Origin of the sequence: Arthrobacter sp. Br18, assembly GCF_000520555.1 — a bacterium.
Classification (GTDB): Bacteria; Actinomycetota; Actinomycetes; order Actinomycetales; family Micrococcaceae; genus Arthrobacter_D.
In genome coordinates this window covers 14,268-69,957 of the sequence record NZ_KI914846.1, presented here as the reverse complement: position 1 = coordinate 69,957, position 55,690 = coordinate 14,268, and the positions used below count along the sequence as shown (strand labels likewise).

Genomic DNA, 55,690 nt, shown 5'->3' with positions numbered 1-55,690 from the left:
AAGGCCGCGGCTGGGGTGGGTTCGTCACCCGGAAACCGGTCCTCACGCTGATCGCCGGCGTCGTCCTCCTCGGTGTTCTCGCGATCCCGGCAGCACAGCTCCGGGTCGGCCTGCCCGACGGCGGCACCGAGCCCGCCGATTCCACTGCCTTCCAGGCCTACAGCACCGTAGGGGAGAAGTTCGGGGAGGGAACCAACGGGCCGCTGATCGTCGTCGGATCCCTGCCTGAAACAGCCGACGAGGCCGAACTGACCGAACTGCAGCTGGAGGTCAACGACCGCCTGGCGGCCATTCCCGACGTCGCCGCCTCGATCCCGGCGACGGTCAGCGACAACGGGCGGACCGCGATCTTCCAGGTCCTGCCCGAGGAGGGTCCGGCCAGTGAAACCACCGAGAACCTCGTGCGGGACCTGAGGAACTCCTCGGCGGACGTCGAAGCCGACACCGGGGTGGCAATCTCGGTGACCGGGCAGACCGCCGCGAACATCGACGTCTCGGCGAAGCTCATGGAGGCCATGCCGCTGTACCTGGGCATCGTCGTCGGCCTGTCACTGATCCTGCTGCTGCTGGTCTTCCGTTCGGTCCTGGTGCCGCTGATCGCCACCGCAGGCTTCCTGCTCTCGCTGCTGGCAAGCTTCGGCGCGACGGTGGCCATCTACCAGTGGGGCTGGTTGGGGGACTTCTTCGGGGTGACGAACCCGGGTCCCATCCTCAGCTTCCTGCCCATCATCCTGATCGGCGTCCTGTTCGGGCTGGCGATGGACTACCAGATGTTCCTGGTGTCCGGAATGCGGGAAGCCTTCGTGCACGGGGACGATCCGCGGGCAGCGGTGCGTATCGGTTTCAGCCACGGCGCCCGGGTGGTCACCGCAGCGGCGATCATCATGGTCGCCGTCTTCACCGGCTTCGTGTTCTCCCACCTGGCGATGGTCCGCCCGATCGGCTTCGGACTGGCGTTCGGAGTGCTGGTGGATGCCTTCGTGGTGCGGATGACCCTCGTCCCGGCGGCGATGTACCTGCTCGGCAGGAAGGCATGGTGGCTGCCGGCATGGCTCGGCCGGATCCTGCCCGACGTCGACGTCGAGGGTGCCAGACTCACCCGGACCGAAAGGGAACCGGAACCGGCGCTCGTGAGGACCTGACCCGGGTGGGCGGGAGGATATCGATGACGGTCACGCCCGCGGGGTTGCGCCCCGAGGCCATCGCCACGAGTGCCTCGGGTGCCTCGTCCAGGGTGATTCTGCGCTCGATCAGCGTTTCGGGGCGCAGCGCTCCCGAAGCGACCAGGGCAAGCAGGGCAGGATAGTCCCCGGCGGGCATCCCATGGCTCCCCAGCACCGTCAGCTCCCTGGCGATCACAGCTGACATCGGCAGCACCGGGTCGGACGAGAACAGTCCGATCTGGACATGGCGTCCCCGGGGAAGAAGGGACAGGATGCCGGCAGCTGCAGTCTCCGCGAGCCCCAGGGCGTCGACCGAGACCTGCACGCCCTGCGGAACCAGGGCCTCGATCGAGCCGAGCAGCTCCGTCTGGCCCAGCCCGGAGGAGTTGATCACGCGCGAGGCTCCCAGCCGGCGCGCACGGTCCAGGGTGAAGTCGTCGATGTCGACGGCGGTGACGGTTGCTCCCAGCGCGACGCCGATCATCACCGCACTCAGCCCGACGCCTCCGCAGCCGATCACCAGGAGTGACTCGCCTCGCTGGAGCTGCGCCTGGTGGGCGAGGCCCCGGTAGGCAGTGGCGAAACGACACCCGAGGAGCGCCGCGGCTCCGCTGTCGAGGTCGTCGGGGACGGCAATGAGATTGGTGTCCGCGTCGTGGAGGGCTACCAGCTCGGCGTAGGAGCCCCAGTGGGTGAAGCCGGGCTGGGTCTGGTTCCGGCAGACCTGTCCGTTGCCCGAGCGGCACTCAGGACATTGTCCGCATGCGCAGACGAACGGCACGGTGACGCGCTGCCCCTCGGCGAAACGCTGTACGCGGGGACCGAGGGCGGCGATGGTTCCCACCAGCTCATGTCCGGGAACGTGGGGGAGCGCAATTCCCGAGTCGTGCCCCAGCCAGCCGTGGACATCGCTCCGGCACAGTCCTGTGGTCTCAACGCGCACGACGACACCGTCCGGACCGGGCACCGGGTCCGCCACGGTCCGGATCGCCGGGCGCTGGGAGTACCTGTCGAAATAGACTGCGCGCACGTGGTCCTCCGGGTGCTTGTGGTCGGCATTCGCGCCGGGCGGCGTTCAGCTTCCAGGAACGGTATCAGGGTGTCAGGAGGGCACTATCAGCACCGGGAGCTTAGCAAGGACCGGCGCAGACGGCACGCCATTTTGTGTCCGTCCGGAGAGCGCCGGAAAATGTACCGTAGAGGTGTCGGGTGTGGTGCGCGGAGTGGAGGCCTGAGGAATGACAGGGATGGACGGATACCTGCAGCAATGGCTCACGCTCGGGACCGTCGCAGACGCCGGGCTTCGAGTCGGTGATCTATGGATGGCGTATCTCGACACCGGCGGTACCTGCGACATCGCCGACGTCGAGGCGTATCTCCACGGCCTGCTGCTCCTGCCCCGGGTCGAGCGGGACATTGTCGCCCACACCGTCAATGAACTGCTCGACGGGCGGAGCGAGCCCTTCCGTCCCGCGCCCTACAGCAACGGGGACGTGTCCACTGCGGCGGGCTACTCAGGAAGCCGGTTCGACAGGCTGTCCGATCGGGACCTGGAGAGGCTGGTCGCCGCGGACCCGGTCACGGGTCCCGGATCCCGCCCCGGCCGTCAGAGGGCAGAAGCCCGCCGGCTCGAATCGCTGCACAGCACCGGGCTGCTCGGCACCCTCCGCGAGGAACGGTTCGACAGGATCACCCGGCGCGCCCGGCAGGAGTTCGCCGTGAGCTCGGCGTCGATCGCGCTCATCGGACAGGACCGGCAGATCATCAAGTCGGTCAACGGCCCGATCGGGCAGGACCTGCCGCGGGACGTCTCCTTCTGCAATCAGACCATCCGCTCGGCCGATGCCCTGGTGGTCACCGACGCCCTCCACGACGAACGATTCCGGAACAATCCGCTGGTGCAGGACCTCCCGCGGATACGCTTCTACGCCGGGTGCCCGCTGACCGGGCCGGGTGGCTGGCGGATCGGCACGCTCTGCGTCATCGACGACAAACCCCGCGGTTTTTCCGAGCAGGACGAACAACGCTTGCGGTCCCTTGCGGGCCTCGTTCAGCAGGAAATCTCCGGCTGAAAATCCGCGGGCCCTCGGGCTCCACGGGCCATCGAAAATTAGTCAGCCTGCTGGGTTTCTCTTTCAACCGGGGTGAACTATGCTTTCGGAACCGGCCTAGCAGAGGGCCATGGGAACCACCATTAGCAGAGGGCCATGGGAACCACCATCGTGGAGTCAGCCATGGAAAATGATCCCCTAGTACTTGACCGGCTACATTCGCCCGTTGTGCAGGAGAGTCCGCCGCCGTTCGTCGGGCCGTCGGGCCACCCCTCCAGCATCGATCCGCACCTCGATGAGACGGGATTTCCGGTGGATCTCTCGGTGATCACCACCCGCGAGCTGCGCGTGCTCTGCAATCAGGTCTATCGACTTCTGGACCGCAACTACCCGCCGATGGAGTCCAGGGAGCAGTACGAAGCCCTCGTCGAGGAGCTCGAACGCCGGGAAACCATCGCCGAGACACGCGTTCCACAGTCGCAACTGCGAGGGACCTTCCGCGACAACCCGCTGTTCTCCCGATTCGAACTCTTCTCCGACGGGAGGATGGCTGGATACGTCAAGTACGAGATGCATGGCGGGAACGTCCTGCTCCTGCAGGCCGTCGTGGACCCGCGCTTCCGGCGGATGGAGGTGGAACCGCTGTTGATCCAGCATGTCCTCCTCAACGCGCACCGGCGCCGTCTTGCCGTCGCGCCGTACTGTCCGCAGGTCCGTGAATTCCTGGCCGAGAACCCGCAGTACCTCGCACTCCTGCCCACACGGCAGCGACACCGCGTGGAACACCTCATCGCGGACGCCGAGCTCCAGCAGGTGTGATCCCGCCAGCGCCGCGCTCCTTGCAGAAGAGGCAGGGCGGACCAGGTCCGTCCTGCCTCTCCGTAAGCGCTCGCCCGGCGGGGCTATGCGGGGTAGGGCCTAATACAGTGCCGCTTCGGATGCGGATGCGGATGCCGTGCCGAGATTCGCGCGGAGCTTGGCACCCAGGGTCTCATCGACGCTGGTCCAGTACGCGATGGCGCGCTCACGGATATCGCCGCTGACGACGCCGCCCACCGCTCCGGTGATCGTCTCGAGGAAACGCGCGCGCTCGGCGTCGTCGAAGACCTCGCGGTACAGCGTGCCGGCCTGGCCGAAGTCGTCGTCCTCCGCGTGCAGCGAGTGCGCGGCGTAGACGAGGTCGCCGTCGTTCTCCCAGCCGCCGTGCGCACCGTACTGTGCGGGATCAGCGGCGGGACCGCCGACGGAGTTCGGGGCGTAGACAGGGGTGGCCGCGGAGTTGAAGTGGTACCTGCCGGAGCCGTCCTTCGAGTAGTTGCGGACCTCGTTCTTCGGCATGTTCACCGGGAGCTGCGCATGGTTGGTTCCCACCCGGTAGCGGTGCGCGTCGGCGTAGGAGAAGATCCGGGCCTGCAGCATGCGGTCGGGGCTCGCCGCGATGCCGGGAACAAAGTTCGACGGCGCGAACGTCGCCTGCTCGATCTGCGAGAAGTAGTTCTCTGGATTGCGGTCTCGATCTGCGAGAAGTAGTTCTCTGGATTGCGGTTCAGTGTGAGCTTGCCGACCGGGATCAGCGGGTAGTCGGCCTGCGGCCAGACCTTGGTGAGGTCGAAGGGATTGAAGCGGTAGTCCTTGGCGTCGTGGTAGGGCATGATCTGGACCTTCAGGTCCCAGCTCGGGTGGTTACCTTTGGCGATGTTCTCGGAAAGGTCCCGCAGGTGGTGGTCGGCGTCAGAGCCGGCCAGGGCCTCGGCCTCGTCGACGGACAGCACTTCGTGGCCTTGGTTGGACTTGAAATGGTATTTGACCCAGAACTTCTCACCGGCCTCGTTGATCCACATGTAGGTATGGGATCCATAGCCGTTCATGGTGCGCCAGGAGTTGGGGAGGCCGCGGTCGCCCATGAGCCAGGTGACCTGGTGGGCGGACTCCGGGCTGAGCGTCCAGAAATCCCACTGCATGTCGGCGTCGCGCAGGTTGGTGCCGGGAAGGCGCTTCTGCGAGTGGATGAAGTCGGGAAACTTGATGCCGTCGCGGATGAAGAAGACGGGCGTGTTGTTTCCCACGAGGTCGTAGTTGCCCTCGGGGGTGTAGAACTTCAGCGCAAAGCCGCGGGGGTCGCGCCACGTGTCGGGGGAGCCCTGCTCGCCGGCCACAGAGGAGAACCGCAGCAGCGTCTCGGTGGTGGCGCCCTGCTGGAAGAGGGCCGCCTTGGTGAACATACTGACGTCCTCGGTGGTCTCGAAGACACCGAAGGCACCGCCGCCCTTGGCGTGGACCACACGCTCGGGGACGCGCTCGCGGTTGAACTGGGCCAGCTTCTCGATGAGGTAGTGGTCGGTCAGCGGAATGGCTCCGTCGCGGCCCATAACCGAGGAATGGCCGTCATCGATGACCGGCGCCCCGGACTGCGTCGTGCTGAAATTAGCGTTCATGGTGCTCCTTCTGTGGTGAATCTGTTGAGTGGTCGGTGGATTGTGCGGGGATGTCGCGGCAGTCGTCGCACAGGCCCTGGTACATCACTTCCGCGATCTGGATGGTCATGCGCCCTGACCCCGGGGCCCAGGAGGGGGTGAGGCACGGGGCGTGGCCCACGGCGCAGTCGACGTCCTCGATGCGCCCGCACCCTGTGCACACCGCGTGGTGGTGGTTGTCCCCGACCCGCGTCTCATAGCGCGCGGGGGAGTGCGGCGTCTCGATGCGGCGCAGCAGTCCCGCGTCGGTCAGGTCCGCGAGGACCACATAGACGGACTGCACGGTGATGTGCGGCAGCTCAGCGCGCACCGCGGCTGCAGCATCGTCGGCGGTGGAATGCGGGGAATGCTCGACGGCGGCGAGGACTGCCAGCCTCTGCCGGGTGACGCGCCGCCCCAGGGAGTGCAGCGCGCGTGACCACTGAGCCTCGAGGGCATCGGAGCGGTGCGTTCCCGTGGTCATGGCCCGAGTCAACCACTTATTTTGAATAAATCATAATAAGGCTCCGCGCCGTCCCCGGTATTGCTGCCCCCTCGGCCTCAGCAGACCCTGGTTCCCCGGCTGAAGACTGCCGCGATGTCATGGATGCTTGCCGGGTCCTCGAGCGGGTTTCCCCGAACCGCCAACAGGTCCGCGTCGTAACCGGCTTCGATCCGCCCCTTGGACGTCGAGAGCCCGCAGGTTGCTGCCGCCGCGGAGGTGATCATTTGAAGGGCTTCGGCGGCACCCATGCCCGCATCCATGAGCTGGGGCAGCGCGTACCGGACGACATCGTGGGGTTTCGTCGGGGCGATCCCGCCATCGGTTCCAGCGGCCAGAACGGCACCGGCTTCGTACATCCGCCGCAGGTTGGCCTCGATGAACGGCAGCCGTCGCAGGACAGCGTCCGGCGGACGGAGCCCTTCCACGGGGCGTATCCCCACCGTTGCTCCAACGACGATCCGTTGGCTGATTATTCTGTGGATGAAGTCCCCGGGCTCGTCGACGCCCGTTGCTGACCAGAAACTGACGTGTTCCATTCCGTCAACGCCGGCAGTAATGGCATTCGCTATGCCGGGCGTGCCGTGGGCATGCGCCGTGACAGGTAGTCCGGCCCGGTGGGCCTCGTCAACGGCGGCACGTATCTCTGCGGCGCTGAACTGCGCTGACTCCTGCCTGCTTCCCGGCGTCAGATTTCCTCCGGTGGCCATGATCTTGATGACGTCCACGCCATGGTCGGCGTGCTCACGGACGGCTGCCCGCAGGCTCTGTTCTCCCGGGGACGCGGTGCCGCCCAGGAAGTGGCAGTGCCCGGCGACGGAGGTGATGGGAGGTCCGGCCGCCACCAGTGTCGGAAAGCCGCGGGAACCGCGCAGCTGCAGGGACAGATAGTCGAGGTCGCCCAGATCCCGCAGGGTGGTGACGCCGCCCGCCAACGCGGCGTGCCCGGCACGGCGCATTGCGACGACGACCTCGGCATCCGTCCGGGCAGCCAGTGTGCCCACCGGGTCGGCGCCGGCATCAAAGGCCAGATGGGTATGGGTGTCGATGAGGCCGGGGAGCAGGGTCACCGGCCCCAGATCGAGCGGGTCTGCATACTCCGGAATGTATTCTCCGGTCCCCACCGACGCGATGAGTGGTCCGTCGAGGATTACCACGGAGGCTTGCCGGAACGACTGCCCGTCGAAAAGTCCGGCCGCCCGGATCGCCGTCGGCCGCGGCCTTTGGATCACCCGAATGTCTGACACGAAGCCCCCTGTGAGGAAGGAGTCACTTCAGCCTAACCGCAGGCCACGACACCCGCGAGTGTCTCGCGCGTGAAACCGGGAGTGAGTGCGGCGCGTGCGGCTCGGGGCAACGTTCGTGTCCATGGGCCGTCGTGCTCGAAGTCGCCGCCCCGGCTGTGAAGAATATCGGTACGGTGAAAGGGTGAATCTCGTGAAGCGCGGCTGGGCCTGGGCACTCGACTACGCCTACGTGGGCTTCTGGCAGGTGCATGGCTTTCTCTTTCGGGCCGATCCCGCACGCTACCTGACCACCGACCCGGAGAAGGCTCACGTGCACCGGCTGCCCGTCCTGCTGATCCCGGGAATCTACGAGACCTGGCAGTTCATGCGTCCCGTTGCGGACCATCTGCATGCTGCAGGCCACCCCATCCACGTGGTGCGGCAGCTCGGCTACAACCTGGGAACGGTCGAGGATATGGCAGTCCTCGTGGGTCGATATCTCGAACAGCAGGGCCTTGAGAACGTGGTGGTCGTCGCCCACAGCAAAGGCGGGCTGATCGGGAAGTTTTTGCTGACCATGCCTCACCAGGCAGGACGCGTGAACCGGCTGGTCACCGTGAACACTCCGTTCTCCGGCTCGATCTACGCGAATTTCTTCGTGCTTCCGAGCATCCGGGCCTTTGCGCCGGGCAACCGTACGCTTCAGCTGCTGCGCGCGAATATCGAGAACAACGCCCGCATCACGTCGATCTACGGCAGGTTCGACCCGCACATTCCGGGCGGCAGCTACCTGGAGGGAGCCCGCAACGTGCAACTCGACACGATGGGCCACTTCCGGCCCATCGGCGACAAGCGGGTCCTGGAGGAAATCCACAAGGCCATTGCGGCGGGCGAGCTGGAAGCCTGAGGAGCACTTCCCCCGGGTGAGTTCGTTGCCGCCGTGAACCAAACTCCGGATACACTTTCCCGGTGCCCCGACTCCTTGCTGACATCACGCCGCTGCGGGAGAGCCCCGCATTCCGCCGGCTCTACATCGGCACGGCGCTCTCGGCCATCGGAACCCAGCTCACCCTGATCGCCGTCAGTCTCCAGGTCTATTCCTTGACGGAATCGACGTTGAGCGTCGGCCTCCTCAGCCTGTTCGCCCTCGTGCCGCTCGTGATCGCCGGTCTGTACGGCGGAGCAATCGCCGATGCGCAGGATCGCCGCAAAGTGGCTCTGGCATCGGGAATCGCCCTCTGGATAACGTCCATGGCCATCGCTGCGCAGGCGTGGCTGGGCCTCGACAACGTCTGGCTGCTCTACTGCCTCATTGCCGTCCATTCGGGTGCCGCAGGCATCAACCAGCCCACCCGCAGCTCGATCATCCCGCGGCTGGTCCGGCCGGAACTCCTTCCGGCGGCCAACGCCCTCAGCATGATCACCTTCGGCCTGGCCTTCACCATCGGCCCGCTGCTCGCGGGCGTGCTGGTGGCGCAGGTGGGCTATGCCTGGACCTACACCATCGACGTCGTGACCTTCACCTTCGCGCTGTGGGCGGTCTACCGGCTGCCGCCCCTTCCGCCGGAAGGGCCCACCCGTCGCGCAGGGCTCGCGACGGTCCTCGAGGGCTTCCGCTTCCTCGGAACCCGGCCGAATATCCGCATGACGTTCATCGTGGATCTGGCCGCCATGATCCTGGCCCAGCCGCGCGTCCTGTTGCCTGCGGTGGGGGCCGTACTGATCGGCGGCGGTGAGCTGACGGTCGGTATCCTGTTCGCCTCGGCCGCTTTCGGGGCGGTGCTGGCGGGCCTGTTCTCCGGTCCGCTCGGGCGCATCCATCAGCAGGGGCAGGCGGTGATCTGGTCGATCGTCGGGTGGGGCGCCTCGGTCAGCGGCTTCGGCCTGGTGGTGGTCATGGCGAGCTCGTCCGGCGGGACCGCGGCGGGGGAGGGGGAGCTGTCCGCCTGGGTTCTCCCCGCAGCCCTGTGCCTCGTCCTCGCCGGAATCGCCGACTCGATCAGCAGTGTCTTCCGCAACACCATCCTGCAGTCCGCAACTCCCGACGCGATGCGCGGCAGGCTGCAGGGGGTCTTCATCGTCGTCGTCGCGGGGGGCCCGCGGGTGGGTGACGTGGTGGCCGGCGGGAACGCGGCCTGGCTGGGGGAGGGGTGGACCGCCGTCGTCGGCGGGCTCGCCTGCATCGTGCTGGTGCTGGCCCTCTCACGCTGGCAGCCACGCTTTGCCCGGTACGACTCGCGGCACCCGGAAGCTTGAGGCTGCCGGCCCGCGCCGAGCCCCGGCCCGTAGAATCTGTGGAACAGCGCGCCCCGCGGCGGCGTTGAACCAGTACGGCCCTGCTGGGTTCGGGAGCCGACTTTCAAAGGAGTTGCTGCAGTGCACAATCACCTCAACGGTGCCAAGACGGCGTTGTTGTTCGGCGTCCTCATGGGGATTTTCCTCCTGTTCGGCGCTGTCATCGCCGGTGCCACGGGCAGTTCCGCCTTCCTCTGGATCTTCGCGCTGATCGGCGTGGGATCCGTGGCCTACAGCTACTGGAACAGCGACAAGATCGCCATCCGCAGCATGAAGGCCGTCGAGGTGACCGAGCAGCAGGCACCGGCCATGTACCGGATTGTGCGGGAGCTCAGCGCGCGGGCCAACAAACCGATGCCGCGCCTGTACGTCTCACCCACGATGGCGCCCAACGCGTTCGCGACGGGCCGCAACCCCGAGCACGCGGCGGTCTGCTGCACACAGGGGATCCTCCAACTGCTCGACGAACGCGAACTCCGCGGCGTCCTGGGACATGAACTCATGCACGTGTACAACCGGGACATCCTCACGGGCTCCATTGCGGCCGCCGTTGCCGGCGTCATCACGTCGGTGGCGCAGATGTTCGCGTTCGCGGGCCTGTTCGGCGGGAACCGGAACCAGGGCGGCAATCCCATCGCCGCCCTGGTGCTGGCGTTCCTGGCCCCGGTCGCCGCGGGCCTCATCCAGATGGCGATCGGCCGCACGCGCGAGTACGATGCCGACGAGGACGGTGCCAAACTCACCAACGATCCATTGGCCCTTGCCTCGGCGCTGCGCAAACTCGCCTCCGGCACCCAGCGGGCGCCGCTTCCGCAGGAGCAGCGACTCGTCAACACCTCGCACCTGATGATCGCCAACCCCTTCGAGGGCGGCGGTGTGGGCAAGCTGTTCGCAAGCCACCCTCCCATGGACCAGCGCATCGCGCGCCTCGAGGGGATGGCCGGTCGGCCGTTGGGCTGAGTTTCGCGCCGACGACGGCGGGCCCTCTCGTCGCCCGATCGAAGCGGGAGTGCGGGTCAGCGCATGTTGACGAACTGGAGGTCTGCCTCGTCGAAGTTCTTCAACAGGGCCATGGTGGCCTGGAGGTCATCACGTGATTTGGAGCTGACGCGCAGTTCATCGCCCTGGATCTGGGACTTCACGCCCTTGGGTCCCTCGTCCCGGATGAGCTTGTTGATCTTCTTGGCGATGTCCTGCTCGATGCCCTCCTTGATCGCGGTCTCCAGGCGGAATTCCTTACCTGAGGCGTAGGGCTCTCCCGTGTCGAGGGACTTCAGGGAGATGCCGCGCTTGATCATCTTGGACTGCAGCACGTCGAGCACGGCGAGGACACGCTCCTCCGAGTTGGCCTTCATGAGGATTTTCTCGCCGCTGAAGTCGACCTCCGCGCCGACACCCTTGAAGTCGTAGCGCTGCACTATTTCCTTCTGCGCCTGATTCAGCGCGTTGGCCACCTCCTGCTTGTCCACTTTGCTCACGACGTCGAACGTGGATTCGCTTGCCACGGTGCCTCCTTGAAGTTGGTTCAATTCCTCGCTCCAGCCTACTGGGTTGCACCTGCGCGTGCCGTCCTGGCATCGAGTGCGCAGCACCGACGTGCCGTCCTGGCATCGAGTGCGCAGCACCGACGTGCCGTCCTGGCATCGAGTGCGCAGCACTTACCGCCAAAAGCCGTGTCGGCGGTATCTACTGCGCAGTCGATGACGATTCGTGTCTGGGACGAATCTTTTGTAAAGTGATCTTGCCCGTCCTTGCGGCGGGTGGTCTTCACTTGAAGACGTTCGGCAGATTACCCGAGCGGCCAAAGGGGGCTGACTGTAAATCAGCTGGCAACGCCTACGGGGGTTCGAATCCCTCATCTGCCACAGGCAACTAAGGCCCTTACTTCCCGCAAACACTGGGAAGTAGGGGCCTCTAGTTTTGCTCGGATAAGCTCCGTGCCCACAATTTGCCCACACTTGCCGCTGAAACAGCGTGATCTAGCGCATCTGCAACGGCGTTCAAGTCCTCATCGAACAGGTCCGCATAGATGTCCAGAGTCATTGCCGCTGAGCTGTGACCGAGCATCCGTTGGACCGCTTTGACGTTGGCGCCGGCGGAAACTGCGAAGCTCGCCGCGGTATGCCGTAGATCATGAGGAGTGATCCTGGGAACCCCGGAACGCTTTACCGCACCCGTAAACCAACCACCCCGGTTCTCTTGCACCCGCGTGGAACGCATATAGCCGCCGTCCTCACCGGGAAACACCAGATCCTCCCGCCCTTTGCCCTCGCATTGGACGGCAAGCGGTTCTGTAAGGAACCTAGGGAACGGCACGGAGCGCTTCTTATGATTTTTGGGTGTGCCTACTTCGATCTTGCCGCCAACCTCGACCGCGTTTTCTTCTACCCGAAAGCGCCGTTTCAACATGTCGAGATGCTTCACTCTGAGGCCTACAGCTTCACCCCAGCGCAGACCGCAATAGGCCAGCACTAAGACCAACGTTCCATGCTTCGCTTCTGCCGCCAGATCATGCACTTGGTCATGGGAAAGGTAGATGTGTGCTTTCCGGCCCTTCCTGGGCAGGTCCACACCCCGCGCCGGATTGGACAGAATGCGCCGGTCATCAACGGCACCATCCAGGATGGACGCCAGCACGCCATACGCCCGGATAACCACCGTTGCGGACTTCGCTTTCACTGTTGCGCCGTCACCCGTAGTCATGTGGGAAAGCCACTGCTGCACGGCGGTCTTCCGTATGTCGGACACAGCTTTAGCACTCCAGACAGGTTCAACATGATTCCGCCACGCGGCCTCTACTGGGCGGTATGACGAGGGTTTCAGGTGCGTTTGCCGTGCCAGCCATTCCGGCCCAAGTTGACCGATGGTTGCCCGTGCTGCGGATACGTCGATGTACTCGCCTTTGAGTTTGGACACTTCCACGGTTGCGGCGAAGTTCTCGGCGTCCCGTTTGGTTCTGAAACCGCGTTTGTCCGTTTGTTTCCGCTCAGGCGTCCGATATCGGACCCGGTAACGCTTTCCTGCGCTGGTCTCGTAAGACTCAATCGTCGCCATCGTCGTATACCAGACCTTGCTTATCGTCAACGTCACCGAAGCCGAAAGCGCGTAGTAGCCCGCGTCCGTTGGTGTCTAATTGCCTGTCTCCAAGGTCGCCTTGCTCGCGGGGTTCAATCAGAGGCCTTGAGCGATTCTGAAATAGGGCAACCTCGCCTTGCAGCTTTTCCGGCTGTGTTATGTGGACGACCAGCGGTTCTTGGCCTGTTCCCCATAGCCATTGCGCATTGTGTGCTATTTCCCTGTCAGGGACACCTGTTACAAATGAGCTGGTAAATCGGCTCCCGTCTTCCGGCATGAGAAGCGTTAGCGGAGACACACCAAACACGATGGATAGCGCTGCGAGATCGTCAACGTCTACTCGCCGTTCTCCCGCCTCAATACGGCGCAGCCCGAGCGTCGGAATGGGACGCCCTAGGTAAGCCAGCCGCTCTGCCAGCTCTTTGTACTGCATTCCGCCTCGAAGGCGCTTCACGTTTCGGCGTACTGTCTCGCCAGTGCCGCTCAGTGCGATCTTTTTTTCAGCCATGCTAAGTACTCTACAGCTCAAAATGATCGTCGATAAGTCAAACTTGACACCGTGACGGCTCGTCATTTACTGTGATTCATGGGAGATCAAAAAGATCTTCCAGCGATCGAGGAGGGTGACATGGAAGATTTACTGCACCGGCCGGAACAAGTAGCCGAGTACCTCGGAACTACGACCGGCTCACTTGCGCAAATGCGTTACCGAGGCATTGGCCCGAAGTTCATCAAGTGCGGCAAGGCCGTTCGTTACCGCCAGTCCGCCATTGACGAGTGGTTGAATGCGCAGACTCGCCAGCAGACCGGCGACCGGCAGGTGAGCGCGTGATTACCCAGGCTGATATTGCCGCCGCGTGGGAGTCCGGGTATTGGCACGGCACCAGTCACGCCGGCCTGCTGAACGACGCCGCAGTGAGTGCGAAGAACCCGCATCTGAAAGGCGCTGAAGATGAGTAGGCCAGCAGCCGCGGTTATCGCGGAACTTCAGGTCTACGCCGCTTCGGTGGGCCTCGCGCTCACAAGCAGGTGCAACAGGTGCCAAGCGCCGTTGTGGAATCCCGTCAGCCTGCACTACCACCTCGGCCCAGTGTGTAGGGCCAGAACAAAAAAGAGCGACGGCACCGGATCTCTCGCCAAAGAACATTCCGGAACCGCCGCCACCAGCACCCAACCCAACGAATAGGAAGAAGTACCAGCCATGAAGACTACCCCCAGTATCGCAGAAACCACTCCCGCTGTGCCAGCAGCGCAGGCCACCAGCCAGCGGAGTATCTGGAAGGAAGACCCGAACTACCGACACGTCGGGCTCCACGACGGCCCCAGCTCCCGCCTCAACGACATCGGCTTCCACATCGACGCCCGCTATAAGGACGAGGAAGGCGTTACTTTCTTCGCGAACCTTGAGCGCAATTCAGAGGCATACACCCTCGCCGAGATGAAGAAGATCCACCGACACCTCGGCCACGTCCTGGACAAGATCGCAGCAGACCCGAAGCCCCACCCAGCTATGGACACCCTCGGAATGCGGGGCGGTGACCGAGTTTGATGGCCCCGAGCCGGGAACCGTTCGGTGACTGTCTCTTCGACGGCATCCCGGACCTGGACCAGCACATACGCAACACGATCCGTGCCGCGATCGGTGGCATCGACGTACGCAGACACCGGGCCGCAGCAGCGGCCACACGAATTACCGACTACAGAGGCGGCCCGATCGCTTGGGCACCAGGACATATGGCGGAGGCAGCCTAAATGACAGACACCACGCCCGGATGGGCGCGACCCCTCAACGCAGGGGACTGGGAGCCACCCGGCTACCAGCACGGGGCCACCGTGACGGCCCTTGAACCGCGCAAGAAAGGCCTCGCCCTGCGAAGGACCACCGAGCTACGGTTACCGCCGCCAACGCAATGGCTCGGCAAGGGATGGCTTCCCCGTCGGGAAATCACAGTCCTGGTCGGTGCCGAAGGTATCGGCAAGAGCCTGCTATGGGTGCTCATGGCAACGCTTGTCACCACAGGGCGGGCCTATCCGATGTTCAACTGGGCGAAACGGAAGCCTGCCGACGTCGTTGTCATCGTCACCGAAGATTCAGCCGCCGAAGTGGAGGCGAGATTGAAGACAGCCGGCGCGGATGTTTCCAGAGTGCATTTCTTCTGCGCCGAAGACGACGGCTCAGGGACACCGATCTTCACCGGAGGCGACGGCGGGGACATGCTCCTACTTCACGGGCTCCTGGATCAACTGACGGATAAGCCGGCGCTTCTCGTGGTGGATGCGTGGCTGGACACCGTTGCCGGAAATTTGAACATCAGAGACACCCAACAGGCTAGGGCGGCACTCCACCCCTGGAAGACCCTGGCCACCCGGCACAACCTCTCGGTGCTCCTGGTAACGCACACCAACCGGGCAGACACCACCAACACTCGGGACCTCATGGGCGGCACCGCAGCATTACGGCAAAAGGCCCGCATGGTCCTATTTGCTGCCCGTCCGCAACTCACGGACACCGGAGCCCAGCACCTATGGGTTGGACCAGACAAGGCCAACACGACGGGGATCGTGGACGCCGTGAAGTTCAACGTCACCGTGGAACAGGTCAGAGCCCAGACCGACGACGACCCAGGCACCACGGCCCTCCTGACAGGCCCACAGGACGCCTTGATGCCGATAGCCCAACTACTAGCCGAGTGGAAGCGTGACGAGCTGAACGCAGACCGGAAGCCGTCCAAATCCGAGCAAGCCGAGGAAGTGATCCGGGAGTACCTGGCAGACCAGCCCGGCGACGTCCTCAGTGCTGACGTGAAGGACCACCTGAAGAAAGCCGGATTCGGGAAGACCGCCAGCGAAGAGGCCATGCGCCATATCGGCACCTCAGCATCACGGGAAGGGCAGGGGAAATGGTTCTACACCCTCCATTCCTAACTTCCTACCCTGCCCCTACATGTCAGGAACCTAGGAACTTTAGGAAGTTTAGGAACACCATCTATTCCTATATTCCTAGTCTCCCTAAACTTCCTACCTTCCTAGAGACACCCTCACCGCTAGGAACATTGAAATGACCTACATCGAGCCGCCACCACTCAACGCCATGGGCCTATGCAAGGCCGACCTCGAACACCTTGCCGAACGGTTCCAGTCCAAAGCCCTCCAAGCCCACCGTGAAATGCGGACCTGGCAGACACGAGCGCTCACCGCAGAAGCCCGACTGAAACTCTACGACGCACGAGAGAAGGCCACTCAATGACCCGCCCCTACATCAAGGCCCGCTCCTGGACGTGGAAAGACCACTTCGGCACCGAAACGCCGGGCATCGGGCTCATGCACGGCGGCAGCGTCAAAGCCCACCTGACCCACGCCGAAGCCCGGACCCTCGCCGACCAGCTCCACGACCTCGTGGACGCAGCAGGCAACTCGCAACCAAAGCTCGAATCCACCACCCCAGATCAGGAGTAACACCCATGCCAATCACGATCATCACCCCAGACGGAACACACGCATTCGATGCGAAGCCCGAAGAGGTCACCTTCACCGGCCCGGTATTGAAGATCATCCGCGGCAAGGACGGCATCACCGTCGCCACCTTCCGCCGCTGGAATAGCTGGTTTGAAACTCCCACCACCGAAGAAAAGGAATAACACCGATGGACGAAACCGAGCGTGCCCGCGCCTACGCAAGGGCCTTGTTTAGCAACAACGAGCCTGAGCACGAACCCGCGCCGGAAGCCCCGCAGGAACCCATCACCGGCCCGGTAATCCACGGGCAGGAACGGATGCCCGACAAGGTCACGGAAAATCCGCTCCGCACCTACACCAGGGCACTCTTCGACGCCAGCGTGTACGAGCAATGACCGGCTCACCGGAGGCCCCGGCAACCACAAGCAACCCCAAACCGAAAGGCAACACCATGCACATCCCAATGAATTCGAACCAGCGGACCGCGATCATGATTCTGAGGCAAGAAAGTAAGCACTTGGGCTTTGAGATCCCCGAAGCCGCCGCCACCACGCCTGCACCGCTGACCATCACAGCCCCCGGCCCCGACGAAATCACCGACGCCGTGACTCAGCTACTCACCGCCGGCAAAGACCCCGGCACAGACAAGACCGTGCAGGCACTCGTCACACGCGCCTACCTCGCCAACCTCCACGGCCTCACCGAAGCCCTCGAAGCCAAGCGGGACCAAGAGGTCCTGGCAGTGTTCCTGGACGCCGTACCCGGCATCAACAACCAGTTGGGCGAGATGTTCGCCGCCGACGCCGCCACCCTCGAACGGTTGAAAGACATCGTGGGAGCCGTACCCCTCGCCTACCTCGAACCCGACAGCATGAACCTGCACGCAGGGAAAGCGGCACTGGAAATCATGGACGCCAACAAGCGCATCTCCAAGGTGTGCGCGGTCTGGCGCCTCATCCATCACATGCTTCCCAGCCTCACGGAGAACCCGTACTCCAAAGCCCTCGTGATCGGGAACCCGACATTCACGCAATGGACGGAGAACCGGCTACGCGGCGCCAACCCCGAAGCTTGGGACCTCGTGCTCATGGGCGTAAAGCTCAGCCTGGCCACAGGCGTGCAGGAAGTCGCCGCCCGCTTCCAGTCACTCGAACAGGCAGCAGTGCAGTACGACGCCGAAGCCCTGGAAGCCGAGAAATGGGGACACGGCGGACAAGCGGCACGTATCGCCGGCAACAGGGCAGCACTGGACAACCTGGCCCGCAACCTCGCACAAGCCAACGCCGACTAACCAACGTGGGCCGGTCACCACGACCGGCCCACAAGGCACCCCACGCCCCAGTCCCTGCCACCCCCGCCTTCCTCCGCTCCCTCCGGCATAGCGGTACATTCCCGCGACGCTGGATGAATCGGCCTATTCCACCCCTCCCACAACACCACTTCCCCGAAAGGACCAACGTAATGGAGCACAAGACCCCATCCGGATTGAAGGCTGGAGGCCGCAAATTGTGGCGATCCGTCACGGATGACTATGAATTAGGCCAACATGAGCTATCAATTCTGCTTGAAGCCGCCCGCACATTGGACGCTTTGGATGAGCTGGAAAGGATCGTCAGGGATGAGGGTGTGACCAACGTCAGCCCTCAGGGCGTCCGGGCTCATCCCGCCTTGGTGGAGGCCCGTCAGCAGCGCGTAACCCTCGCGAAGCTTGTGGCTTCGCTCAGGATCCCGTTGGAGGATGAACAGGAAGCCATCAGGACACCTCAGAGGCGTTCGGGCGTCCGGAATATTTCGGCGGTCCGGTGAGGCGCCGGCAGAAGGTTGTTCTCCTGGACGACGGGAAGCCGTGGGACGGGACCATTCCGGCATGGGCTCTTGTCTTCCGCCCGGATGATTGGCCGGGAGTGCAGCCTTGGGAGAAGTGGGATAACTGGTGGTCAGCGGCGAGAGATTGGGCTGACAAGCACATGCCCGCGGGCTTTGATGAACTCATTCAGACGATGCCCGAGCCACCCGGACGGCCCTGGAATCAGGCCGATATCTAATCAGATTATGGTGTGAAGCTCGCGGCGGGCTGCAACAGCAAGTGCCAAAGTATGGCGGTTAGCGTTCCTTCGTTGCGCAGTGATCCGTCAGCACCAGCCGCCGGAAATGGGCCGGAGCAAAACTGGAAATGGAATGCCTTCCGTTCACTCACGGCCACGGCGGAAGCGCCCCACCTCCCACGAAAGGAGGTGGGGCGCTTTTCTGCGTTGCGGGTATTTAACTGACTGTGCGGCGCCGAACGATGTACGCACCGCCTGCAGCTGCCGTTAGCAGCAGGCCGCCTCCAAGCGCAATTCCGGATACGTCAGGTGCCGTCTCTTGGGCTACGCCGGTCTCCGCGCCACCTGTAGGCATCGTGCCCATCTGCTGATCGTTAACCGGCGGCGCCGGAGGTGCGGGAACAATCGTCGGAGGTGCGGGCTCTACATGCACTTCGACGAGAGCGGGGTTGAACGCTGGATTGCCGGCCGCATCGCACCCGAAGCCGTCATTGTCAGCGTCCAAGCCCTGCTGGAAGGCGGGCGAATCTTCCGGAATGTTGAATACGCCGGCAGCCGCTGCGGTGTCGCAGTTCGGAAATGGAAGGTGTACTGCCATGGCGGGCGCTGCCGACAGTGCGGTGAACCCTGCTGCTGCGGCTAATGCGATACCTGCTGTGCTCTTTTTCATTGTTTCCCCAATATCAAATGAAGTGGTTGAGAGTTGCAGTGTAAGCATGGTCTCGGGATTAAGGGAAAAGTTCGCGAATTGCAGAAAAGTGGAAAGCACAGTTCTGCAATTACCTAAGCCAACTGACTAGCATCGTCAAACGATCTGACGTAACCTATTTCGCGCCAATGTGATCCGCAAGACCAAGGAAGCCAGGGGTTAGCGACGTGACCCTCAGGCGCGACCTGTCAACTGTGCAGAACTCGACAGTTGATGAGCCGCGCATCTCCCGTGGCCTCGACGGCATGACCTGCGTTCATCAGCCCCGAACCGAGCCTAAGCCCGCCCATCCCCGCGCCGTCATGATGACCCACGCCCCCGATCCTCCCCCCGGGAGGGCCGTCCTTCCCCGTGGTCTAGGGTTTCACACACGGAGATTCCGGGCTCAACTCTTCCGTGCACGACGGCCAGCGAGGCACTGGGTGCGTTTTTGTCCGTGGCGGAAAGTAGGCTCCGTTCATGGCTCAGGAGCATCACGGTTGGCATGGCATCCCACCCTCAGCGGACAGGTTTATCGCGCCGGTGCAGCTTGAGGAACCAACCCAGCCAATCCACTGGACCACAGAAAACGCGTCCCCGGTATGGTGCGACCTCACCTACCCCGACGACGTAAAGCAGACAGTGAAGGGCTTCGCCATGGCATGGACGGCCGACGCCGTACTCGTGCAGTGGGTGGAGTTTTCCCGCGCCAGGGAAGCATGGGTGCACACCGCGGCATGCCGGCGCCGGGAGATACCGAAGCGGGAACGCCACAGGGACGGCTAGAAGTGAGTTTGTCTGTCGTCCGGGGACCTTTGTGGTTGAATTCGTGAGTGCATAAGCCCGACAACCCTGCGAAAGTGGCTCTCGTATGGGCTGGCTACTACTGTCACCGCTTTGAATGGGTAACAGTCACCGGGCTGCTTGTCGGGGTTACTGTGTTTGGTTTCCTGCTCGGCACCGACTTCTGGGGCCTAGGTATTGGAGGCATCGCACTTGCTGGCGGTGTACAAGCGGCATACTCCTACTTCGACTCGTATTGGAAGCAGCAAGAGGATGAGACGGCCGCCCGTGAGTCGATCATGGATGATTGCCTCATTCCTTTGATCGAGACCCTGCACGACATTCCGTCGCAGGCGAAGGATGAACGAAAAAACTCTGTTCGGGTGATGTCTCAGCAAGCAGCTGGTGCCCTGAAGAGTGCGTTCAGCAACCTTCAGGACGTTCGGGTAGTTGTATTTGAGATAAGCGACGATGGGCAGACGATGAGCTGGGCTGCTCGACAAGGCAGGGGGGATAAGCCGCTACCCTTCGAGAGAGGCACAGTTCGCGGTGACCGGGCATTCAGTTTGCTCTCCGATGCCAATAACTTCACCTTCGAGCCAGACATCGAGAATGCCGAGGATGGGCCATACATTGGGCTTGGCGGCAGCTACAACACCTTCATATCCGCACCGATACGTCGCAGATCGGACGATGAAACAGGTAGGGCAGTGGCATACGGGATGATTTCCATCGACTCGCCAAATACTGGCGACCTCGATGTCCGGGATGGTTCTACCGCTGCCGTATTTGCCTCGATACTCGCTGTGGCGTATGCGGAAGCCACACGCTAGTCTCTATTTACCGCTGTATCATTAGGTATAGCCAGGGAGGGTTACTCATGGGAAAGATTGAACTGGTCTTGAAGCCAAAAGAATCCGCAGGTACTCGTGCAACCGTAGTCCGGTCATTCGACCAGGCTCTTCGGGATGCGAAGAGCGAGCGCAAGAGGCGAGAGCTGATTAGAGCGCGGCGACTCATCACGCTAAAAGCCTAAACCAGACCATCCGAACAAGAGAGAGCCGCCAGCCGCAAGTAAGTGACTGGCGGCTCTCTCTTGTGGTCCGCAAGGAGGCGCGTCCTTGCACCTCGGTGACCCCGTGCCGACATCCTGCCCACATTTTGCCCACACTTGCCCATGAAACAACCTGATACGGCGTGACTTACAGTGATGCACTTTCTCTAGATTCCGGGGTTTTTGGCCCTGACCTGCACCGATAAGAGGTTTCGAATCCCTCATCTGCCACTCACCAGCAATGGTGCGGGAACTGGACCCGTCAGGGCTTCGAAAGAAGGCCTGACGGGTTTTTTCCTGCCCGGGATGGGTTGGTTTCCGCTACGGCTTGGTCGGACAGTTCGCGCAGGTGCCCACGTACTGGTGGGGGCAGGCCAGCGGTCCGCCGGATCCGACGGGGAGGGTGATGATCACAACGAGTCTCCTGACATCCGCGTTCCGGTCGAAAGAAGGGGCCCGCCCCTGCCTCCAGCGCCGGACGGACCCCCTGCTACTGACCCGCACGTTCAAGAGACCCGAAGCAGTAACAGCAGTCACAGTATCCTCATCTGTACCTGTCGACAATAGGCCCGGCCCCGTAATGTCCAGCGGACCGGAGCGCGGGGCGCCCAGCTCCTCCGCCCGGCGGAGTATGGAGCCCTTCAATTTCTCCCTTGGCGTACCCGGCCCGTGTCGGATTGACTGCTGTTTATGGCAAGCGCACTGTTTAAGCGGGAGCAGTTCCCGCGGCGGCTACCCCAGCACCGCAATGGTTGAGCTGTTCCTAGGCGGCTATAGACGCCGGATGGTCCCCCTGCCTCTTGAGACCGGGTTAGGGGGACCATTTCCCGCCCAGAAGCACCTAGGCTGTACAGCAAGAGGAACGGCACGACGACGGGGAAGTGCGATCGAAGCAGCCAAGGGCACCAGGGTCGATTGGCTCGACAGCCTGCGCGGCGTCGCAATCCTGCTGGTGGTCGTCCTCCACGCCGGTGAAGCGCTGCGGTTCCTGGACGAAGGCCTGCCGCCGGTCATCGAGACCTTCAACCAGCTCCTTGAGCCCTTCCGCATTCCCGTGCTCATGTTTCTTTCCGGGGTACTCCTGCCACGATCGCTGGGGAAGCCCCGCGCAACCTACTTCGCGGGCAAAGCCGCCCGGGTCGGCTGGCCGTATCTTCTCTGGTCGGTCATCATCCTCGCGGCCAGTGCGAACTTCACCCTCGCCGATCTCGCCGAAATCGCCTACTTCCCTCCCACCTACCTCTGGTACCTCTGGTTCCTCCTCGTCTTCTATGCGGTTGCCTTCCCGCTGCGGAGGATTCCGCCGCTGTACCCAGCCCTTGCAGGCTTTCTTGTCTCCCTGGCGCTGCCCGAAGCCGGCATGGCCGGTATGCTCGCTTTCCTGTTCGGCTTCTTCTTCCTCGGAGCGTGGACCGCGCAGCACTGGGAAACGGCGCTGCGCATCACCAGGAATTGGTGGGTGATCTCCCTTTCCGCAGCAGCCGCCGCCGGCGTTGCCTTCCTCAGTGCGCAGGAGGTGGAGGTGCTGTACAGGACGCAGTTCGCCTGGGGAGTGGTGGGTGTACTGGTGATCGCGGCACGGCTCTTCCCTCGGATGTCCGGCGGAGACGCCGGGCGAGGTCTTGCGTTCGTCGGCAGGAACTCGATCGTTTTCTACGTCACACACCTCGCGCCGATCATGATCACCGTGGCGCTCGCCGACGCCGTCGGCCTGTCCGCCCCCTGGCTGCTGTATCCGCTGCTGGTGATCCTCGGAATCGGCATTCCGCTGGGCGTTGCCTGTATCTATAGCCGCGGTGATCATGCGTCCGTGACCCTGCTGTTCGAGTTTCCGCGGGTTCACCGGGTCCCACGCCTGCGGCGGGGCACGCGGAGGGCAAGAGCCTAGCTGGGCGGGAGCAGGTCGAGCACTGCCTGGGCGAAGGCATCAGGCGCCTCCTGGGGCACATTGTGCCCCACCCCGGGGAGGTGCCGGAGCTCGTAACCACCCGAAAAGTGGTGCCGGTCGGTAGAGCTGAGCGGCCCGCCCACGCCGTCGTCCCCGCTCTCCAGCACGATGGTCGGCACCGTAATCTCCGGCTGCTCCGCAATCCTGTCCTCCAGATCCCGATACCGGGGATCGTCCTCGGCGAGGCCGTATCGGTGGCGGTAGGAATGGATGACCACGTCCACGAAATCCGGATTGTGGAGGCTGGCTGCGGTGGCGGGGAATGACGACGCCGCGCCCAGCCAGGAGGGTGACCAGGTCCGCCACAGCAGCTCGCACAGTGCGTCCCGATTGGCTTCGAGGCCCCGGCGGCCGCGCTCGGTGGAGAAGTAGTACTGGTACCAGTAGGACCGTTCCACTTCCGGCGCCATCGGCTCCATGGCCCGGGAGATGTCCTGCACGTTGTAGCCGCCCGCGGTCACCAACCCCGACGCACGCTCCGGAAAAAGGGCGGCGACGATGCAGGCGGCGCGGCCGCCCCAGTCGTACCCCGCCAGGACGGCGCTGGAGATCCCGAGGGCGTCCAGGAAGTCGAGGAGGTCCTGCGCCAGAGCCGCTTGCTGTCCAGACCGCCGCGCCTGGTCGAGGAACGAGGTGGCACCGAAGCCCCGCAGGTAGGGCGCAAGGACGCGGTGGCCGCGTGCCGCAAGGATTGGGGCAACGTCGTCGAACGCCCGGACGTCGTAGGGAAAGCCGTGCAGCAGGATCACGGGTGAACCGTTCACCGGCCCCGCAGTCTCGAAGGCGACCTCAAGGACCGGTGTGGCTACCCGATGCGAGGTTTCGAAGCTCATGCGGCAATGCTAGCGATTCCCGACGGCGAAGTACCGTGGTCAGCAGCTGGTCCTTCGCCGGGCCGTGCACTTCCCAGGAATACTCGATGACGTCCGGCGTGCGGACAAGGAAGTGAATTCCGTAGGTATCCGGTGAACACCAGTGCTCCGCTGTGCAGACTCCTGTCGCGAGGTCGAGGTCATGGAACGGGCGCCCGTCGGCGAACAGGACGCGAAGGCCGGAGCGGGTGGCTCCAGGCTCCAGGAGGTACTTCCGAAAGGCCGGCGCTTCGAAGGCCGGTGTTACAACGGTCGGCGCTCCAACGGCCGGCCAGGCGACGGTGCCCACTTCAACCCAGGCGAGACGCCCGGCGTCGTCCGGCGTGAAGGTGGTGATGCCGGTGAAGGTTCCCCGCCTGCTTTCCGCGTTGTCCACCAGCGTCCGCTCGGCAGTCCAGGCGCCGAGCAGGAAGACTGCTGCATCCGCGACGGGGAAGCCGTCCTTCTTCAGGTAGGGCATCCGGCCTCGGCAATCCTTTTCGAGTGGTCGTGACAGTGGTGATGCCAGTGATGGCCACAGTGATCACGATGGGCTTCATCCTCAGCGAACAGAGGACGACATCGGAGGGCATGTTCGCTAGCGTTGATGTATGTCGACAATCAATATCACCGAAGCAAGCTTCCCCGAAACCATCGAAGGCAACGACATCGTGTTCGTAGACTTCTGGGCAGAGTGGTGCGGCCCGTGCAAGCAGTTCGCACCGGTGTACGACGCCGTCTCCCAGCAGCACGACGACGTCACCTTCGCCAAGGTGGACACCGAGGCGGAGCAGTCCCTCGCAGCGGCCGCGGGCATCACGTCGATCCCCACACTGATGGCCTTCCGCGAGAAGGTCCTCGTGTTCTCGCAGCCCGGAGCGATGAACGCCACCCAGTTCACCGAACTCGTCGACGCCGTGAAGGGCCTTGACATGAAAACCGTTCACGAACAGGTTGCGCAGCAGGCCACAGCCGGCAATGCCACGTCTCCCCAGGAGGGCTGACCCCGGCAACCGCCCGGAAAACGGCTTCGAGGAAGCCCCCGCTCTCGAGCGGGGGCTTCTTCCGTCTTCAGCTCGAACTCAGGGCTGCTTGTCGGAGCGCGTTACCTCCGCCGGTCCGGACACCAGCGCACTGAGGGACTCCCCAAGGTCCTGGACCGCAGCGCCCAACAGGTGCTGATCGAGCAGTTCTGTGGATTCCCACTTCTCCGTCAGTTCGATGCGGTCCTCCGCGGCGTCGGTGATCTCGTACCGGATACAGCCGGGCTCCTCGACGACCCGCTCGACGGCGATGTCGAGGGCCAGTTTCACACGGAAGAATTCGCCCTCATTGGGGGTGAAAACGGCAAGGACGTTCACGGGTTCGCTCATTCCTCGAGCCTAGCCGGACGCGCCCGGTACTTCACCTTCGCCGGTGGTCCTCGGGGGACAGCCTCGGACCGTAGGCGGGCTTCCGGAAACCGCTCGCATAGAGCATCCGCACGACGCGCTGCCGTTCACCTGCCCAGGGCTTCAGCAGGCGGATCATGCCGGCGTCGTCGGTCCGTCTGCCGGTGAGGGCTGCGCCGATGTAGGCGGCGAGGTGGTAATCGCCCACGGAAATCGAATCAGGGCACCCGTGCGTGCGCTGCAGGACCTCGGCCACCGTCCAGACTCCGATACCCGGCACCGAGCGAAGTCCGGTACGGAGTTCGTCGCCGTTGGGGAGGCCCGCAAGCCGCTTGAGCCCGGAGCCCACCAGCGCGGCCTTCAGGATGGTCGTCGAACGCTGCGCGTCCACGCCGGCCTTGTGCCACTCCCACGAGGGCACCCGGCGCCACTGCTTCGCGGTCGGCGGGAGCCGAAGCCCGGCGGGAGCGTCGTCGCCGGCCTCGGGAGCGGGATCGCCGTACTGGTTCAACAGGTATCTCCAAGCCCGCTTGGCTTCGAGGCCGGTGACCCGCTGCTCGAGGACCGACCGGGCAACGGCGTCGAGCATCCTGCCGGTGGAGGGTAACCGGAGGCCCGGACTGAGGTAGCGGCCCTTCCTCGCCAGTTCGGGCAGCGTCTCGCGGTAGTCGGGATCGTCGAAGCCGGACCAGTTGTCGGCGGCTCCGAGGAGCTGCGGAAGGGTGGCGAGAGCGAGCTCCGCTCCCGCACCCCACGCCGCCGCTTCGATCCGTGCCCGCCTCAGCGTTCCGTGCTGCGTGAGGCGGACGGTGGTCGCGCCGTCGTCGTTCCGGAACGCCAGCCAGTGGGTGCCAGCGGTGATGATATGTGCGGGATCCTGCGCGCCGCACTGGAGGATCCCGATGGTCCCTGCGAGGTTGTACGCACCTTCCGGTTCCCACACCGCCGACAGCCCCGCGGGGCGTGCGAGGGAGGGAGCGGTGGTCATTACTTAATGGTGCCACGGAAGGCACCGCCGGGCGGGGTGCCGGCTCTCCCGCCACGGGCGGCAGGCCCTCCGGCCACGGGCCGCCGCCGGCACTCCAGTGCCTGCTCAGTCCTCGCTGACCTGGTGACGAAAGCGGTCGCGCCTGATGTGCAGGTCCCAGAGGATTCCGGCAAGGACGTCGGGGTCCTTCTCGGGATCACCGGCGACGATGCGCCCGCCGATGATGAGCTGGGACACCTGGATGCCCTCCTCGCCCAGGACCTCGTGAAGGAGCTCCGCGTAGGCGGCCTGCCCGGCGAAGGCCACGGAGGTGCCGGTCACGTGGCGCCCTGGCTTTACGGCCGAGCCGCCGTTCACGAAGAGGATGGTGCCGCGGTTCTTGCCGAGGAAACGCATGCCCGGAACCACCTGGTGCACGGCCGCCACCGGGCCGTAGATGGAGAATTCGATGGGCCCCACGAGATCCGCCGGGGTCGTTTCCAGCACGGGCCGCATGAAGTCCTTCTGCGGGAGCGGGCTGTACTGCAGCACCTCGATGGGGCCGAGCGTTTCGGTGGCGTGTTCCAGCGCACTCGCGATGGACGCGGGGTCCCGCACGTCGGCGGTGAAGCCTCGGGCGTGGACGCCGTCCTTCCCCAGTTCCTCAGCGAGCGCGTCGAGCCGCCCCTGGTTGCGGGAAATGAGGGCGACAGCGAACCCTTCGGCGCCGAACCGCCGCGCCACTGCTGCTCCGAGACCTGATCCTGCTCCGATAATCGCGATAGTTGTCATAGTGGGTGCAAGACCATCAGCAGGCTGAGTATTCCGACGGTCCGCACTGTGGACACCCCAGAAGTCCCCGGAAAAAGCGCCGGCCTGTCCTTCGGCGTAACCTCCGGACTCCCGAGGACTCCCTCCTTGGTAGCTTTATAGGCATGAAGTACGCGAACTCGATAGTCGACCTGATCGGCAATACCCCGCTGGTCAAACTCAACACTGTGACCGAGGGGATCGCCGCGACGGTCCTGGCGAAGGTCGAGTACCTGAACCCCGGCGGGTCGGTGAAGGACCGCATCGCAGCGAGGATGATCGATGCGGCCGAAGCCGAGGGCAAACTCAGGCCCGGCGGCACCATCGTCGAGCCCACCTCCGGCAACACCGGAGTGGGCCTCGCCCTGGTGGCCCAGCAGCGAGGTTACAAGTGCATCTTCGTGGTGCCGGACAAGGTGGGAGAGGATAAGCGCAACGTCCTCAAGGCCTACGGCGCGCAGGTGGTGGTGACCCCGACCTCCGTTGCACCCGAGAGCCCGGAGTCCTACTACGGCGTCTCCGACAGGCTCGCCCGCGACATCCCGGGCGCCTGGAAACCCGACCAGTTCTCGAACGCCAACGGGCCCCTCAGCCACTATGAATCCACGGGCCCCGAAATCTGGAACGACACGGACGGCCGCCTGACGCACTTCGTCACCGGGGTGGGTACCGGCGGCACCATCAGTGGAACGGGCCGCTACCTGAAGGAAGTATCGGCCGCCCGCGAGAGCGGCGCGGTGCGGATCATCGGTGCTGACCCGGACGGCTCGGTGTACTCCGGCGGTACGGGACGCCCCTACTTCGTCGAGGGCGTCGGCGAGGACATGTGGCCGGATGCCTACGACCGCTCGGTGGCCGACGAGATCCACGCCGTCACCGACGCCGAGAGCTTCGCCATGACCCGGCGCCTTGCCCGGGAAGAGGGGCTGCTGGTCGGCGGATCGTGCGGCATGGCCGTGGTGGCCGCGCTGCGGGTGGCCCGTAACCTGACCGCTGACGACGTCGTCGTGGTCCTCCTGCCGGATGGCGGCCGCGGGTACCTCGGCAAAATCTTCAACGACGACTGGATGAGGTCCCTCGGTTTCCTGGACGGGGACGGCGGAGACGAGCACACGGTCGGGAAGGTTCTGGGCTCGAAAACGGGCGCAATCCCGGAACTCGTGTACGCCCCGCCATCAGCAACGGTGCGCGAGGTCATTGCCATGATGAGCGAGTACGGGGTGTCGAGCATCCCGGTCCTCTCGCACGAGCCGCCGGTGAAGATGGGCGAGGTGCTGGGCTCAGTCGGCGAGCGCTCGCTGACCGCGAAAATTCTCCAGGGGCAGGCGAGACTGACGGACAAGATCTCGGAGCACATGGACGGAAAGCTCGCACTGATCGGCTCACGTGAATGTGTCGATGCGGCCGGCGAGCGACTCCAGCATCATGACACCCTCATGGTGACGCTCTCCGGTTCGCCGGTGGGAATTCTGACGCGCCAGGACTTGCTGACCTATATGAGCATCCAACAACCCCCATCCTCAGGAGCATCGTGACGCATTTCGACGCCCAGGGCTTCAACACCCGTGCGATCCACGCCGGCCAGACGCCGGATCCCACCACGGGAGCGGTCATTCCGCCGCTCTACCAGACCACCACGTTCGCGCAGGACGGTATCGGCAAGCTGCGCAATGGCTACGAGTACGGCCGGGGCACCAACCCGACGCGCGATTCGCTGCAGACCCAGCTGGCCGCCCTCGAGGGCGGCGCGCACGCCTTCAGCTTCGCCTCCGGCCTCGCCGCCGAGGACGCCCTGATCCGCGCGGCACTGCGCCCGGGTGACCACATCGTGCTCGGCAACGACGCCTATGGTGGAACGTACCGGCTGATCAACCGTGTGCTGGCCGACTGGGGTGTCACCAACAGCGCGGTGGACATGGCAGACGTCGACGCCGTCAGCGCCGCCATCGCGGGTGGAAACACCAAAATGGTGTGGGTGGAAACGCCGTCGAACCCGATGATGAAGATCACCGACATCGCTGCCATCGCCCAGCTTGCGCACGACGCCAGCGCACTCCTTGTCGTGGACAACACTTTCGCCTCACCCTACCTGCAGCAGCCGCTGACCTTTGGCGCCGACGTCGTGGTGCACTCGACGACCAAGTACATCGGCGGGCACTCGGACGCCAGCGGCGGGGCCGTGATCGTGAATGACGGCGAACTCGCCGAGAAGGTGGGCTTCATCCAGTTCGCCGTCGGTGCGGTATCGGCGCCCATGGAGGCATGGCTCACCACACGCGGCCTGAAGACCCTCGGCGTGCGCATGGACCGCCACTCGTCCAACGCCGCCACGATCGCGCAGTGGCTGCTCGAGCAGGATGAAGTGGAGAACGTGTACTACCCCGGCCTCGCGAAGCACCCCGGCCACGATCTCGCCGCAGCCCAGATGAAGAGCTTCGGCGGCATGATCTCGGTGACATTCAAGGGCGGACCCGAGGCTGCGAAAAAGGTGGCCGAGTCGACCTCCGTGTTCACGCTGGCGGAATCCCTCGGCGGCATCGAGTCGCTGATGAACTACCCCTCCGATATGACGCACGCGTCGGTCAAGGGCACCGAGCTTGCCGTACCCGAGAACCTGATCCGGCTGTCGGTGGGTATCGAGGACGTCGAGGACCTTTTGGCGGACCTCGAGCACGCGTTGGCAACGCTGCGCAGCTAGACGCAACGCCAGTTGCGGGGTCCCGACGACGCCCCTTCCCCGATCAGGTGAAGTGTGGTTCACTAATTGCACATGGAGGGGAGTATCCCCTGAACAGTTCATCGACATTACGGAAGCCCCGGCGCTTACCGGTGGACAGGCCGAGCATCAGGGCCGGGAGAGACCTCCAGTTGGTTATCACTGACTGGAAAGCAGGTCCTCATGAACGTTCCCCTCTGGGTATGGTCGGCCGTCATCGGGTTCATCCTCCTGATGCTCGTTATCGACCTCGTCGCGCATCGACAGGCCCACATCATCGAGGTGCGGGAGGCGGCCCTGTGGTCCACCGTCTGGGTGTTCTTCGGTGTGGGGTTCGGGATGCTCGTCTGGCGGTTCTACGGGGCGGAGTTCGGGCAGCAGTATTTCGCCGGCTACCTGATCGAAAAGTCACTTGCTGTCGACAACGTCTTCGTATGGGCGATCATCTTCACTTTTTTCGCCGTCCCCCGCGAGTACCAGCACCGGGTCCTGTTTTTCGGGGTGCTCGGCGCCCTCGTTTTCCGTGCGGCCTTCATTGCCGCCGGATCAGCCATCATCGCCGGCGCCGGTTGGGTGCTGTACCTGTTCGCGGCGTTCCTGCTGTATACCGGGTACCGGATGCTCCGCCAGCGCAACGAACACATCGACCCCGGCAAATCCAGGGCGCTGAAACTGTTCCGCCGGCACGTGCCCATGACGGATGCCTTTCATGGGCAGCGCTTCCTCATCCGTCGGGGCGGAGTCCTGCTGGCGACTCCACTTCTCGCGGTCCTGGTCATGGTCGAGGTCACCGACATCATCTTCGCTGTCGACTCCATTCCGGCAATCTTCGCGGTCACCGACGAGGTGTTCCTCGTCTTCACGGCCAACGCCTTCGCGATCCTGGGCTTACGTGCCATGTACTTTCTGCTGGCGGACCTCATCCACCGGTTCATCTACCTCAAGGTCGGCCTCGCCCTGGTCCTGGTCTGGGTCGGCATCAAGATGGCGCTCAAGATCGACATCTACTACATCCCGACGCCGATCTCCCTGACTGTCATCGCCGTGATCCTGGGCGTTTCCATCGCAGCAAGCCTTCTTGCCACCCGCGGACAAGGCCGGCAGGAACCGCCTGCCCCAGCGACACCACCCTTCAGGGACGCGCGACCCGACGAGATCGCGGCTCTCGAGCCCCTCTGGCTCAGTAACCGCAACGGGCTACCACGCCGATGAGAAGTGCATTCGATGCTGGGCAAGGGAGAGGAACACTCATGAGCGGACCGTCAGGACCTCGGACCGACGAGGCAGCTCTGCAGCGTGATCCGGCCCACCCTCGGGTGCGGCATCCGTGGACCTTCCTGACCAACCACGGCCATGTCCTCCTGGCGGTGGCAGCCGACCCGGACATTCTCATCCACGACATCGCAGACACGGTCGGCATCACGCCGCGGGCAACCCTGCACATCCTGAAGGATCTTGAAGAGGCCGGGTATCTGCAACGCATCAGGGAGGGACGCCGCACGCACTACGTCGTCGTAGCGCACCGACCCTTCCGTCATCCGGCAACTGCGCACCAGGACATCGGAGCGCTTCTGGCGATCTTCACTCCCCGGGATCGCCGACGCGCGAAAGGAAATGCCATGAGGTGCCGTCCTGAAATCGTCGGCATGGATCGGCACCTCTCCTGCCGGTCAGCCCTCGAATGCGTCCCATCACGGGAGGGTACCCTCATTCCACACCGGGAGCGGATCAGCCCCGTGCCCACGGCAGGCGGAGCTTCCTCTTCGCTTTCGGCTCGGTGAGCTGGAAGTAGTCGCTGCTTTGCGGCAGCCACATCAGCAGCACCGCCACGAGCATGGCGACGGCGATCGCCGACAGCCCGGGAGTCCCGCGCACGAGCACGGGGACACCCGCAATGATCCCGAGAGTCGTCAGGAGTTCCCGTGCGCTCCGCCTGCCACGGCGCAGTCGCATCAGCAGGGCCAACTGCACGGCTGCGAGCACCGCAAGGACGATCCCCAGACCGAGGAAGCCCGCCCGGTCCTGTTCCTGCGCCGCGGCCGAGAACAGGAAGGTCCCGCCCGCGATGAGGAGCAAAACGCCCACCACGAGCCATACTGTCACCGCGGCGCGGAGCGTGAACGGCTTCGGCGGAAGCGGGGGCCTGCGGCCGGTCATGGGTGTCACGCTATCCGCGGGCCGCGACGACGCCACTGCGCGTGGTGGGGTCGTAACGGTAGACCTCGCGGCCGCCGATGAAGACCTGCAGGGCGCGCTGCATGACGTCGAGCGGATCGCCGCTCCACAGCACGACGTCGGCGTCCTTGCCCACGGCGAGCGACCCGAGGCGTTCGGCGAGGCCCAGCACCTTCGCCGGGTTGATGGTGATGGAGCGGAGGGCAGTCTCGCGGTCGAGCCCTTCCTTGATGGCGAACGTTGCCTGGTGCACCAGGAAGTTGATCGGGATGACGGGGTGGTCGGTGATGATCGAGATCTCGACACCCGCCGCTGCAAGTTTGCCGGGGTTGGCGATGGAGCGTCCGCGGAGTTCGACCTTCGACTTCGTGGTGAACAGCGGGCCGATCAGCACGGGGGTGCCGCGCTCGGCGAGCACATCGGCGAGGAGGTGCGCTTCGGTGCCGTGATCGAGCACCAGGTCATAGCCGAACTCGTCGGCGAGACGGATGGCGGTGGCGATGTCGTCGGCCCGGTGGGCGTGCTGGCGCCAGGGGATCTCGCGGCGCAGCACCATGGCAAGGGCCTCGAGCCTGGGATCGCGGGCGTTCTCGTCGGCCTTGCCCATGTAGTTCTGCGCTTCCATGAACGCCTTGCGGATCACCATGGCGGTGCCGAGGCGCGTGGAGGGCGTCTGCTTCTTGTCGCCGTACACGCGCTTCGGGTTCTCGCCCAGGGCGGACTTCAGTCCGCTGGGGGAGCGCAGCAGCATCTCCTCGATGTACCGGCCGTGGGTGTGGATGGCAACGGCAAGGCCGCCGATCGGGTTGCCGGAACCCGGGTTGACGTTGACGGTGGTCACGCCGCCGGCGAGGGCGTCGTCGAAGCCGGGGTCGTAGGGGTTGATGGCGTCCAGGGCGCGCACCCCTGCGGTGTTGGGGTCGGTCATCTCATTGGTGTCGTCCCCCGCGGAGCCCTCGCCCTCCTCATGCGTGCCCAGGTGTACGTGGGCATCGACGAAACCGGGCAGCAGCCACTTGCCTTCCGCGTCGATGACGGCAGCGCCGTCGGGTACCTTCACGTCTGCACCGAGGGCGGTGATGGTGCCGCCGCCGAACACCACGGTGCCGTCGAAGGGATCGCCGTCGATCGGCACCACGTGGGCGTTGACGACAGCGGTCAGGGGAGCAGGTGCGGACTTTCCGCGCGGGGACGTGGCCATGGAGGAAGAGCCTTTCGGAAGGGGTACGGAATTTCCAACATACCCGCTCGCCTGCGGGCGCCGCGGACCGTGGCTACACTGGATGAGCCGCCGGGCGATGAATCGGGTCATCGGAACGGTGCCGCAACAACCCCACAGGCAAAGGATGATGCATGCGTTTGACCAGCAGCCCACCGGTAGTCCGGGCGCTCAGTCTCGTTGCCGCCGTCGTCGTTTTCGCAGCACTCGCGCTGGTGTCCCTCTCATGGGCGGACTTCATCGGCCTGGATTTCCGCGTCTACCGCATGGGCGGCCAGAGCGTGGCGGACGGGGACGGATCGCTGTACAGCCGCTCGTTCGGTGAGGGCGAGGGATCTCTCCTGTTCACCTACCCGCCGTTCGCCGCCCTGCTCTTCACCGCACTGACGCTGGTCAGCGCCGAAACCGGCGCGCTGATCTTCGTCGCGCTCTCGGTCCTGACGGCACTGGCGACGGCGATCCATGCGGCGCGGTACCTGGCCCGACTCGGCAGTGTGCGTGCGGTGCTGAGCCATCCGGTGGCACTGCCGGCCGCCATTGCCGGTGCGGGCCTGATCTGCCTGCTGGGGCCCTGGCGGGAGACCATGGCCTTCGCCCAGATCAACATCCTGCTGTTTGCGCTGATCATCGTGGACCTGCTCTCGGGGCCGCACCGCAGATGGCCCACGGGCATGCTCACCGGGATCGCCGCCGGCATCAAACTGACGCCGCTGGTCTTCGGCCTCTACTTCCTGATGCGGGGCGAGTGGCGCGAACTGCGGAACATGGCCGGCGGTTTCTTCGGGACCATCGGACTCGGCTTCCTGCTGCTCCCTGTCGAGTCACGGACCTACTGGCTCCAGATGCTGCGGGACACGGGCCGGATCGGCGGGGAAGGGTATGTGGACAACCTGTCGGTGCGCGGCGCCATTCTCCACTTCGGCGGTCCGGACTTTCCCTCCTTCATTCCGTGGCTCGTCCTGTCGCTCGCGCTCGTCGGGGCCGCCGCGTACGTTATCCGGGGCGCCCGTGCGCGGGGTGACCGTTTCACCGGAATGACGGCGACGGCGTTGCTCATGCTGCTCATCTCACCCATCTCCTGGTCGCACCACTGGGTGTGGATCGCGATCATCCTCCCGGTCCTTGCCGCGCAGTTCTTCTCCCTGCCCGACAATCGGAAGGCCTACCGATACGGGGCCGGGGCCCTGTTCGGCATCACGCTGCCCGTCTTCATCTACTCGCCGAAGACTCTCGGCGAGCTGTTCGGTGCCGAGGACCTGAACTCCCAGCTGACCACCGGCTGGCTCATGGCCTCCAGCGCGGGCGTTTTCTGCGGACTGGCCATCATGGTGTTCTGGGTGCTGCTGACGCGGACCCGCCGACCCGCCGACCCGTGCACCTCCGGCCCGCGTACCGAAGAAGCCCGCTCGGCCCGGCCGACGCCATAGGATATCGGCATGACACTTGGTTCCCTGGTAGCGGTGTGCCGCGTGCATGAGCTCCTTCCCACCCGGGATTCCACCGGGGTGACGGCCATCGACAAGCGCGCGGTCGACGGCGACGTGAACGTGCATGCGCTGGGTCTCACCGGCGATGTCCAGGCCAGCCGCAAGCATCACGGCGGAGCACTGAAGGCTGTCTACGCCTATTCACAGCACGACGCGGATTACTGGAGCGCGGAGCTGGGGCGCGCTGTGGAGCCTGGCCTCTTCGGTGAAAACCTCCGTGTTGCCGGTATCGACGCCAGTGGTGCAGTCATCGGGGAGCGCTGGCGGATCGGGGACACCGTGGTCCTGGAAGCCACCATGCCCCGCACGCCGTGCGTCAACTTCGCACGCCGTCTCGGCGAGAAGAACTGGGTTCGACGGTTCGCCGAGGCGAACCGGCTCGGGACCTACCTCAGCGTTGTCACCCGCGGCACCATTCGGGCGGGGGACGGCGTGCAGGTCCTGAGTGTCCCAGCCCACGGCATCACCGCCGCACAGATCTTCGCCGGACTCGACGTCGAATCCGCACAGCGGCTGCTCGACGCCGACGCAGGGCGGTTGCCGGCACTCGCCCCGGAGGTGCGGAAATCCGCGCTCAAGGCCCTGCAGCCGGCCCGGTGACCGCCCCGCACGAGCTCACGTGGGCAAGGTCACCCGCCGCCGTCGTGCTTTCGAATGTTCCGGGCGCCCCGCGTGCCGTAGACTGGGAGCATCCCCCACACCGGTATTCCCTTTATTTTCGCCCTTCAGGGGCTGGATAGGTTGTGTTTGGGGCTCGCTGCAGAACAGGCGGGCAGATTCATCAGGGAGCGCCGGCTAGAAGAAAACGTCACACATCACTGCTGAGACAGCAGCGAACCAGTTGTGACGAGAAGTCCTGCCGCGGGATTGAAACAGTGCCGGATTTCTATGTACACACGGCACCTATCGGCTTCCGCCGACCGGGCCGTCCGGCACCTACCTGAAGGTTCTTTCCCCATGCCTGAAAACCTGTTCCTCGAAAACACCGAAAACACCGACGATTCGGCTACCTCAGCCGTCGAATCCCCGGCCGTTGCTGCACCGGCCGCCGGAGCTCCCGTCGAAGAAGACGGCGATATCCGTTTCGCTGATCTGAATCTCGACGCCCGCGTCCTCGCGGCCCTCACCGACGTCGGCTACGAGAAGCCGTCACCCATCCAGGCCGCCACCATCCCGGCGCTCCTCGAAGGACGTGACGTCGTCGGCCTCGCCCAGACGGGCACCGGCAAGACGGCGGCATTCGCCGTCCCGGCATTGTCGAAAATGGCTGAACTCGCCGACATCAACGGCGGACCGAGCAAGAACACGCAGGTGCTGGTCCTGGCACCGACCCGTGAGCTCGCGCTGCAGGTCGCTGAAGCGTTCACCTCCTATGCGCGGCACATGGACGGGTTCACTGTTCTGCCCGTGTACGGCGGATCGCCGTACGGCCCGCAGCTTGCCGGCCTGCGCCGCGGTGCCCAGGTGGTTGTCGGTACGCCGGGCCGCGTCATCGACCATATCTCCAAGGGCTCGCTCGACCTCTCCAACCTCGAGTACGTCGTGCTCGACGAGGCTGATGAAATGCTTCGCATGGGCTTCGCCGAGGATGTGGAGCAGATTCTCTCCTCGACGCCGGCCGAGAAGCAGGTTGCACTCTTCTCAGCCACCATGCCCGCCGCCATCCGCCGGATCGCCAAGAAGTACCTGAACGATCCTGCCGAGATCTCCGTCAAGGGCAAGACCACCACTGGCACCAACACACGGCAGCGCTACCTGCAGGTCATGGGCCCCCACAAGCTCGATGCGATGACCCGCATCCTCGAGGTCGAGGACTTCGACGGCATCATCGCCTTCGTGCGCACCAAGATGGCCACCGAAGACCTGGCGGACAAGCTGCGTTCACGGGGCTTCTCGGCAGCAGCCATCAATGGGGACATTCCCCAGCAGCAGCGCGAGCGCACTGTCGAGGCCCTGCGCGACGGCAAGATCGACATCCTCGTGGCTACTGACGTCGCAGCCCGCGGGCTCGATGTGGAGCGGATCTCGCTCGTCGTGAACTACGACATCCCGCACGATACCGAGTCCTACGTGCACCGCATTGGCCGCACCGGCCGCGCGGGCCGCTCGGGTGACGCCATCCTCTTCATCACCCCGCGTGAGAAGTACCTGCTGCGTTCCATCGAGAAGGCCACCCGCCAGCCCGTCGAGCAGATGCAGCTCCCCTCCTCCGCGACCATCAATGAACTGCGCATGGTCAAGTTCGCCGGCAAGATCACCGAGACCCTGGCAGGGGAGGACGTATCCGAGTTCCGCGATCTCATCGCGAACTATGAGCAGGAACACAACGTCCCCGCAGCCGAGATCGCGGCCGCCCTGGCCGTCATGGCCCAGAACGGCAATCCCATCCTGGTCAAGGACATCCCCGTGGCGCCGGTCGGGCAGCGCGAACGCTCCGAGGGACGCAAGGATGCCTTCGGTTCACGCGGGCCGACACGCACCCTCACCGAGGGTAACGCCACCTACCGGATCGCCGTGGGACGCCGCCAGCGCGTGATGCCCGGCTCAATCGTCGGTGCCATCGCCAACGAGGGCGGGCTTTCTTCCGCGCAGATCGGCGGCATCGACATCCGCGCCGACCACACTCTTGTCGAGCTCCCCGCGGACCTCAGCAAGGATCAGTGGCGTGCGCTGTCCAAGACCCGGATCAGTGGCGAGCTGATCCACCTCGAGCTCGACAAGGGCCGCAAGCCGGCCGGCAGCCGCGCTGCAGGGGAGTTCAAGAAGCCCTTCAAGAAGGACTTCAACAACGACTCCAAGAAGCGCGACGGCGACACCCGCTTCGCCGGCGACAGTGCCCGTAAGCCGCGCACCGGAAAAGGTGCCGGAGCCGGTGCCGGCCGGTCGAGTGCGCAGACCGACCAGTGGTAGCAATCAGCTAGGTCTACCCCTTTGGATCCCTGCAGCAGCAGGGATCCAAAGCGGAACCGGGGTGCCGCCTAACAGGGTGGCCGACGATTTCGCACCAGTGGTAGGGAACTGGTAAAGTTTCTTGCTGTTGCCCCCCTAGCTCAGTGGTAGAGCGCGTTCTTGGTAAGAACGAGGTCACCGGATCGATTCCGGTGGGGGGCTCTCGAATGAGGGGCCCGCACACGATAAAATGTGGTTGCGGGCACGCTCATTTATGGCGGTGTAGCTCAGCTGGTTAGAGCGCACGACTCATAATCGTGAGGTCCCGGGATCGAGTCCCGGCACCGCTACCAAAAGCAGGTCAGGGGCATACTTCCCCTGACCTGCTTTTATTTCAAGTGTCATGCCGGCCGCCCCGGTCACCGCGATGATTCGCCACGGCTTCGGCGCTGTCCTCTTCCTCTCCTCTGCGGCGGCGCGTGGGGGGTCAAACACTGCCTGCGGCCCGCATCGGGTACCACACCTGGGCATCGTCCTCGTCTTCGCGCACCTGGGTGCTGTCGGTATGCGGGCTCGGCGACCGCAGCATCGCAACACCGGGGCGACGGACGGCAGTCTCCGCCACGGCCGAGTCCAGGGTCATCACAATTGGGGGTTGCTTTCGATGCTTGAACAATTGAGACTGTACGCACTGGGGAATCGACGGTCAACGTTCAATTCCGGGGAGCAACAATGCTCGATCATGGATCTTCTCACAACGGCGTGCTTTGTGGAGGTAGCAGGACTTCCTGGCTTGGCTTGAGGCGGGGAGGCGGCCGGTCGGCTGGTCTTCGTCCACACAGATCGCGGAATCTTCGGCTCCATGCACTACTGGCAGCAGTGCTGGCAGCGCTGCTGTTGGTGCCGGGTGGTCTAGTGGGGCCGGTTGTGGCGTCGGCTGATCCGGGAGATGTTGGGGTTGAGGGTCCGTCGCATTCGGGGACTGGGACGCCGACGGGTTCGAAGCGGGCGACGAGTGGGTTGTGGTTCAACGACGGGATCTGGTGGGGGAACCTGTGGGACACTGCTAGCTCGGATTTTCATATCTTCCGGTTCAATGGCCCGACGAGCTCGTGGGTCGATACCCGTGTAGCGACCGACACGCGGGCAAACACGCATCATGACGTCTTGTGGGACGACAAGGCCAAGACGTTGTATGTGGCGAGCTATCGGTTCGTTAATGACGGACTGCCGGCTGAGCCGAACTTCCCGACGACGATGCGGAGCTACAGCTACAACTCGAGCACGAAGACGTACACGCTGCTGAGCTCTACACAGATCAACAACCAGCGCGTCGAGGCCCTGACCATCGACAAGGACTCGACGGGTCGGGTGTGGGCCACCTGGCAGCAGGGGAACCGGATCTACCTGAACGTCACTGGCACGGATGGCAGGACGTGGGGGACGCCGTTCCCGCATCCTGCGTCATCGAGCAACGTGTCCGTGGACGACACGTCGGCGGTGATCGCGTTCGACGGGAACAAAATGGGCGTGATGTGGAGCCGGCAGGTCGGCGATGCCACTGACGGCATGTATTGGAGCTACCACGTCGATGGAGCATCCGACACCGCCTGGACAGCTCCGGTGACGGCGGTTTCGGGCCAGCGCAGCGGTGATGACCATATGAACCTGAAGTGGCTGGACTCCGCCTCGAATGGTCTGGTTTTCGCCGCAATCAAGACATCGTTCACGTCCTCGTCCCAGCCGCTGATACAGCTGCTGAAACTGAGCGGCACGACGTGGTCGGTGCACACGATCGCGACCGTGGCGGAGTGCCCGAACCGGGTGATCGTCCTGATCGATGAGAGCACGCAAAGGTTGCGTACCTTTGCTACCTATCCGAAGTCGAGCGGCACGACGAACGCTGGTGTCTGCACCAGCTCGGGGGGCGCGATCTACGAGAAGTCCTCACCGCTGAGCAACATCAGCTTCACCACCACGAAGACGGCTCGCATCGTGGACGCCGACCAGTATGTCCACAACGTGACGTCGACGAAGCAGAACCTCAACAGTGCGGCGCGAGGGACGGCCAGCAGCGGTCTGCTGGTGCTCGCCGATGTCAACGCCACAAGCCGGTACTGGCACTATTACGACCCCAGCGTTGGTAGTGGCGGTGGTGGTGGCGATACGACGGCTCCGACGGTGACGGCGACGTCTCCGGCTGCTGGTGTGACCGGCGTGGCGGTGACGGCAAATGTGACGGGGACGTTCTCGGAGCCGATGAATGCGGCGACGGTCACCTCGAGCACGTTCACGTTGAAGGCGGGGACGACGGCGGTTCCGGCTGCTGTGATGTACAGCAGCACGGGCAATGTTGCGACGCTGAACCCGGGTGCGGATCTGGCACCGGGTACGACGTACACGGCAACGATCAAGGGCGGCTCCGGTGGAGTGAAGGACGTCGCCGGTAATCCATTGGCGTCGGACAGGACCTGGACCTTCACCACAGCGGCTGCCGCGGGCGGCACTTCGGAGACCGTCACGATTCCGGCCACCGCTGACAGCTATGTGTCGAGTGGGGCGACGACGACGAACTATGGCACGAGCACCATGTTGGGTGTGGACAGCAGCCCACTGGAGGTCACGTACCTGAAGTTCAACCTTTCCGCGTATGCGGGTAGGACGCTGGAGAGTGCGACGCTGCAGCTGCGTAGTGCCGGGAGCGGGTCGACGGGTATGCAGAACGTCAAGCTGGTCGCCGTTGACAGCTGGACCGAGCCCGCCATCACCTACGACAACAAGCCGGCGCTTAGCACCAGCGTCGGCACGCTCGGCCCGACAGCGACCAACACCAACTACAGCGTTCCCCTGACAATCAGCGGCCTGACCGGTGAGCTCGGCCAACAGCTCTCACTCGGCATCGACTCCAGCAGCAGCGACGGCCTGGACCTCAATTCCAAGGAGGCCGGCAGCACCGCCGCACCCAAACTGGTGCTCACGCTGAAGAAGTAGGTCGCGGCCGGCATCGGACGCCACGTGCCGGGACCTCATCCGGAAGGATGAGGTCCCGGCACTCGGCTTTCCAGCGCACTCGCGTACGATGGCGAAGAGTACAAAGGAGGCATGGAGACGCCCTTCCTGCGACCGTCGTGCGCCCTGACTCAGCTTCGGAGTCTGCGAGGCTGGCTTAACCAAAGTCCGGGTCAGCAGCCCGCCGCTCGCCCTCATCGTCGTAGCAGTTCCAAGTCGCTGCGGCGCGGGCTGCGGTGATCGCGTCAAGATCATCGTCCTTGCCTTCGCGGCGGCGGTTGGGCAGCATTCTGCTTCCGGAGGTTTTTGCTTTGTACGCCTCCGCACCCGTTCAATTCTGCGGGTCGGCTGGGCGGCTACGACTTTCCGTTTCGAGCCTCGTCCGAACCGAGCGGTGGGCCTCGATGTCACCGTACGAGGTGCGGGCACGAATCTCGGCGGTTTCCCCGCCTCCATCCGGGCCGCTGCTCGGGCTCAGCGAGTTACGGACGTGCCCGTATTGTGTGCTCGCGTCCAGCCAGGCCGTGGTGCCTTCGGCGATGCCGACGGCAACATTGCCGGCTGCCGTCTCAAGGACCACCGAGCCGCGCGTTATCTCTTCGACCCGGACGTTGCCGTTGGCGGACTTTGCAGAGATGGAGGCTTGCGCCCGTCCGATGGAGATATCGCCGTTCGCGGCCTTGACGTGGAGATCACCGGCAATCTCATCGATGTCGATATCTCCGTCCGAGTTCTTGATGTGTGCCGAGCCGTCGATCCCGCGGATCGTGATATCACCTGATCCTGTCTTGGCTTCGAGATTGCCGGCTGCCCGGTCCACGATGATGTCGCCGTAGCCGGACTCGGCTTTCATGGAAGCGGTCCGATCGAGCCGCACTGTGCCCATACCGGTTCGAAGATCGCATCGTCCGAGTTCTCCGTCGCACTGGAAGGTTCCCATCCCGGCATCGCCGCGAACGTCGGAGTGCGAGGGAAGGCGGACATCGACGTCGATGGAGCCGTTGCCGCTCAGTATTGCGTATCGTTTCCATTCCTTGGGCCCCTTGATGAGCAGGGTGCCGTTGAAGTATTCGACGCGCGTCTGTTCCGCTGCCCGCACATCGGAACCTTTGGATTCGTTGCTCGGACGCACGTCGACGGCAGTGTCGGTGCGGTCGCTCGCGGTGATGCGGACGTCGCCGAGGTTGAGTTCGACGGCGAGGGAGATCGGGCCTGGCGTTTCGAAGATCGACATGGAGGGCTTCCTTCGGGGAACTCAGTAGGTGCATGGGAACAGGGAGTGGCGGGTGGGCGGGCTACTGCACCCACCCGCTGTAGCGGCGTCCGGTGGATGGCTTCCGCCCTCCTGCCCGCGGGCCGGTGTCGGCCTGGTCGAGGGACGCAGTGATGGATCGGACAAGCCACGAATTGACCGAGAGCCTCTCGCGGGCGGACGCTTCCTCGACCCGTGATTTGAGGTGATCCGGCAGACGCAGCGTGAACCGCGACGTTCCACTCTCCTCGGGGTCGATCGGCGCACTTCTGGGAGGGCGATCCGGAATCCGGTCATCGGCTGCATCATCAAGGTCCGCGCTGGTCGCGGGTGGCGTCACCACGAACTCGGGATTCCGTCCGCGAAGGCGGACATCCACTGAACCCGGTGCGAGTTCCCGGGTGATTTCGCTCGCCGCCGCCGTGAGTGCTTCCAACAACATGAGACGCGTTGCGCTTTCCAATGGTGCGGTGAGTCGGTCGGCCAGCTCGCGAGTCTCCTCCCCGCCCGCATCGGCCGCAATTCCCAACTGGTGGTGGAGGTCGTTCACGTAGCTCTGGAGATCCATGACACCATTGTGGCGTCAGCGTGGTGTCACGTCAAGGGTGGCGTATCTCAAGGGAGGTAGACGCTGAAAGCCGCTTGGATACATGGCACTCCCGACACCATCAAAGGCGGGATGGGGGTCAGGCGAAGTACACGCCGATCCGGTTACCGTCGATCTCCTCGATCCGGATGTCGATGTCGTAGATGTCGCGCAGGACCTCCGGCTGCATGATCAGTGCCGGAGGTCCCTGGTGGATGATCCGTCCGTCGCACATGGCGATGATGTCGTCGGAGTAGCAGGACGCGAAGGAAGAGCGCTGTTCCCGCGGCCGCGAAGACGACCGCGGTCGACATTTTCGTGAAGAGCGAGGCGGCTGGCAGGAAGATCGTCACCACCAGGATGCCCAGCGACGCCGACTCCACCGTCCCCACGGTCGAGGGTTCGACGAATTTGTTGCGGACCATGAGCTGCAGGATGAGTCCGGCGATGCTGAGCGCCATGCCCGTCAGGACCACGCTGAGCGTGCGGGGCACCCGGCTGATCCAGAAGACGTCCCAGGCCGCGGAGTCACCGGCCAGCAGCGTGCTCAACGAGACGTCGCTGACGCCGATGAACATGCTCACGACGGCGAGGCAGAGGACTCCCGTCGCGGCTGCGGTGAGGCCGGCGGCGCGGGGGAACCGCCGTCGTTCTGCGGGAACGACGGCGGCAGGGGAACCTGTGGCCGGACTTTCGGTGGGCATGGCGGTGGTGGTCTATTCCGATCCGTTCCCCCGGGGTCCGGCGACAGGCGCTGGACCCCGGGGCTGGGGAATCCTAGGCTGTTGCGTCCTGGATGGCGGAGACCATCGCGTCCACATTGTTCAGGCCGTATCCGACGATGTACCAGGCCGTGGGGTCGAGCATGGTGATGGCACCGTTCATCGCAGCCTTGGTGCCGTTGACGAGGTCATTGTCGAGGACGGCGGATGCGGCATCCCCGGCCTCGCCGATGGCGACGTCACGGTCGATGACGAAGAGGTGGTCCGGATTCGTCTCGGCGATGAACTCGAAGGAGATGGATTCCCTGTGCCGGCCGTCCGATGCCACGTCGGCTGCGGTCGGGACACCGAGGGCGTCGTGGATCATGCCGAACCGCGAGCCGGCACCGTAGGCGGTCATTTCGCCGCCGCTGGTCATGACGATCAGGCCTGTCCCGGCGTCGGCGGCGGCAGCGCTGGTTTCCTCGATGCGGGCATCAAGGGCAGTCAGCTTTTCCTCGACGGCGCCCTCCTTGCCGAAGATGGTGCCGAGCGTGGTGGTGACTTCCCTGAAGGAAGGCATCGGCTCTGCCGCAACGACACTGAGGTCGATGGTCGGGGCGATTTCGCTGAACTCCTCGTAGTAATCAGCAGTGCGGCCGGAAATGATGATCAGGTCAGGGTCCCCGGCGCTGGTGGCTTCGAAGTCGGGTTCCTGCAGCGTGCCGATGTTGGCGACGTTCTCGGATCCGTACTGGGAGAGCGATTCAGGCAGGCTGGCTTGGGGGACGCCGGCAACCGGGACGTCGAGGGCGTCGAGGGTATCGAGTACGCCAAGGTCGAAGGTGAAGACGGTATCCGGATCTGCGGGGATCTCGGTGGTTCCCTGCGCGTGCTCCACCGTCATCGATGCAGGGCTGGACGCGGTTTCCGCTTCCGCCTCCTGTGCGCAGGCGCTGAGGGTGAGCAATGAGAGAGCGGCGGCGCCGGCCATCAGGCCGGACTTCGAGGGGGGCTTCATAACGTTGCTCCAGGTAGTGGGGCCATCTCGCGATGGCAGGCGCGCCGGCCAATAGATCATAGAAGTGTTTTCTAATTCTGCGCGCCACTGAAAGCTGTCTTGTTAGGTCTGCCTAACACAAGTCGGGAGTCTCGGCGGATAGCATTCAGGCACGCCGCAGACGCCGCGCCGCTGGCCGGTTCCTCCCGCCAGAAGCTGTCTGCTCCTGGCAGGAGCCGGCTCAGGGGATGAGGTTGTCCGCCCGGTAGCGGTCGAAGAGGTCGGTGAATGCGTCGAGGGTTCTCCGGTATTCGGTGAACCCGGCGATCCGGCTCTTGCTCATATCCGTGACCACCTCGATATTCCGGCCAAGATCACCGTCGGTGTGCCACCAGGACGCCACACGGTCCAGCCGGGACTCGGCAAGCCCCTCGGTGTCGGCTATGCGCTGCCACAGCTCTTCCGTGCCGGCCATCTGAACCTCGAGCGGCCGTGGCTCGTCCTGATAACCTTCGGGCTCGACGCCGGAATAAGCGGCGAGGCGCGGCCACATCCACCGCCAGCGGAAGACGTCGCCGTTGACGACGTTGAAAGCCTCGTCCGCGTAGGCAGGAGTTGTTGAAGCCCACACCATGTGATCGGCGAGAAGGCCGGCGTCGGTCATGTCCGTCAGGCCGTTCCATTGCGTTTCGGATCCGGGGAAGGTGAACGGTTGTCCCGTCTCCTTGCAGAGGGTGGCCTGAACAGCGATCGTCAGGCCCATATTCATGGCGTTGCCGACTGCATGTCCGATAACGGTGTGGGCGCGGTGCGCGGACCAGGTGAAGCCCTGGGTGGCGGCCCCGGACCACAGCTCGTCCTCCTGGGCGTAATACATGTTCCTCACGGGCAGGCGGGGTTCCTCTTCATGGAACGGAGTGTCCGCCATCTCTCCGGCCGCGTAGGACTCAAAGGGGCCGAGGTAGTGCTTCAGGCCGGTCATGAGGGCTACATGCGCCACGTGTTTGTCCGCAAGCGCCGCCAGGAGGTTCCGCAGCATGCCCGCATTGACCCGGATGTTCTCCTCCTCGGAGTCCTGGCGCGCCCAGGCCGTGAAGAACACGTGGGTGGGATGTTCCGGGGCCAGAGCCGCTGCGACGGACCGCGGTGAGCTTGTCCACCAGGGCCGATCCCGCGATGCCGGACGCACCGACTACCAGCGCCGTGTTTTTTCTCGAGCCGTCGGGCCCCGCCGTCGAGTCAACCAGGGTCATCATCGCTCTCCTCACCATACGGTTCCTGATGGCAACTCACTGGCTGCCCTGACTGCGGCAAGCCCGGGGAGCGTCGAAGAATTCCGTTCCGTCCGGCCCAGCCTCAAGGCGGGTCCCCCGGGGGATGAGTCCAGACGATCGTTGCCTCTCTACGTCTGACCCGGGCGAACCTCAGCGCGCGGTGTGGTCGGCGGTGTTCGCAGGCGTAGCTGCGCGAGCGATGGACGGGAACCGGGCAGGGCACCCCGACGGGCACGCCCTGCCCGGTTCCCGTCCATCACCTGCGTGGTTCCTCAGCTCTTGCCGACGGGACCGAACATGTTGTCGATATCCGCCATCTCCATGTCGGACGTGGCCTGGATGAGCTCGAGGAGCTCGGGGTCCAGCCCGGGAGCAAATTCCTCGTAGCGTTCCGGCGCGATGACCGACGGCACGCCTTCGGGAGCTTGCTCGCTGAGGTTCAGATTGGAACCGTCCCTGGAAGGGGAAAGGCCCTGGTAGATTTTTCCGGCTTCGGACTGGTTCCCCAGGTCGAAGGTGTACTGCTTGCTGTGAAGGCCCAGGTCGAGGAGCTTCTTCACCTCAGGGAATTTTTCAGCACTGGTCTTGGGAATGGGAAGGAGTGCCTTCCAGTTCACCCCGAGTGTTTCGAGTGCTTTGGCGTAACCGTTCTCGTGTGCCTGGTCGCGAACGATGAGGTAGGCGACGGTGGACCGCGCTGTCTTGTTGTCCGTCATTTCGTAGATGCGGCATTTCTGCAGCCGGCCTGTAGCCTCGAGCATCAGGTTGTACAGCAGGTCCAGGGGCAGGTTGCCCGAGTTGTAGACGTAGCTTCCGCTCCAGGGGTTTCCGGCGGCGTCCACCGGCATGGCTCCCTGCGCGCCGACCAGGTAGTGGTGGATATTGCCCTCCGAGAGGGCGAGGTTCAGCGGAATGGAGCCCCCGGCTCCGGGAGTGTCCAATGGGTCTTCGGGTTTGCCCTGGTAGCGGGGCGAGCCGTCAAGGAGCCTTGCGATGGTGGTACCGATCAGCTCGACATGGCTGATCTCCTCCGTGCCGATGCCCTGCAGCAGATCCCGGTACGGCTTTGCCGCCGCGCCACGGAAATTCATGCTCTGGAACAGGTATTGCATCATCGTGCGCATCTCGCCGAACTGGCCGCCCAATCCCTCCTGCAGGGCGTTCGCCGCCGCGGGATCGGGCTCATCCGGAACGATCTCATTGATCAATTGCTGGACATGGAAAAACATGGGACCTCCTCAGGGACGGCAGGGTGCCGTCAAGCCCAGCGTGCTCCCGGCTCGGACTGCCACACAAGAAGAATATGCCTGTGGTGGCCCTCCTGAAAGCGTGGCACAGGTGCTATAGGGCACGGCTTGTGACGCTGAGAATGTATTTCGGAGACCCGGTCGGTAATGTCCCATGCATGAACACATGCATCCTGGTAACTGGGGCGGGCCGCGGTATCGGTGCCGCTGTGGCGCGGGCATTGGCCGCTGACGGGCACAGGGTCGCGGTGCACGCTGGACGCGATGCGGCGTCGGCGTCCCGCGTCATGGCGGATCTGCCCGGCGAGGGTCACGCCGTGGTGATCGGCGACCTGAGTTCCCCCGAAACGTGCGAGAGGGTGTTCGCCGAGGCTGTCTCCACGCTGGGTGATGTCGATGTCCTGGTCAATAACGCCGGGGTCTTCGAGGCACATCCCGTCGACAGCACCACCTACGCGGGCTGGCAGCATGCGTGGCGTCACACGCTTGACGTCAACTTGCTGGGGCCCGCGAACCTCTCCTGGTTGATGGTCGACCACCTCATGCACCGCGTCCGCGGTCCCGCCGGGGGCCGGCTGGTCAGCGTCGGCTCGCGGGGGGCTTACCGGGGTGAGCCGACCACCCCGGCCTACGGTGCGAGCAAGGCTGCGTTGCACGCGATGACACAGTCACTCGCCGTCGCTCTCGCCCCCTCCGGCATCTTCGCGGCCACGGTCGCTCCCGGGTTCGTCGACACCGAGATGGGCCGGACTGTGCTCGATGGACCAGGCGGGGATGCCGTCCGAGCCCAGAGCCCGTTCGGCCGCGTCGCCGAGCCGGCAGAGGTCGCTGCGACCGTCGCGTGGCTGGCTACCACAGCGCCGGAATGGGTCAGCGGCACAGTCATCGACGTGAACGGAGCGTCCTACCTGCGCTGACCTCGGAGACCGAATTCCGAGTGCTTGCTTGGAGGTCGTCGTCGCGGCGCCGTTGAGCCGGCGGGCCTCCGGTGAGGACTCGGCTCAGCGTTCGGGAACTGCGGCGTGCCGGTCTGCGCCCCAGGATGCGAGCAGTCGGAGACGTTCGGCTGAGGGTGAGCCCGGTTCTGCGGTGTAGATCAGGAGAACCAGGCCGGGTTCGGCGGTGAGGGTGAGTTCCTCGTAGGCGAGATCGAGTTCGCCCACGACCGGGTGGTGGAAGCGTTTTGTTCCTGTGCCATGGGTTCGTACGTTGTGGGCGCCCCAGAGGGTCCGGAAGGTCTCGCTGCGAGTGGAGAGCTCACCGACGAGGTCCTGCATGGCCCGGTCGTGGGGGTCCCGGCCGGCTTCGGCGCGCATGACGGCAACGCACATCTCGGCGAAGACTTCCCAATCGGGGTAGAAATCCCGGGAGGTGGGGTCCAGGAACTGGAATCGGGCGAGGTTCGGGGTGGGCCAGCCGTCGCCGATGACGGGAGAGTAGAAGGCTCTCCCGAGGACGTTCGTTGCAAGGAGATCCTGGTGCTGGTTGCGCACGAACGCGATACCCTCAGTGATCGCATCGAGCACCCACTGGAGGCTCGGGCGTGCGGGCGGTTGCTTCGAAATCCGACGCCGCGGACGCCCGGCTGTCGGTATGCCGTCAGCGGCGCGCGCCAGATCGAGAAGGTGTGCCCGTTCGGTGTCATCGAGTTGCAATGCCCGTGAGATCGCTTCGAGCACCGACGACGACGCGCCTGATATTGCTCCGCGTTCGAGTTTGGAGTAGTACTCGACGCTCACTCCCGCGAGAAGAGCGACCTCGGTGCGTCGGAGCCCCGGAACCCGCCGGTTCAGGCCGGGCAGGAGCCCGCTTTCCTCGGGGGTGACCTTGGCCCGTCGCGTCATGAGGGATTCGCGGACCTCGGCTCGATTGTCCATCCTGCAAGAATAGGTTGCGGTGTCCATAGGAGGGGCGTTCTCCCAGTACACCTACCGACAGGGACTTTCCGGTCCCGCGACACCAGGGTTGACTTGTCACCTGTCCCCTCATCCGTTCTACCCTCATTGGAGACTTATGCTTACCGTCAACGCCTACGCCGCCCCTTCCGCAACGGAGGAGCTCGTTCCCACTACCATCGAACGCCGCGAGGTGGGCCCGCACGATGTGCTGATCGAGATCAAGTTCGCCGGCATCTGCCACTCGGACATCCACACCGTTCGCGGTGACTGGGGATCGCAGTCCTACCCGCTCGCCCCGGGCCACGAGATCGCCGGCATCGTCGCTGAGGTCGGCTCCGCAGTCACGAAGTACTCCGTCGGTGCCCGCGTCGGCGTCGGGTGCATGGTCGACTCCTGCGGGAAGTGCCTCAACTGCCGCAACGGTGAGGAACAGTACTGCGTCGAGGGGAACACCGGCACTTACGGAGCCCTCGACCGTGACGGGACCATCACCCAGGGCGGATACTCCACCCACGTCGTGGTGACCGAAGACTTCGTCGTGCGGATTCCGGACGGGCTCGAACTCGACGTCGCCGCGCCGCTGCTGTGCGCCGGTATCACCACCTACTCACCGCTGCGCCGCTGGGGCGCAGGTCCGGGCACGAAGGTCGCGGTCGTCGGACTCGGCGGGCTCGGCCACATGGCCGTCAAGCTCGCCCACGCGATGGGCGCCGAGGTCACCGTCCTGTCGCAGTCCCTGAAGAAGCTGGAAGACGGGCTGCGCCTGGGTGCGGACTCCTACTACGCCACCAGCGACCCCGGGACGTTTGAGACCCTTGCCGGGACCTTCGATCTGATCATCAACACGGTCAGCGCCTCGATCGACATCAGCGCCTACCTGCAGTTGCTGAGCCTCGACGGAACCCTTGTCAACGTCGGGGCTCCAGCGGAACCACTTCCCGTGAACGCGTTCGCGCTCATCGCCGGGCGCCGGTCCTTCGCCGGCTCCATGATCGGCGGTATCCGCGAGACCCAGGAGATGCTCGACTTCTGCGCCGAGCACCACCTCGGCGCAGAGATCGAAGTCATCCCGGCAGGCAGGATCAACGACGCCTACGAACGCGTTCTGGCCTCCGATGTCCGCTACCGCTTCGTCATCGACACGTCGACACTCACCTAGTCAGGAAGCGCACGCTGCACCGATGACGATCCTCAGTCGGTGAGCGACACCGGACACCTGTGCTTTCAGCTGGTCACGGGCCACCAGGGACAGACCTTCCGCAGTGCGGTCGGACGTGTTAAGTTGGCCCGGATCCTCTGCCCCTCCTGGAGCGGGGTGGAAGGGACCGAGGTAGCTGAATCGTCGGAGGGAAGCATGGGCGTGCGGGAACGCAGGGCGGTGATCGTCGGAGGCGGCATCGCAGGGCTGGCGTCCGGTGCCGCCCTGCTGCGCCAGGGGTGGGCGGTGACCGTTCTCGAGCAGGCAGGTCCCGTCACCGAAGTAGGGGCAGGCATCAGCATCACGGCCAACGGGTTGTCGGCCCTTGCGACGCTTGGCCTCGATGCTGCAACGCGCAACGCCGGCCACCGGCTGCGCATGGCCGGAACAATGGACCAGTCAGGTACCTGGCTGATGCGGATTCCACGGAGCAGCTCAGGGAAGGTCCCACAGGAGGTCTAAGGTATCCACCGGCAGCAGCTGCACCGCTTGTTGCGCGAAGCTGCCGGTGACGCCTGTCTTGTGACCGGTGCGCGGGTGGTGACGGTCAGTCCCGGGGACCCGGACGGCGCGCGGGCCTCCGTGCAGTGCGTTTCGGCCGGCGGCACGAAGAATTACGAGGCGGACCTCGTGGTGGGAGCCGACGGCCTGCGCAGCACTGTGCGGAACCAGCTCGCGCCTGCAACGATTCCGCACTACAGCGGTAAATCCGCGTGGCGCGGCGTCGTGGCGGACACCTTCCTCGTGTCGGAGGATTTTACGGTGATCTGGGGTCCAGGCACCGAGTTCGGTGCCGTCCGGATCAGCGCCGACCAGGTCTATTGGTATGGGTACACCTCCACAGCCGAGCATGCTGCGTGGCCGGACGAGAAGCTGGCGGCCTCCGACCATTTCCGCGGATGGGCGGAACCGGTTCCCGCCCTGATCGAGGCCACACCACCGAGCCGGATCATGCGCCACGATGTCTACTCACTCGCGCCGCGCCTCAGGTCCTACGTGCATGGACGCACAGTGCTGATCGGCGACGCCGCCCACGCCATGGTGCCGACCATGGGGCAAGGTGCCAACTCATCCCTGGAGGACGGCGCCTGCATCGGGCTCCTGATCGGCCGGGCGGTCAACGCAGGTACACCGCTAGCAGCCGCGCTTCGACATTTCGACGCCGAGCGCCGCCCCCGGACGCAACGGATTGCGCGTCGTTCCCGGCACGCCGGACTGCTGGGAGCCGACGTTAGTGGACACGTCGCCGTCGCCGTCCGTAACACACTGATGAAGGTAATCCCCGGTGGCCCTGCCGCCGCGGCAGGCGCGTCGATCCTGTCCTGGGAGGCGCCGCCCTAGGATGCTGGGTGGTCCATTGAACGCGCCGGGCTGGACCGTGCAGCTAGACCAGCGAGAGTATGCCCTTGATGATCGCCGCGGCGCCGCCGAGGCCGGCCAGGGTAATCGCCAGCGTCCGGGCAGCGGTCGGTGGAACCTTTCGCTCCAGCAGGGTTCCCGCCAGGATCCCGGCTGAAACAATGCCGACGACGGCCGGAACCACCCACCACGGGGGCAGGGTCTCGAAGCCGGTGGCGCCGAAGGCCGTCTTGGCGATGACGGACATCGCCCCCATGCTCATATAGATCGGTTGCAGGGATGCGGAGAACGTCCGCTGCTCCCACCGGGTGAGCTGGGCGTAGATGACCATCGCCGGGGCCGCGACGCCGGCCGTCGTGTTCAGCAACCCTCCCAGGGCGCCGGCGGCGAGCGTCACGCCTTTTCCGGAAAGGTGCGGCAGACGCGGTGCGCTCACCGTCAGTGCGAGGCTGGCAAGGACCACCGTTCCGATGATGATCTGCAACCAGGCGGCGGGAATGACAGTCACCAGCGCGGCACCGACGACGACGCCGAGGGCAGCCGAGGCGACGATCGCCGCGACCCGTGGCCAGACGACGCGCCGCCGCACCGAGAGCATGATGAGGAACCCGGAAATCGTCGTGGTGGCGTTGGTGGCAAGGATCCCGGCGGACGGGCCGAGGAGCAGGGCGAGGACAGGGGAGAGGACCAGCCCGACACCCGTGCCGGAGATCCGCTGCAGGACGGTGCCGATGAAGACCGCCAGCCCGGCGATGACAGCGATATCCATAGGGCCCTCCCTACGCGTGGTGGAAACGCGGTTTCCTCATCGTGGCACAGTCCGCCCCGCCGTTCTTCAGTTCCGGGTTCCTCCGCCTCGGGACGCGGGACAATGGGCGGATGAGTGATCCTGCCGGCTTCGTGGATGGCGCGCTGCAGCGTGAGGGATCGGAGGAGCGGGCGGCTGAGTTCGAAGTGCGGCTGGCCGGCGGCCTGCAGTTCTACGGCTCGTCCGTAGGTGCGGTCCGAGGGACCGTCCGGGATGCCCTGCGCCGTTACCCCGGGCTGACCCATGACGAGATCACCGCGTTGAGCTCCGAACTGTGGGCGGTCCCGGTGTTCGAGCGCCGCCTCGCGGCCGTCGTCCTGCTTCAGTCGAATCTCCACCTGCTGAGGAATTCCGACCTGACGCGCATCGAGGGTTTCCTCCGCGGGGCACGGCTGCAGGTTCTGGTCGACCCGCTCGCGGTCGACGTCGCCGGGCCCCTGATCGAAAGGCTGGACCCGCCTGTCCGCTCGCGCGCCGACGTCGTCCTGGATCGCTGGGTGGACGACGACGACGCCTGGCTGAGGCGCGCTGCCCTGCTGTCACCGCTTCGTGCGCTCCGGGCAGGCGGCGGGGACTGGGCGCGCTTTTCCCGTCATGCCAGAGCTGTCCAGGTGCGGCTGCGTGACCGGAGGGTTGATGGCGAGGCCGGCGTCGACCGCGCAGCAGTCTCCCTGGTGCTCATGGAACTGGCGAGGGCCAGGCCCGAACTGACCCTCGTCCTGCCTGACGGGTGAGGAGCCGGTCAGTCGCCCTTCACGTTCACGATCTGCCGCAGCGTGTGGCGGATGTCCACCAGCTCCTTCGCGTCTTCCATGACCACGTCGATGTCCTTGTAGGCACCGGGTATCTCGTCGAGGAACGCAGCGGTGTCGCGGAACTCGATGCCCTCCATCGCCTGGCGGAGCTGATCATGGGTGAAATGCTTCCGCGCCGCGTTGCGAGTACTCCCGGCCAGCCCCGCGCGGAGCCGAGTTCAGCGACGGCGCGAAGCCCTTGCCCGTCACCACATAGGACCGGGTGCCCATGGAGCCGGGAATCAGGCCGGGGCGGCCTTCATCGGCGGCGATGGCCCCTTTCCGCGACAGCCACACGTCCCTGCCGAAGTGGGTCTCCTTCGCGGTGTAGTTGAAGCCGGCGTCGGCGGCCTCCTGCTCCAGGAGCCGGATCCGCGGTTCCGCCGTTGCCATCACGTTGCGGTTGTTGTTTTCCGCTGAGAGAGGGACGGCGCGTTCGATGGCTTCCCGCAACGCCCGGCGGTCGAGGTGCCGGATATCAGGTGCGCTGTGTCCGGTGCGGACGGCGACCATCCCGCAGCCGATATCAACGCCGACGACCGCCGGAATGATGGCGCCGAGGGTCGGCAGGACCGATCCGACGGCACATCCCTTCCCCAGGTGGGCGTCCGGCATCGACACGAAGTGGGGGTAGATGAACGGCATGGTGCTCGTCATCCTGTTCTGCTCACGCGTCGGCTCGTCGATCACACTGGCGAAATTGAGGTAGCGCTCGCTGACAAATTCCATGGGTGGAGCCTACCGAGAGCCTCTGGGCTGAGGAAGCGCCTATGTCTCGCCCCGCAGGGCTCTCATGTGGGCACGCCCTCCGGCGAAGTAGGGCTCAAGGCTCCGGATCCGCACCAGTTCGATCGAGGCGGGATCCACCCCCCGGACCCCGAGGACCAGACCGTGCCCGTCGTAGGAACCCGCTGCCCACCAGCCGTCGCGTTCCTGCCACACCGTGAAAACGGTGTGCCGGCCGTCGACCGGGATGACGACGTCGTCGCCCTTCTCCTCCCGCAACGCCTGCTGCCTGGCCATCATGTCGGGGCGGCCGCCGTGGACACTGCCCCGCATCCGCTGGAGGCCGGCATCGATCACCGGGTCCTGCGTGGTGGTGCGCACTGTCACGTGCGGGGTTCGGTGTCGGACCCGTAGGTCAGTGCGGCTACCGAGGGAGGGGTGGACCCGAGGTCCCACTCACCGACGGCTTTGTCACCGGGCCAGGCTGCCAGCCCGAAAACTTCGGTGCCGACAGCGGTGAGGCGCACCTGCTGCTCGCCGTCGTCATACATTGCCCAGAATTCAGCCGGACTGAGCCACCCCGAAAGTTCCATGGCGCCAGTATGCCAGCACGATCATCCGCTTCGGAGGGCCACCAGCACCGAATCGTGGATGGTCACCGGATTTCCCCCAGGGTCCGTGGTCGGACGCGGGCGTGCCTCGCAGACGGTGATCGTCCAGCTTTCATCGAGCAGCCCGGCCACCTCCTCCGGGGTGTAGAACAGCTCGGCGATGGGCGGTCGGTGCGCCGTCGTATGCATGTCGGACGGATGGTGGCCCACGATCAGGAGCATGCCGCCGGGCGCCACCGACGCCGCCAAGCGCTGGAACAGGGGAGTCCGGGCTGCCTGCGGAAGCTGCATAAACTGTACCGACACCAGGTCGTAGCCCCGCGGTTCAGGCACCCAGGACAGCAGGTCCTCGGCGAGCCACTCGATAGCCTGTGCCACCTCGGCCACCTCCGCCTGCTCCCGCGCACGGGCAAGGGCGACGGGTGAGATGTCGACGGCGGTCACCCGCCAGTCGCGGCCCGCAAGCCAGAGTGCGTCGGCACCCTCGCCGCACCCGACGTCGAGCGCATGGCCCGGAGGCAGCTCACGGGTTTCGGCCACGAGCTGGGGATTCGGGTTTCCGCTCCAGATCCGGTGCTGCTCCGCATACCGCCTGTCCCAGAAATCCTGGTCGAAGACGGCGTGCTCGGACTCGTCATGGGCGGACTCAGTGTGCATGATGCTCCAGGGTAGGGGTAAGTACAGTTTCAAGGCCATGGCGCCTCTTGCCAAGGATCCGCTCGGTGATGCGTGCCTCGGTGGCCGCTGAGAAGCTGTTCCTGCGGACCTGCACGGCGGTGGTTGTCTCCTCAGCTATCAGATCGGCGTTGATGGCCGCACCGGCCGCAACACCTCCAGCGGCTGATGCGATGACCTGGGCGGAAAGGTCGCTGGCATTCCCCGCTGCCCACACTCCCGGAACGGCGGTAGCACCCTGGGGGCCGGTCTCGAGGTAGGCGCCCACTCCCAGCGGATGCTCCTCCGTCTGCAGCCCCAGGGACGCGAAGACGCTCGACCGGGCGGTCATCCGGGGCCCCACCACCAGTGCTCCCAGGGCGAAGACCCGGCCCGATTCCAGAACCAGTCCGGTGACGCCGGCGGAATCTCCCTCGACTTCCCGTACCGCCCCTTCGACAACACGGATGGATCGGGCGGCCAGCTTTTCCCATTCATCCTCCGAGGGAGTCACCGCATCGTTGAAGAACAGGGTGATGTCATTGCTCCATTGGCGGAACAGCAGGGTCTGATGGATGGCCATGGGCCCCGAGGCAAGCACGCCGATCGGACGGTTCCGGATTTCCCACCCGTGGCAATAGGGGCAGTGCACTACGCCGCGGCCCCACTGGTTCCGGAGTCCCGGAATCTCCGGCAGTTCGTCGACCAGTCCCGTGGTGAGCAGCAGCCGCCGTGCCCGAACGGAGCCGCCGTCCTCGAGCAGCACCTCGAATCCCGGTCCGCCGGACTGGAGTTGCACTCGAGCGGCCGTGGCAGTTCCCTGCAGGATCATCCCGCCATAGGTCGATACTTCCTCCCTGCCGATCGACAGCAGGTCCTGAGGTGCGACTCCGTCCCTGGAGAGGAATCCGTGCATCCCCGTGGCGGGGGCGTTCCGCGGTTCCCCCGCATCGATCACGAGCACCGAGCGGAGCGCCCTGCCCAGGGTTACCGCGGCGCTGAGTCCCGCTGCGCCTCCTCCAATGATGACGACGTCGTGCTCTTTCTGCTGGTCCATGGCTCTCTCCTGTGCGCTGATGCGGCGGTGGCGCCGACAGGATCAATCGTGGGGCACTCCGGCCAGGACTGGCAAACAATGTTGCCGATATGGCAAACTTGGAGAATGATCCCCAACTACGACACAGTGCTCGACGGCATCGGGCCACGGCTCCGAAGCGCCCGCCAGCGGTGCGACATGACGCTCGGCGACGTGGCTGCCGCCACGGGCATATCGGTCAGCACGCTGTCGCGGCTCGAATCCGGGCAGCGGCGCCCCAATCTCGAGCTCCAC

57 protein-coding genes, 3 tRNA genes and 4 pseudogenes are annotated in these 55,690 nt (G+C 64.8%); 35 read left to right on the top strand and 29 right to left on the bottom strand.

Annotation, left to right across the window (positions count from 1 at the left end; translation table 11 throughout):
* Window positions 1-1,142: MMPL family transporter (locus tag Y704_RS18655; protein ID WP_155850198.1), on the top strand; the 1,142-nt coding region annotated here is incomplete at its 5' end.
* Here the strand turns inward: Y704_RS18655 and Y704_RS18650 are convergent.
* Window positions 1,096-2,193 (bottom strand): zinc-dependent alcohol dehydrogenase family protein, encoded by a 1,098-nt coding sequence (locus Y704_RS18650; protein ID WP_051476640.1) that lies wholly within the window; start codon window positions 2,191-2,193, stop codon window positions 1,096-1,098. The genes Y704_RS18655 and Y704_RS18650 overlap by 47 nt on opposite strands.
* Window positions 2,194-2,410: 217 nt before the next feature.
* Between Y704_RS18650 and Y704_RS22595 the strand changes: the two genes are divergently transcribed.
* Together Y704_RS22595 and Y704_RS22590 are read left to right on the top strand one after the other, a co-directional pair.
* Entirely contained in the window at window positions 2,411-3,235 is an 825-nt protein-coding gene (locus Y704_RS22595) for a GAF domain-containing protein (RefSeq protein WP_051476639.1), read from the top strand.
* A gap of 135 nt (window positions 3,236-3,370) precedes the next feature.
* A complete protein-coding gene (locus Y704_RS22590) occupies window positions 3,371-4,033 on the top strand; it encodes a GNAT family N-acetyltransferase (protein WP_051476638.1) in 663 nt (220 codons plus the stop codon).
* Between the two features lie 99 nt (window positions 4,034-4,132).
* On the opposite strand, the pseudogene Y704_RS18635 reads toward Y704_RS22590, so the two are convergent.
* The 3 genes and pseudogenes from Y704_RS18635 to Y704_RS0103040 all read right to left on the bottom strand — a co-directional run bounded on the left by Y704_RS18635 (window position 4,133) and on the right by Y704_RS0103040 (window position 7,416).
* Window positions 4,133-5,649, bottom strand: a pseudogene (locus tag Y704_RS18635) (catalase).
* Complete coding sequence (locus Y704_RS18630) at window positions 5,639-6,151, bottom strand: Fur family transcriptional regulator (RefSeq protein WP_035771406.1); 513 nt, start codon at window positions 6,149-6,151, stop codon at window positions 5,639-5,641. Before Y704_RS18630 ends, Y704_RS18635 begins: the two are co-directional and overlap by 11 nt.
* A 77-nt stretch (window positions 6,152-6,228) precedes the next feature.
* The gene (locus Y704_RS0103040) at window positions 6,229-7,416 is read right to left on the bottom strand and encodes an amidohydrolase family protein (RefSeq protein WP_216698945.1); all 1,188 of its coding nucleotides are present in this window, start codon (window positions 7,414-7,416) and stop codon (window positions 6,229-6,231) included.
* 181 nt (window positions 7,417-7,597) lie between these two features.
* On the opposite strand from Y704_RS0103040, the gene Y704_RS0103035 reads away from it, so the two are divergent.
* The 3 genes from Y704_RS0103035 (at window position 7,598) to htpX (ending at window position 10,650) form a co-directional block, all read left to right on the top strand.
* A complete protein-coding gene (locus Y704_RS0103035; protein WP_026549006.1) occupies window positions 7,598-8,302 on the top strand; it encodes an esterase/lipase family protein in 705 nt (234 codons plus the stop codon).
* A gap of 62 nt (window positions 8,303-8,364) precedes the next feature.
* The gene (locus Y704_RS0103030; RefSeq protein ID WP_026549005.1) at window positions 8,365-9,651 is read left to right on the top strand and encodes an MFS transporter; all 1,287 of its coding nucleotides are present in this window, start codon (window positions 8,365-8,367) and stop codon (window positions 9,649-9,651) included.
* Between the two features lie 120 nt (window positions 9,652-9,771).
* Window positions 9,772-10,650, top strand: a complete 879-nt coding sequence (gene htpX, locus Y704_RS0103025) for a zinc metalloprotease HtpX (RefSeq protein ID WP_026549004.1) — start codon at window positions 9,772-9,774, stop codon at window positions 10,648-10,650.
* 56 nt (window positions 10,651-10,706) lie between these two features.
* Here the strand turns inward: htpX and Y704_RS0103020 are convergent, their stop codons facing one another.
* A complete protein-coding gene (locus tag Y704_RS0103020; RefSeq protein ID WP_026549003.1) occupies window positions 10,707-11,195 on the bottom strand; it encodes a YajQ family cyclic di-GMP-binding protein in 489 nt (162 codons plus the stop codon).
* A gap of 278 nt (window positions 11,196-11,473) precedes the next feature.
* On the opposite strand from Y704_RS0103020, the gene Y704_RS0103015 reads away from it, so the two are divergent.
* Window positions 11,474-11,555, top strand: a tRNA-Tyr gene (locus tag Y704_RS0103015).
* Between the two features lie 49 nt (window positions 11,556-11,604).
* On the opposite strand, the gene Y704_RS0103010 is transcribed toward Y704_RS0103015, so the two are convergent.
* On the bottom strand, window positions 11,605-12,744 hold the full coding sequence (locus Y704_RS0103010) for a tyrosine-type recombinase/integrase (RefSeq protein ID WP_026549002.1): 1,140 nt from the start codon (window positions 12,742-12,744) through the stop codon (window positions 11,605-11,607).
* Window positions 12,731-13,273, bottom strand: coding sequence for a helix-turn-helix domain-containing protein (locus tag Y704_RS23860; protein WP_155850191.1), 543 nt, complete (start codon window positions 13,271-13,273; stop codon window positions 12,731-12,733). Before Y704_RS23860 ends, Y704_RS0103010 begins: the two co-directional genes overlap by 14 nt.
* 78 nt (window positions 13,274-13,351) lie before the next feature.
* On the opposite strand from Y704_RS23860, the gene Y704_RS0103000 reads away from it, so the two are divergent.
* From Y704_RS0103000 to Y704_RS0102950, 10 genes are all read left to right on the top strand, one after another.
* Window positions 13,352-13,597, top strand: a complete 246-nt coding sequence (locus Y704_RS0103000) for a helix-turn-helix transcriptional regulator (protein WP_253904214.1) — start codon at window positions 13,352-13,354, stop codon at window positions 13,595-13,597.
* The gene (locus Y704_RS25535) at window positions 13,594-13,725 is read left to right on the top strand and encodes a hypothetical protein (RefSeq protein ID WP_275451051.1); all 132 of its coding nucleotides are present in this window, start codon (window positions 13,594-13,596) and stop codon (window positions 13,723-13,725) included. The genes Y704_RS0103000 and Y704_RS25535 overlap by 4 nt, the downstream gene beginning before the upstream one ends.
* 241 nt (window positions 13,726-13,966) lie before the next feature.
* Window positions 13,967-14,314: a hypothetical protein gene (locus tag Y704_RS0102990; protein WP_026549000.1), complete on the top strand. Its 348-nt coding sequence runs from the start codon at window positions 13,967-13,969 to the stop codon at window positions 14,312-14,314.
* A 203-nt stretch (window positions 14,315-14,517) separates the two neighbouring features.
* Window positions 14,518-15,690: an AAA family ATPase gene (locus tag Y704_RS18620; RefSeq protein WP_051476636.1), complete on the top strand. Its 1,173-nt coding sequence runs from the start codon at window positions 14,518-14,520 to the stop codon at window positions 15,688-15,690.
* 133 nt (window positions 15,691-15,823) lie between these two features.
* Entirely contained in the window at window positions 15,824-16,012 is a 189-nt protein-coding gene (locus tag Y704_RS0102975) for a hypothetical protein (protein ID WP_026548998.1), read from the top strand.
* Window positions 16,009-16,221 (top strand): hypothetical protein, encoded by a 213-nt coding sequence (locus Y704_RS0102970; protein ID WP_026548997.1) that lies wholly within the window; start codon window positions 16,009-16,011, stop codon window positions 16,219-16,221. Before Y704_RS0102975 ends, Y704_RS0102970 begins: the two co-directional genes overlap by 4 nt.
* Before the next feature lie 5 nt (window positions 16,222-16,226).
* Complete coding sequence (locus Y704_RS23855) at window positions 16,227-16,403, top strand: hypothetical protein (protein ID WP_155850190.1); 177 nt, start codon at window positions 16,227-16,229, stop codon at window positions 16,401-16,403.
* A 5-nt stretch (window positions 16,404-16,408) separates the two neighbouring features.
* Window positions 16,409-16,615, top strand: coding sequence for a hypothetical protein (locus Y704_RS0102960; protein ID WP_026548996.1), 207 nt, complete (start codon window positions 16,409-16,411; stop codon window positions 16,613-16,615).
* A gap of 122 nt (window positions 16,616-16,737) precedes the next feature.
* Window positions 16,738-17,511 (top strand): hypothetical protein, encoded by a 774-nt coding sequence (locus Y704_RS0102955; protein ID WP_155850189.1) that lies wholly within the window; start codon window positions 16,738-16,740, stop codon window positions 17,509-17,511.
* 170 nt (window positions 17,512-17,681) lie between these two features.
* Complete coding sequence (locus tag Y704_RS0102950) at window positions 17,682-18,026, top strand: terminase (protein ID WP_026548994.1); 345 nt, start codon at window positions 17,682-17,684, stop codon at window positions 18,024-18,026.
* 456 nt (window positions 18,027-18,482) lie between these two features.
* On the opposite strand, the gene Y704_RS0102940 is transcribed toward Y704_RS0102950, so the two are convergent.
* Complete coding sequence (locus tag Y704_RS0102940) at window positions 18,483-19,034, bottom strand: excalibur calcium-binding domain-containing protein (RefSeq protein WP_081747378.1); 552 nt, start codon at window positions 19,032-19,034, stop codon at window positions 18,483-18,485.
* 399 nt (window positions 19,035-19,433) lie between these two features.
* Here Y704_RS0102940 and Y704_RS0102935 point away from each other — a divergent pair, with 399 nt between their 5' ends.
* From Y704_RS0102935 to Y704_RS23180, 3 genes are all read left to right on the top strand, one after another.
* On the top strand, window positions 19,434-19,739 hold the full coding sequence (locus Y704_RS0102935) for a hypothetical protein (protein WP_026548991.1): 306 nt from the start codon (window positions 19,434-19,436) through the stop codon (window positions 19,737-19,739).
* 47 nt (window positions 19,740-19,786) lie between these two features.
* Window positions 19,787-20,569, top strand: a complete 783-nt coding sequence (locus Y704_RS0102930) for a hypothetical protein (protein ID WP_026548990.1) — start codon at window positions 19,787-19,789, stop codon at window positions 20,567-20,569.
* Window positions 20,570-21,574: 1,005 nt separating this feature from the next.
* Window positions 21,575-22,678 carry an acyltransferase family protein gene (locus Y704_RS23180; protein ID WP_162149359.1) on the top strand — a complete coding sequence of 368 codons (1,104 nt, stop codon included), beginning with the start codon at window positions 21,575-21,577 and terminating at the stop codon, window positions 22,676-22,678.
* On the opposite strand, the gene Y704_RS0102915 is transcribed toward Y704_RS23180, so the two are convergent.
* Both Y704_RS0102915 and Y704_RS18610 read right to left on the bottom strand, forming a co-directional pair.
* Complete coding sequence (locus Y704_RS0102915; protein ID WP_026548989.1) at window positions 22,675-23,571, bottom strand: alpha/beta fold hydrolase; 897 nt, start codon at window positions 23,569-23,571, stop codon at window positions 22,675-22,677. The two genes, Y704_RS23180 and Y704_RS0102915, sit on opposite strands and share 4 nt — an antisense overlap.
* Entirely contained in the window at window positions 23,528-24,070 is a 543-nt protein-coding gene (locus tag Y704_RS18610) for a DUF6314 family protein (protein WP_051476634.1), read from the bottom strand. Before Y704_RS18610 ends, Y704_RS0102915 begins: the two co-directional genes overlap by 44 nt.
* Before the next feature lie 130 nt (window positions 24,071-24,200).
* On the opposite strand from Y704_RS18610, the gene trxA reads away from it, so the two are divergent.
* Window positions 24,201-24,593, top strand: a complete 393-nt coding sequence (gene trxA / locus Y704_RS0102905) for a thioredoxin (RefSeq protein WP_026548988.1) — start codon at window positions 24,201-24,203, stop codon at window positions 24,591-24,593.
* 78 nt (window positions 24,594-24,671) lie between these two features.
* Here the strand turns inward: trxA and Y704_RS0102900 are convergent, their stop codons facing one another.
* From Y704_RS0102900 to Y704_RS0102890, 3 genes are all read right to left on the bottom strand, one after another.
* Complete coding sequence (locus tag Y704_RS0102900) at window positions 24,672-24,962, bottom strand: putative quinol monooxygenase (protein WP_026548987.1); 291 nt, start codon at window positions 24,960-24,962, stop codon at window positions 24,672-24,674.
* Window positions 24,963-24,993: 31 nt separating this feature from the next.
* Complete coding sequence (locus Y704_RS0102895) at window positions 24,994-25,968, bottom strand: DNA-3-methyladenine glycosylase family protein (RefSeq protein ID WP_026548986.1); 975 nt, start codon at window positions 25,966-25,968, stop codon at window positions 24,994-24,996.
* 105 nt (window positions 25,969-26,073) lie between these two features.
* Window positions 26,074-26,739, bottom strand: coding sequence for an SDR family NAD(P)-dependent oxidoreductase (locus Y704_RS0102890; protein ID WP_026548985.1), 666 nt, complete (start codon window positions 26,737-26,739; stop codon window positions 26,074-26,076).
* 143 nt (window positions 26,740-26,882) lie between these two features.
* Here Y704_RS0102890 and Y704_RS0102885 point away from each other — a divergent pair, with 143 nt between their 5' ends.
* The 3 genes from Y704_RS0102885 to Y704_RS0102875 all read left to right on the top strand — a co-directional run bounded on the left by Y704_RS0102885 (window position 26,883) and on the right by Y704_RS0102875 (window position 30,685).
* The gene (locus Y704_RS0102885) at window positions 26,883-28,292 is read left to right on the top strand and encodes a cystathionine beta-synthase (protein WP_026548984.1); all 1,410 of its coding nucleotides are present in this window, start codon (window positions 26,883-26,885) and stop codon (window positions 28,290-28,292) included.
* Window positions 28,289-29,455, top strand: a complete 1,167-nt coding sequence (locus tag Y704_RS0102880; RefSeq protein ID WP_026548983.1) for a cystathionine gamma-synthase — start codon at window positions 28,289-28,291, stop codon at window positions 29,453-29,455. Before Y704_RS0102885 ends, Y704_RS0102880 begins: the two co-directional genes overlap by 4 nt.
* Before the next feature lie 201 nt (window positions 29,456-29,656).
* The gene (locus tag Y704_RS0102875; RefSeq protein WP_026548982.1) at window positions 29,657-30,685 is read left to right on the top strand and encodes a TerC family protein; all 1,029 of its coding nucleotides are present in this window, start codon (window positions 29,657-29,659) and stop codon (window positions 30,683-30,685) included.
* Window positions 30,686-30,735: 50 nt separating this feature from the next.
* On the opposite strand, the gene Y704_RS25625 is transcribed toward Y704_RS0102875, so the two are convergent.
* The 3 genes from Y704_RS25625 to Y704_RS0102860 form a co-directional block, all read right to left on the bottom strand.
* A complete protein-coding gene (locus Y704_RS25625) occupies window positions 30,736-31,131 on the bottom strand; it encodes a hypothetical protein (protein WP_026548981.1) in 396 nt (131 codons plus the stop codon).
* Window positions 31,132-31,201: 70 nt separating this feature from the next.
* On the bottom strand, window positions 31,202-31,630 hold the full coding sequence (locus Y704_RS0102865; protein ID WP_026548980.1) for a hypothetical protein: 429 nt from the start codon (window positions 31,628-31,630) through the stop codon (window positions 31,202-31,204).
* Window positions 31,631-31,640: 10 nt separating this feature from the next.
* The gene (locus Y704_RS0102860; RefSeq protein WP_051476633.1) at window positions 31,641-32,849 is read right to left on the bottom strand and encodes an amidohydrolase; all 1,209 of its coding nucleotides are present in this window, start codon (window positions 32,847-32,849) and stop codon (window positions 31,641-31,643) included.
* Window positions 32,850-33,001: 152 nt separating this feature from the next.
* Here Y704_RS0102860 and Y704_RS18605 point away from each other — a divergent pair, with 152 nt between their 5' ends.
* From Y704_RS18605 to Y704_RS18595, 6 genes are all read left to right on the top strand, one after another.
* Window positions 33,002-34,294, top strand: coding sequence for a glycosyltransferase 87 family protein (locus Y704_RS18605; protein ID WP_051476632.1), 1,293 nt, complete (start codon window positions 33,002-33,004; stop codon window positions 34,292-34,294).
* 9 nt (window positions 34,295-34,303) lie between these two features.
* A complete protein-coding gene (locus Y704_RS0102850; protein WP_026548978.1) occupies window positions 34,304-34,954 on the top strand; it encodes an MOSC domain-containing protein in 651 nt (216 codons plus the stop codon).
* A gap of 357 nt (window positions 34,955-35,311) precedes the next feature.
* Entirely contained in the window at window positions 35,312-37,264 is a 1,953-nt protein-coding gene (locus Y704_RS18600) for a DEAD/DEAH box helicase (protein WP_051476631.1), read from the top strand.
* A 129-nt stretch (window positions 37,265-37,393) separates the two neighbouring features.
* Window positions 37,394-37,465: transfer RNA gene (locus Y704_RS0102840), tRNA-Thr, on the top strand.
* A gap of 54 nt (window positions 37,466-37,519) precedes the next feature.
* Window positions 37,520-37,596 (top strand) — tRNA-Met (locus tag Y704_RS0102835).
* 814 nt (window positions 37,597-38,410) lie between these two features.
* Window positions 38,411-40,234: a CBM96 family carbohydrate-binding protein gene (locus Y704_RS18595; protein ID WP_253904213.1), complete on the top strand. Its 1,824-nt coding sequence runs from the start codon at window positions 38,411-38,413 to the stop codon at window positions 40,232-40,234.
* Window positions 40,235-40,583: 349 nt separating this feature from the next.
* On the opposite strand, the gene Y704_RS18590 is transcribed toward Y704_RS18595, so the two are convergent.
* The 6 genes and pseudogenes from Y704_RS18590 to Y704_RS0102790 form a co-directional block, all read right to left on the bottom strand.
* Window positions 40,584-41,486, bottom strand: coding sequence for a DUF4097 family beta strand repeat-containing protein (locus Y704_RS18590; RefSeq protein WP_051476630.1), 903 nt, complete (start codon window positions 41,484-41,486; stop codon window positions 40,584-40,586).
* A gap of 61 nt (window positions 41,487-41,547) precedes the next feature.
* Complete coding sequence (locus tag Y704_RS0102810; protein ID WP_026548977.1) at window positions 41,548-42,072, bottom strand: hypothetical protein; 525 nt, start codon at window positions 42,070-42,072, stop codon at window positions 41,548-41,550.
* A gap of 143 nt (window positions 42,073-42,215) precedes the next feature.
* A complete protein-coding gene (locus Y704_RS22585; protein WP_051476629.1) occupies window positions 42,216-42,794 on the bottom strand; it encodes an iron chelate uptake ABC transporter family permease subunit in 579 nt (192 codons plus the stop codon).
* Window positions 42,795-42,867: 73 nt separating this feature from the next.
* Complete coding sequence (locus Y704_RS0102800) at window positions 42,868-43,812, bottom strand: siderophore ABC transporter substrate-binding protein (RefSeq protein ID WP_026548976.1); 945 nt, start codon at window positions 43,810-43,812, stop codon at window positions 42,868-42,870.
* Between the two features lie 220 nt (window positions 43,813-44,032).
* Window positions 44,033-45,044, bottom strand: a pseudogene (locus Y704_RS18580) (SDR family oxidoreductase).
* 293 nt (window positions 45,045-45,337) lie between these two features.
* Window positions 45,338-46,294, bottom strand: coding sequence for a manganese catalase family protein (locus tag Y704_RS0102790; RefSeq protein WP_026548975.1), 957 nt, complete (start codon window positions 46,292-46,294; stop codon window positions 45,338-45,340).
* Window positions 46,295-46,470: 176 nt separating this feature from the next.
* Between Y704_RS0102790 and Y704_RS0102785 the strand changes: the two genes are divergently transcribed.
* Entirely contained in the window at window positions 46,471-47,229 is a 759-nt protein-coding gene (locus tag Y704_RS0102785) for an SDR family NAD(P)-dependent oxidoreductase (protein ID WP_035771401.1), read from the top strand.
* 84 nt (window positions 47,230-47,313) lie between these two features.
* On the opposite strand, the gene Y704_RS0102780 is transcribed toward Y704_RS0102785, so the two are convergent.
* A complete protein-coding gene (locus Y704_RS0102780; RefSeq protein ID WP_026548973.1) occupies window positions 47,314-48,189 on the bottom strand; it encodes a helix-turn-helix domain-containing protein in 876 nt (291 codons plus the stop codon).
* A 136-nt stretch (window positions 48,190-48,325) separates the two neighbouring features.
* Between Y704_RS0102780 and Y704_RS0102775 the strand changes: the two genes are divergently transcribed.
* Entirely contained in the window at window positions 48,326-49,369 is a 1,044-nt protein-coding gene (locus Y704_RS0102775) for an NAD(P)-dependent alcohol dehydrogenase (protein WP_026548972.1), read from the top strand.
* A 195-nt stretch (window positions 49,370-49,564) separates the two neighbouring features.
* Window positions 49,565-50,749: pseudogene (locus Y704_RS18575) on the top strand (FAD-dependent monooxygenase).
* Between the two features lie 43 nt (window positions 50,750-50,792).
* On the opposite strand, the gene Y704_RS0102765 reads toward Y704_RS18575, so the two are convergent.
* On the bottom strand, window positions 50,793-51,536 hold the full coding sequence (locus tag Y704_RS0102765; protein WP_026548971.1) for a TSUP family transporter: 744 nt from the start codon (window positions 51,534-51,536) through the stop codon (window positions 50,793-50,795).
* Between the two features lie 110 nt (window positions 51,537-51,646).
* On the opposite strand from Y704_RS0102765, the gene Y704_RS0102760 reads away from it, so the two are divergent.
* Complete coding sequence (locus Y704_RS0102760) at window positions 51,647-52,309, top strand: DNA alkylation repair protein (RefSeq protein WP_026548970.1); 663 nt, start codon at window positions 51,647-51,649, stop codon at window positions 52,307-52,309.
* A gap of 8 nt (window positions 52,310-52,317) precedes the next feature.
* Here the strand turns inward: Y704_RS0102760 and Y704_RS18570 are convergent.
* The 5 genes and pseudogenes from Y704_RS18570 to Y704_RS18565 all read right to left on the bottom strand — a co-directional run bounded on the left by Y704_RS18570 (window position 52,318) and on the right by Y704_RS18565 (window position 55,417).
* Window positions 52,318-53,098, bottom strand: a pseudogene (locus tag Y704_RS18570) (RtcB family protein).
* Between the two features lie 39 nt (window positions 53,099-53,137).
* On the bottom strand, window positions 53,138-53,482 hold the full coding sequence (locus Y704_RS0102750) for a hypothetical protein (protein ID WP_026548969.1): 345 nt from the start codon (window positions 53,480-53,482) through the stop codon (window positions 53,138-53,140).
* Window positions 53,479-53,688, bottom strand: a complete 210-nt coding sequence (locus Y704_RS0102745) for a hypothetical protein (RefSeq protein WP_026548968.1) — start codon at window positions 53,686-53,688, stop codon at window positions 53,479-53,481. Before Y704_RS0102745 ends, Y704_RS0102750 begins: the two co-directional genes overlap by 4 nt.
* A gap of 21 nt (window positions 53,689-53,709) precedes the next feature.
* On the bottom strand, window positions 53,710-54,363 hold the full coding sequence (locus tag Y704_RS0102740) for an SAM-dependent methyltransferase (RefSeq protein WP_026548967.1): 654 nt from the start codon (window positions 54,361-54,363) through the stop codon (window positions 53,710-53,712).
* Window positions 54,353-55,417 carry an NAD(P)/FAD-dependent oxidoreductase gene (locus tag Y704_RS18565; RefSeq protein ID WP_051476625.1) on the bottom strand — a complete coding sequence of 355 codons (1,065 nt, stop codon included), beginning with the start codon at window positions 55,415-55,417 and terminating at the stop codon, window positions 54,353-54,355. Before Y704_RS18565 ends, Y704_RS0102740 begins: the two co-directional genes overlap by 11 nt.
* Before the next feature lie 78 nt (window positions 55,418-55,495).
* Between Y704_RS18565 and Y704_RS23170 the strand changes: the two genes are divergently transcribed.
* The coding region (locus Y704_RS23170) for a helix-turn-helix domain-containing protein (RefSeq protein WP_343212802.1) at window positions 55,496-55,690 on the top strand (195 nt) is incomplete at its 3' end.

Excerpts from the sequence above, each read along its gene's own strand:
- Y704_RS22595 (WP_051476639.1), top strand. The coding sequence starts at position 2,411 with ATGGACGGATACCTGCAGCAATGGCTCACGCTCGGGACCGTCGCAGAC.
- Y704_RS22590 (WP_051476638.1), top strand. The coding sequence starts at position 3,371 with ATGGGAACCACCATCGTGGAGTCAGCCATGGAAAATGATCCCCTAGTA.
- Y704_RS18630 (WP_035771406.1), bottom strand. The coding sequence starts at position 6,151 with ATGACCACGGGAACGCACCGCTCCGATGCCCTCGAGGCTCAGTGGTCA.
- Y704_RS0103010 (WP_026549002.1), bottom strand. The coding sequence starts at position 12,744 with ATGGCGACGATTGAGTCTTACGAGACCAGCGCAGGAAAGCGTTACCGG.
- Y704_RS23860 (WP_155850191.1), bottom strand. The coding sequence starts at position 13,273 with ATGGCTGAAAAAAAGATCGCACTGAGCGGCACTGGCGAGACAGTACGC.
- Y704_RS0103000 (WP_253904214.1), top strand. The coding sequence starts at position 13,352 with ATGGGAGATCAAAAAGATCTTCCAGCGATCGAGGAGGGTGACATGGAA.
- Y704_RS0102990 (WP_026549000.1), top strand. The coding sequence starts at position 13,967 with ATGAAGACTACCCCCAGTATCGCAGAAACCACTCCCGCTGTGCCAGCA.
- Y704_RS18620 (WP_051476636.1), top strand. The coding sequence starts at position 14,518 with ATGACAGACACCACGCCCGGATGGGCGCGACCCCTCAACGCAGGGGAC.
- Y704_RS0102975 (WP_026548998.1), top strand. The coding sequence starts at position 15,824 with ATGACCTACATCGAGCCGCCACCACTCAACGCCATGGGCCTATGCAAG.
- Y704_RS0102970 (WP_026548997.1), top strand. The coding sequence starts at position 16,009 with ATGACCCGCCCCTACATCAAGGCCCGCTCCTGGACGTGGAAAGACCAC.
- Y704_RS23855 (WP_155850190.1), top strand. The coding sequence starts at position 16,227 with ATGCCAATCACGATCATCACCCCAGACGGAACACACGCATTCGATGCG.
- Y704_RS0102960 (WP_026548996.1), top strand. The coding sequence starts at position 16,409 with ATGGACGAAACCGAGCGTGCCCGCGCCTACGCAAGGGCCTTGTTTAGC.
- Y704_RS0102950 (WP_026548994.1), top strand. The coding sequence starts at position 17,682 with ATGGAGCACAAGACCCCATCCGGATTGAAGGCTGGAGGCCGCAAATTG.
- Y704_RS0102935 (WP_026548991.1), top strand. The coding sequence starts at position 19,434 with ATGGCTCAGGAGCATCACGGTTGGCATGGCATCCCACCCTCAGCGGAC.
- Y704_RS23180 (WP_162149359.1), top strand. The coding sequence starts at position 21,575 with ATGGTCCCCCTGCCTCTTGAGACCGGGTTAGGGGGACCATTTCCCGCC.
- Y704_RS0102915 (WP_026548989.1), bottom strand. The coding sequence starts at position 23,571 with ATGAGCTTCGAAACCTCGCATCGGGTAGCCACACCGGTCCTTGAGGTC.
- Y704_RS18610 (WP_051476634.1), bottom strand. The coding sequence starts at position 24,070 with ATGCCCTACCTGAAGAAGGACGGCTTCCCCGTCGCGGATGCAGCAGTC.
- trxA (WP_026548988.1), top strand. The coding sequence starts at position 24,201 with ATGTCGACAATCAATATCACCGAAGCAAGCTTCCCCGAAACCATCGAA.
- Y704_RS0102900 (WP_026548987.1), bottom strand. The coding sequence starts at position 24,962 with ATGAGCGAACCCGTGAACGTCCTTGCCGTTTTCACCCCCAATGAGGGC.
- Y704_RS0102895 (WP_026548986.1), bottom strand. The coding sequence starts at position 25,968 with ATGACCACCGCTCCCTCCCTCGCACGCCCCGCGGGGCTGTCGGCGGTG.
- Y704_RS0102890 (WP_026548985.1), bottom strand. The coding sequence starts at position 26,739 with ATGACAACTATCGCGATTATCGGAGCAGGATCAGGTCTCGGAGCAGCA.
- Y704_RS0102885 (WP_026548984.1), top strand. The coding sequence starts at position 26,883 with ATGAAGTACGCGAACTCGATAGTCGACCTGATCGGCAATACCCCGCTG.
- Y704_RS0102875 (WP_026548982.1), top strand. The coding sequence starts at position 29,657 with ATGAACGTTCCCCTCTGGGTATGGTCGGCCGTCATCGGGTTCATCCTC.
- Y704_RS0102865 (WP_026548980.1), bottom strand. The coding sequence starts at position 31,630 with ATGACCGGCCGCAGGCCCCCGCTTCCGCCGAAGCCGTTCACGCTCCGC.
- Y704_RS0102860 (WP_051476633.1), bottom strand. The coding sequence starts at position 32,849 with ATGGCCACGTCCCCGCGCGGAAAGTCCGCACCTGCTCCCCTGACCGCT.
- Y704_RS18605 (WP_051476632.1), top strand. The coding sequence starts at position 33,002 with ATGCGTTTGACCAGCAGCCCACCGGTAGTCCGGGCGCTCAGTCTCGTT.
- Y704_RS0102850 (WP_026548978.1), top strand. The coding sequence starts at position 34,304 with ATGACACTTGGTTCCCTGGTAGCGGTGTGCCGCGTGCATGAGCTCCTT.
- Y704_RS18600 (WP_051476631.1), top strand. The coding sequence starts at position 35,312 with ATGCCTGAAAACCTGTTCCTCGAAAACACCGAAAACACCGACGATTCG.
- Y704_RS18590 (WP_051476630.1), bottom strand. The coding sequence starts at position 41,486 with ATGTCGATCTTCGAAACGCCAGGCCCGATCTCCCTCGCCGTCGAACTC.
- Y704_RS0102810 (WP_026548977.1), bottom strand. The coding sequence starts at position 42,072 with ATGGATCTCCAGAGCTACGTGAACGACCTCCACCACCAGTTGGGAATT.
- Y704_RS22585 (WP_051476629.1), bottom strand. The coding sequence starts at position 42,794 with ATGCCCACCGAAAGTCCGGCCACAGGTTCCCCTGCCGCCGTCGTTCCC.
- Y704_RS0102800 (WP_026548976.1), bottom strand. The coding sequence starts at position 43,812 with ATGAAGCCCCCCTCGAAGTCCGGCCTGATGGCCGGCGCCGCCGCTCTC.
- Y704_RS0102790 (WP_026548975.1), bottom strand. The coding sequence starts at position 46,294 with ATGTTTTTCCATGTCCAGCAATTGATCAATGAGATCGTTCCGGATGAG.
- Y704_RS0102785 (WP_035771401.1), top strand. The coding sequence starts at position 46,471 with ATGAACACATGCATCCTGGTAACTGGGGCGGGCCGCGGTATCGGTGCC.
- Y704_RS0102780 (WP_026548973.1), bottom strand. The coding sequence starts at position 48,189 with ATGGACAATCGAGCCGAGGTCCGCGAATCCCTCATGACGCGACGGGCC.
- Y704_RS0102775 (WP_026548972.1), top strand. The coding sequence starts at position 48,326 with ATGCTTACCGTCAACGCCTACGCCGCCCCTTCCGCAACGGAGGAGCTC.
- Y704_RS0102765 (WP_026548971.1), bottom strand. The coding sequence starts at position 51,536 with ATGGATATCGCTGTCATCGCCGGGCTGGCGGTCTTCATCGGCACCGTC.
- Y704_RS0102760 (WP_026548970.1), top strand. The coding sequence starts at position 51,647 with ATGAGTGATCCTGCCGGCTTCGTGGATGGCGCGCTGCAGCGTGAGGGA.
- Y704_RS0102745 (WP_026548968.1), bottom strand. The coding sequence starts at position 53,688 with ATGGAACTTTCGGGGTGGCTCAGTCCGGCTGAATTCTGGGCAATGTAT.
- Y704_RS0102740 (WP_026548967.1), bottom strand. The coding sequence starts at position 54,363 with ATGCACACTGAGTCCGCCCATGACGAGTCCGAGCACGCCGTCTTCGAC.
- Y704_RS18565 (WP_051476625.1), bottom strand. The coding sequence starts at position 55,417 with ATGGACCAGCAGAAAGAGCACGACGTCGTCATCATTGGAGGAGGCGCA.